Origin of the sequence: Paracoccus acridae (genome assembly GCF_014642735.1) — a bacterium.
In the GTDB taxonomy this organism is placed as follows: Bacteria; Pseudomonadota; Alphaproteobacteria; order Rhodobacterales; family Rhodobacteraceae; genus Paracoccus; species Paracoccus acridae.
In genome coordinates this window covers 54,855-110,053 of sequence record NZ_BMIV01000003.1, presented here as the reverse complement: position 1 = coordinate 110,053, position 55,199 = coordinate 54,855, and the positions used below count along the sequence as shown (strand labels likewise).

At 65.5% G+C, this 55,199-nt stretch carries 57 protein-coding genes, 1 tRNA gene and 1 riboswitch (1 of these 59 only partly in view); of the genes, 27 read left to right on the top strand and 31 right to left on the bottom strand.

The features are described 5' to 3' along the window. Positions 1-230: 230 nt before the first annotated feature. From IEX25_RS05880 to IEX25_RS05855, 6 genes are all read right to left on the bottom strand, one after another. On the bottom strand, positions 231-905 hold the full coding sequence (locus IEX25_RS05880) for a DUF1217 domain-containing protein (RefSeq protein ID WP_188714435.1): 675 nt from the start codon (positions 903-905) through the stop codon (positions 231-233). Positions 906-1,008: 103 nt separating this feature from the next. Beyond that, on the bottom strand, positions 1,009-1,413 hold the full coding sequence (gene flbT / locus IEX25_RS05875; RefSeq protein WP_188714434.1) for a flagellar biosynthesis repressor FlbT: 405 nt from the start codon (positions 1,411-1,413) through the stop codon (positions 1,009-1,011). Then, complete coding sequence (gene flaF / locus IEX25_RS05870; RefSeq protein ID WP_188714433.1) at positions 1,410-1,775, bottom strand: flagellar biosynthesis regulator FlaF; 366 nt, start codon at positions 1,773-1,775, stop codon at positions 1,410-1,412. The genes flbT and flaF overlap by 4 nt, the downstream gene beginning before the upstream one ends. Positions 1,776-1,847: 72 nt before the next feature. Further along, positions 1,848-2,699 (bottom strand): flagellin N-terminal helical domain-containing protein, encoded by an 852-nt coding sequence (locus IEX25_RS05865; RefSeq protein WP_188714432.1) that lies wholly within the window; start codon positions 2,697-2,699, stop codon positions 1,848-1,850. 172 nt (positions 2,700-2,871) lie between these two features. Further along, the gene (locus tag IEX25_RS05860; protein WP_188714431.1) at positions 2,872-3,189 is read right to left on the bottom strand and encodes a hypothetical protein; all 318 of its coding nucleotides are present in this window, start codon (positions 3,187-3,189) and stop codon (positions 2,872-2,874) included. Continuing rightward, positions 3,186-3,389, bottom strand: coding sequence for a rod-binding protein (locus tag IEX25_RS05855; RefSeq protein WP_229665068.1), 204 nt, complete (start codon positions 3,387-3,389; stop codon positions 3,186-3,188). The genes IEX25_RS05860 and IEX25_RS05855 overlap by 4 nt, the downstream gene beginning before the upstream one ends. Positions 3,390-3,531: 142 nt before the next feature. On the opposite strand from IEX25_RS05855, the gene IEX25_RS05850 reads away from it, so the two are divergent. Both IEX25_RS05850 and IEX25_RS05845 read left to right on the top strand, forming a co-directional pair. Continuing rightward, positions 3,532-4,446, top strand: coding sequence for a flagellar hook-length control protein FliK (locus IEX25_RS05850; protein WP_188714429.1), 915 nt, complete (start codon positions 3,532-3,534; stop codon positions 4,444-4,446). A 12-nt stretch (positions 4,447-4,458) separates the two neighbouring features. Beyond that, a complete protein-coding gene (locus tag IEX25_RS05845) occupies positions 4,459-5,124 on the top strand; it encodes a flagellar hook capping FlgD N-terminal domain-containing protein (protein WP_229665067.1) in 666 nt (221 codons plus the stop codon). Here IEX25_RS05845 and cbbR read toward each other — a convergent pair. Further along, the gene (gene cbbR / locus IEX25_RS05840) at positions 5,121-6,041 is read right to left on the bottom strand and encodes a LysR family regulator CbbR (protein ID WP_188714428.1); all 921 of its coding nucleotides are present in this window, start codon (positions 6,039-6,041) and stop codon (positions 5,121-5,123) included. The two genes, IEX25_RS05845 and cbbR, sit on opposite strands and share 4 nt — an antisense overlap. Before the next feature lie 96 nt (positions 6,042-6,137). Between cbbR and IEX25_RS05835 the strand changes: the two genes are divergently transcribed. The 9 genes from IEX25_RS05835 to IEX25_RS05795 all read left to right on the top strand — a co-directional run bounded on the left by IEX25_RS05835 (position 6,138) and on the right by IEX25_RS05795 (position 15,666). Then, complete coding sequence (locus IEX25_RS05835) at positions 6,138-7,133, top strand: class 1 fructose-bisphosphatase (RefSeq protein WP_188714427.1); 996 nt, start codon at positions 6,138-6,140, stop codon at positions 7,131-7,133. A 7-nt stretch (positions 7,134-7,140) separates the two neighbouring features. Further along, positions 7,141-8,013, top strand: a complete 873-nt coding sequence (locus IEX25_RS05830; protein WP_103172572.1) for a phosphoribulokinase — start codon at positions 7,141-7,143, stop codon at positions 8,011-8,013. Between the two features lie 21 nt (positions 8,014-8,034). Beyond that, positions 8,035-10,020, top strand: a complete 1,986-nt coding sequence (gene tkt, locus IEX25_RS05825; RefSeq protein ID WP_188714633.1) for a transketolase — start codon at positions 8,035-8,037, stop codon at positions 10,018-10,020. Beyond that, complete coding sequence (fba, locus tag IEX25_RS05820; RefSeq protein ID WP_188714426.1) at positions 10,020-11,099, top strand: class II fructose-bisphosphate aldolase; 1,080 nt, start codon at positions 10,020-10,022, stop codon at positions 11,097-11,099. Before tkt ends, fba begins: the two co-directional genes overlap by 1 nt. A gap of 14 nt (positions 11,100-11,113) precedes the next feature. Then, positions 11,114-12,577: a form I ribulose bisphosphate carboxylase large subunit gene (locus IEX25_RS05815; protein ID WP_188714425.1), complete on the top strand. Its 1,464-nt coding sequence runs from the start codon at positions 11,114-11,116 to the stop codon at positions 12,575-12,577. Between the two features lie 94 nt (positions 12,578-12,671). After that, on the top strand, positions 12,672-13,091 hold the full coding sequence (locus IEX25_RS05810; protein WP_103172569.1) for a ribulose bisphosphate carboxylase small subunit: 420 nt from the start codon (positions 12,672-12,674) through the stop codon (positions 13,089-13,091). Positions 13,092-13,159: 68 nt separating this feature from the next. Continuing rightward, complete coding sequence (gene cbbX / locus IEX25_RS05805) at positions 13,160-14,122, top strand: CbbX protein (protein WP_188714424.1); 963 nt, start codon at positions 13,160-13,162, stop codon at positions 14,120-14,122. 11 nt (positions 14,123-14,133) lie between these two features. After that, a complete protein-coding gene (gene rpe / locus IEX25_RS05800; RefSeq protein WP_188714423.1) occupies positions 14,134-14,832 on the top strand; it encodes a ribulose-phosphate 3-epimerase in 699 nt (232 codons plus the stop codon). A gap of 54 nt (positions 14,833-14,886) precedes the next feature. Further along, the gene (locus tag IEX25_RS05795; protein ID WP_103172566.1) at positions 14,887-15,666 is read left to right on the top strand and encodes an SDR family oxidoreductase; all 780 of its coding nucleotides are present in this window, start codon (positions 14,887-14,889) and stop codon (positions 15,664-15,666) included. A 48-nt stretch (positions 15,667-15,714) separates the two neighbouring features. Here the strand turns inward: IEX25_RS05795 and IEX25_RS05790 are convergent, their stop codons facing one another. Continuing rightward, positions 15,715-16,002 carry a DUF3140 domain-containing protein gene (locus tag IEX25_RS05790; RefSeq protein ID WP_188714422.1) on the bottom strand — a complete coding sequence of 96 codons (288 nt, stop codon included), beginning with the start codon at positions 16,000-16,002 and terminating at the stop codon, positions 15,715-15,717. Then, entirely contained in the window at positions 15,999-17,756 is a 1,758-nt protein-coding gene (locus IEX25_RS05785; protein ID WP_188714421.1) for a glycosyl transferase family 90, read from the bottom strand. The genes IEX25_RS05790 and IEX25_RS05785 overlap by 4 nt, the downstream gene beginning before the upstream one ends. Positions 17,757-17,813: 57 nt before the next feature. Then, positions 17,814-17,902, top strand: a riboswitch (glycine riboswitch). A 158-nt stretch (positions 17,903-18,060) separates the two neighbouring features. On the opposite strand from IEX25_RS05785, the gene gcvT reads away from it, so the two are divergent. The 3 genes from gcvT to gcvP all read left to right on the top strand — a co-directional run bounded on the left by gcvT (position 18,061) and on the right by gcvP (position 22,457). Next, positions 18,061-19,185 (top strand): glycine cleavage system aminomethyltransferase GcvT, encoded by a 1,125-nt coding sequence (gene gcvT, locus IEX25_RS05780; protein ID WP_188714420.1) that lies wholly within the window; start codon positions 18,061-18,063, stop codon positions 19,183-19,185. 15 nt (positions 19,186-19,200) lie between these two features. After that, positions 19,201-19,557 carry a glycine cleavage system protein GcvH gene (gene gcvH, locus IEX25_RS05775; protein WP_188714632.1) on the top strand — a complete coding sequence of 119 codons (357 nt, stop codon included), beginning with the start codon at positions 19,201-19,203 and terminating at the stop codon, positions 19,555-19,557. Positions 19,558-19,622: 65 nt separating this feature from the next. After that, positions 19,623-22,457 (top strand): aminomethyl-transferring glycine dehydrogenase, encoded by a 2,835-nt coding sequence (gene gcvP / locus IEX25_RS05770; RefSeq protein ID WP_188714419.1) that lies wholly within the window; start codon positions 19,623-19,625, stop codon positions 22,455-22,457. Between the two features lie 34 nt (positions 22,458-22,491). Here the strand turns inward: gcvP and argC are convergent, their stop codons facing one another. The 3 genes from argC to IEX25_RS05755 are packed head-to-tail and all read right to left on the bottom strand — an operon-like array spanning position 22,492 to position 24,848. Further along, positions 22,492-23,403, bottom strand: coding sequence for an N-acetyl-gamma-glutamyl-phosphate reductase (argC, locus tag IEX25_RS05765; protein ID WP_188714418.1), 912 nt, complete (start codon positions 23,401-23,403; stop codon positions 22,492-22,494). A 57-nt stretch (positions 23,404-23,460) separates the two neighbouring features. Next, positions 23,461-23,790 (bottom strand): DUF779 domain-containing protein, encoded by a 330-nt coding sequence (locus IEX25_RS05760; RefSeq protein ID WP_103172560.1) that lies wholly within the window; start codon positions 23,788-23,790, stop codon positions 23,461-23,463. Beyond that, a complete protein-coding gene (locus tag IEX25_RS05755) occupies positions 23,787-24,848 on the bottom strand; it encodes a DNA topoisomerase IB (RefSeq protein WP_188714417.1) in 1,062 nt (353 codons plus the stop codon). Before IEX25_RS05755 ends, IEX25_RS05760 begins: the two co-directional genes overlap by 4 nt. A 184-nt stretch (positions 24,849-25,032) precedes the next feature. Between IEX25_RS05755 and IEX25_RS05750 the strand changes: the two genes are divergently transcribed. Further along, complete coding sequence (locus IEX25_RS05750; RefSeq protein WP_188714416.1) at positions 25,033-26,634, top strand: AAA family ATPase; 1,602 nt, start codon at positions 25,033-25,035, stop codon at positions 26,632-26,634. Here the strand turns inward: IEX25_RS05750 and carB are convergent. The 4 genes from carB to dapD form a co-directional block, all read right to left on the bottom strand. Continuing rightward, the gene (gene carB / locus IEX25_RS05745; protein WP_188714415.1) at positions 26,631-29,969 is read right to left on the bottom strand and encodes a carbamoyl-phosphate synthase large subunit; all 3,339 of its coding nucleotides are present in this window, start codon (positions 29,967-29,969) and stop codon (positions 26,631-26,633) included. The genes IEX25_RS05750 and carB overlap by 4 nt on opposite strands. 93 nt (positions 29,970-30,062) lie before the next feature. Further along, positions 30,063-30,677: an exopolysaccharide biosynthesis protein gene (locus IEX25_RS05740; RefSeq protein WP_188714414.1), complete on the bottom strand. Its 615-nt coding sequence runs from the start codon at positions 30,675-30,677 to the stop codon at positions 30,063-30,065. Positions 30,678-30,705: 28 nt separating this feature from the next. After that, positions 30,706-31,158, bottom strand: a complete 453-nt coding sequence (locus IEX25_RS05735; RefSeq protein WP_188714413.1) for a YaiI/YqxD family protein — start codon at positions 31,156-31,158, stop codon at positions 30,706-30,708. A gap of 11 nt (positions 31,159-31,169) precedes the next feature. Then, positions 31,170-31,991 carry a 2,3,4,5-tetrahydropyridine-2,6-dicarboxylate N-succinyltransferase gene (gene dapD, locus IEX25_RS05730; RefSeq protein WP_188714412.1) on the bottom strand — a complete coding sequence of 274 codons (822 nt, stop codon included), beginning with the start codon at positions 31,989-31,991 and terminating at the stop codon, positions 31,170-31,172. A 103-nt stretch (positions 31,992-32,094) separates the two neighbouring features. Between dapD and IEX25_RS05725 the strand changes: the two genes are divergently transcribed. Further along, positions 32,095-32,928 carry an LOG family protein gene (locus IEX25_RS05725; protein WP_188714411.1) on the top strand — a complete coding sequence of 278 codons (834 nt, stop codon included), beginning with the start codon at positions 32,095-32,097 and terminating at the stop codon, positions 32,926-32,928. A 49-nt stretch (positions 32,929-32,977) separates the two neighbouring features. Here the strand turns inward: IEX25_RS05725 and IEX25_RS05720 are convergent, their stop codons facing one another. From IEX25_RS05720 to IEX25_RS05710, 3 genes are all read right to left on the bottom strand, one after another. Beyond that, complete coding sequence (locus IEX25_RS05720; RefSeq protein ID WP_188714410.1) at positions 32,978-33,937, bottom strand: hypothetical protein; 960 nt, start codon at positions 33,935-33,937, stop codon at positions 32,978-32,980. 45 nt (positions 33,938-33,982) lie between these two features. Further along, positions 33,983-35,155 carry a dual-specificity RNA methyltransferase RlmN gene (gene rlmN / locus IEX25_RS05715; protein ID WP_188714409.1) on the bottom strand — a complete coding sequence of 391 codons (1,173 nt, stop codon included), beginning with the start codon at positions 35,153-35,155 and terminating at the stop codon, positions 33,983-33,985. Between the two features lie 126 nt (positions 35,156-35,281). Next, positions 35,282-35,806, bottom strand: a complete 525-nt coding sequence (locus tag IEX25_RS05710; protein WP_103172550.1) for an invasion associated locus B family protein — start codon at positions 35,804-35,806, stop codon at positions 35,282-35,284. A gap of 152 nt (positions 35,807-35,958) precedes the next feature. Between IEX25_RS05710 and IEX25_RS05705 the strand changes: the two genes are divergently transcribed. Further along, the gene (locus tag IEX25_RS05705; RefSeq protein ID WP_188714408.1) at positions 35,959-36,945 is read left to right on the top strand and encodes an asparaginase; all 987 of its coding nucleotides are present in this window, start codon (positions 35,959-35,961) and stop codon (positions 36,943-36,945) included. On the opposite strand, the gene IEX25_RS05700 is transcribed toward IEX25_RS05705, so the two are convergent. Next, positions 36,942-37,700, bottom strand: coding sequence for a TSUP family transporter (locus IEX25_RS05700; RefSeq protein ID WP_188714407.1), 759 nt, complete (start codon positions 37,698-37,700; stop codon positions 36,942-36,944). The two genes, IEX25_RS05705 and IEX25_RS05700, sit on opposite strands and share 4 nt — an antisense overlap. A gap of 149 nt (positions 37,701-37,849) precedes the next feature. Here IEX25_RS05700 and IEX25_RS05695 point away from each other — a divergent pair, with 149 nt between their 5' ends. Continuing rightward, entirely contained in the window at positions 37,850-38,851 is a 1,002-nt protein-coding gene (locus IEX25_RS05695; protein WP_188714406.1) for an NAD(P)H-dependent flavin oxidoreductase, read from the top strand. Here IEX25_RS05695 and serB read toward each other — a convergent pair. The 4 genes from serB to IEX25_RS05675 all read right to left on the bottom strand — a co-directional run bounded on the left by serB (position 38,841) and on the right by IEX25_RS05675 (position 42,421). Continuing rightward, positions 38,841-39,719, bottom strand: coding sequence for a phosphoserine phosphatase SerB (gene serB / locus IEX25_RS05690; RefSeq protein WP_188714405.1), 879 nt, complete (start codon positions 39,717-39,719; stop codon positions 38,841-38,843). The two genes, IEX25_RS05695 and serB, sit on opposite strands and share 11 nt — an antisense overlap. Positions 39,720-39,744: 25 nt before the next feature. Continuing rightward, positions 39,745-40,587, bottom strand: a complete 843-nt coding sequence (locus IEX25_RS05685; protein ID WP_188714404.1) for a C40 family peptidase — start codon at positions 40,585-40,587, stop codon at positions 39,745-39,747. After that, positions 40,584-41,960: a leucyl aminopeptidase family protein gene (locus IEX25_RS05680; protein ID WP_188714403.1), complete on the bottom strand. Its 1,377-nt coding sequence runs from the start codon at positions 41,958-41,960 to the stop codon at positions 40,584-40,586. The genes IEX25_RS05685 and IEX25_RS05680 overlap by 4 nt, the downstream gene beginning before the upstream one ends. Before the next feature lie 83 nt (positions 41,961-42,043). Next, the gene (locus IEX25_RS05675; protein WP_188714402.1) at positions 42,044-42,421 is read right to left on the bottom strand and encodes a hypothetical protein; all 378 of its coding nucleotides are present in this window, start codon (positions 42,419-42,421) and stop codon (positions 42,044-42,046) included. Positions 42,422-42,563: 142 nt separating this feature from the next. Here IEX25_RS05675 and IEX25_RS05670 point away from each other — a divergent pair, with 142 nt between their 5' ends. Further along, positions 42,564-43,211, top strand: a complete 648-nt coding sequence (locus IEX25_RS05670) for a carbonic anhydrase (RefSeq protein WP_188714401.1) — start codon at positions 42,564-42,566, stop codon at positions 43,209-43,211. 28 nt (positions 43,212-43,239) lie between these two features. On the opposite strand, the gene IEX25_RS05665 is transcribed toward IEX25_RS05670, so the two are convergent. Continuing rightward, on the bottom strand, positions 43,240-43,839 hold the full coding sequence (locus IEX25_RS05665; protein WP_188714400.1) for a DedA family protein: 600 nt from the start codon (positions 43,837-43,839) through the stop codon (positions 43,240-43,242). Between the two features lie 4 nt (positions 43,840-43,843). Continuing rightward, positions 43,844-44,866, bottom strand: coding sequence for an aspartate-semialdehyde dehydrogenase (locus IEX25_RS05660; protein ID WP_103172541.1), 1,023 nt, complete (start codon positions 44,864-44,866; stop codon positions 43,844-43,846). Between the two features lie 167 nt (positions 44,867-45,033). On the opposite strand from IEX25_RS05660, the gene IEX25_RS05655 reads away from it, so the two are divergent. Further along, positions 45,034-45,417 (top strand): DUF6152 family protein, encoded by a 384-nt coding sequence (locus IEX25_RS05655; protein ID WP_188714399.1) that lies wholly within the window; start codon positions 45,034-45,036, stop codon positions 45,415-45,417. A gap of 6 nt (positions 45,418-45,423) precedes the next feature. Then, positions 45,424-45,891, top strand: a complete 468-nt coding sequence (locus IEX25_RS05650) for a DUF2214 domain-containing protein (protein WP_229665065.1) — start codon at positions 45,424-45,426, stop codon at positions 45,889-45,891. Here IEX25_RS05650 and IEX25_RS05645 read toward each other — a convergent pair. Genes IEX25_RS05645 through IEX25_RS05635 form a run of 3 tightly spaced genes read right to left on the bottom strand, consistent with a single transcriptional unit; the run spans position 45,888 to position 48,731 of the window. Then, the gene (locus IEX25_RS05645; RefSeq protein ID WP_188714397.1) at positions 45,888-46,502 is read right to left on the bottom strand and encodes a glycosyltransferase family 29 protein; all 615 of its coding nucleotides are present in this window, start codon (positions 46,500-46,502) and stop codon (positions 45,888-45,890) included. The genes IEX25_RS05650 and IEX25_RS05645 overlap by 4 nt on opposite strands. Next, positions 46,499-47,548 (bottom strand): glycosyltransferase family 4 protein, encoded by a 1,050-nt coding sequence (locus IEX25_RS05640; RefSeq protein WP_188714396.1) that lies wholly within the window; start codon positions 47,546-47,548, stop codon positions 46,499-46,501. Before IEX25_RS05640 ends, IEX25_RS05645 begins: the two co-directional genes overlap by 4 nt. Next, positions 47,541-48,731, bottom strand: a complete 1,191-nt coding sequence (locus IEX25_RS05635) for an MFS transporter (RefSeq protein ID WP_188714395.1) — start codon at positions 48,729-48,731, stop codon at positions 47,541-47,543. The genes IEX25_RS05640 and IEX25_RS05635 overlap by 8 nt, the downstream gene beginning before the upstream one ends. A 162-nt stretch (positions 48,732-48,893) precedes the next feature. Here IEX25_RS05635 and leuB point away from each other — a divergent pair, with 162 nt between their 5' ends. The 3 genes from leuB to IEX25_RS05620 all read left to right on the top strand — a co-directional run bounded on the left by leuB (position 48,894) and on the right by IEX25_RS05620 (position 51,101). After that, positions 48,894-50,018, top strand: coding sequence for a 3-isopropylmalate dehydrogenase (leuB, locus tag IEX25_RS05630; RefSeq protein ID WP_188714394.1), 1,125 nt, complete (start codon positions 48,894-48,896; stop codon positions 50,016-50,018). Next, positions 50,018-50,977: a DMT family transporter gene (locus IEX25_RS05625; RefSeq protein ID WP_188714393.1), complete on the top strand. Its 960-nt coding sequence runs from the start codon at positions 50,018-50,020 to the stop codon at positions 50,975-50,977. The genes leuB and IEX25_RS05625 overlap by 1 nt, the downstream gene beginning before the upstream one ends. A gap of 47 nt (positions 50,978-51,024) precedes the next feature. After that, positions 51,025-51,101 (top strand) — tRNA-Pro (locus tag IEX25_RS05620). 508 nt (positions 51,102-51,609) lie between these two features. Here IEX25_RS05620 and IEX25_RS05615 read toward each other — a convergent pair. Then, positions 51,610-52,398: a DUF4394 domain-containing protein gene (locus IEX25_RS05615; protein WP_188714392.1), complete on the bottom strand. Its 789-nt coding sequence runs from the start codon at positions 52,396-52,398 to the stop codon at positions 51,610-51,612. A 213-nt stretch (positions 52,399-52,611) separates the two neighbouring features. On the opposite strand from IEX25_RS05615, the gene IEX25_RS05610 reads away from it, so the two are divergent. Together IEX25_RS05610 and IEX25_RS05605 are read left to right on the top strand one after the other, a co-directional pair. Continuing rightward, positions 52,612-53,172, top strand: coding sequence for a sigma-70 family RNA polymerase sigma factor (locus IEX25_RS05610; RefSeq protein WP_188714391.1), 561 nt, complete (start codon positions 52,612-52,614; stop codon positions 53,170-53,172). Continuing rightward, positions 53,169-53,879: an anti-sigma factor gene (locus IEX25_RS05605; protein ID WP_188714390.1), complete on the top strand. Its 711-nt coding sequence runs from the start codon at positions 53,169-53,171 to the stop codon at positions 53,877-53,879. The genes IEX25_RS05610 and IEX25_RS05605 overlap by 4 nt, the downstream gene beginning before the upstream one ends. Before the next feature lie 186 nt (positions 53,880-54,065). Here the strand turns inward: IEX25_RS05605 and IEX25_RS05600 are convergent, their stop codons facing one another. After that, on the bottom strand, positions 54,066-54,962 hold the full coding sequence (locus IEX25_RS05600; RefSeq protein WP_188714389.1) for a LysR family transcriptional regulator: 897 nt from the start codon (positions 54,960-54,962) through the stop codon (positions 54,066-54,068). Positions 54,963-55,107: 145 nt separating this feature from the next. On the opposite strand from IEX25_RS05600, the gene ampC reads away from it, so the two are divergent. Further along, positions 55,108-55,199, top strand: the 5' portion of a protein-coding gene (ampC, locus tag IEX25_RS05595) for a class C beta-lactamase (RefSeq protein ID WP_229665064.1). Its footprint extends 1,069 nt past the window's final position; the window shows 92 of its 1,161 coding nt (coding positions 1-92); it begins with the start codon at positions 55,108-55,110; its stop codon lies off the right edge, out of view.

Sequence of the window (55,199 nt, the reverse complement as noted above, 5' to 3'; positions counted from 1 at the left end):
TGTGGCACGCGGTCAGCATGTCGCCTTGCAGGCCATGCGCCCACTGTGGCGACTTCTTCTCGATTGCACGGGTTGCAATTCATGCCGCCAATGCTCGAAGAACCTGAAGCACTGGGCCGGGAACAATCACGTATTTTCTGATCGGAGCGGCACAGAAGCAAGCTTGGAGGCGCAGGTAAGGCATCCCGGCTGCGCATTCTCGTTTGCCTCTCCTTTAACCCTTTCGACGATCAGCGCTGCGACAACAGGCTGAGGGCGGCGCTGTAACGGGTGCTGGTCGTGTTGGTCTGAATCTGTGACAAGGCAAGATAGCGTGTAACCAGCTTGTCGATCTTTTCGATTGTGCCGATTTCGGAAAAGCTGCTGCTGCCAAGCACACGTTCCGACGCGGAGACGAACATTTCCAATTGCCGGTCGATCGGCAAGTTGGCGATTGAACTGTTCATCCCCAAGGCGCCCTCGAAAACCGTTCGAAGCGCCTTGTTGCCCAACACCTCGTACCACATCGTCTTGTCGCTAGAGGTGCGCGCCGCAAATGCCTTCATTTCATTGCGCGCATTCAGGGCCAGCCGATAGCTTTCGTTTCCTTCGCCCACACGCTTTTCGAATTGCCGTTGCACATAGGCATCCGTGATCGCCTGGCCGGTCGCGGCAGCGTTGCCGATATTCTTGAATGCCTCGGCAAATTTCAGGTAACGCTTGTCGCCCAGCCTGTTTGCCAGAGAGGCACGGTCACCCAGATCCGAATCCAGAACCTTGCGGATGAAGGCCTTGTTGGCAATGTCCGTGTCCAGGCCGAAGGCGCCAAGCGCCACCTGCAACATCTTGTAATCGCCCACCAGGGCATCTGTCGTCGTCTTGGTGGAGAGATTGTCCCTGAAATAGGCCGCCGCGCGCTGGACCACGGGATCCTTGGCCGTTGCCTCGACCTGTCGGGCTTCCATCCTTTGCAAGACCCGCCACCCTGCCAGGCCGCCCAATCCCACGGTGATTGCAGTCATGGCGCCCTCACTGACGGCGAATCTGGATAAGGCGGTCTTCCTCGGGCAACAGATCGCGCAACCGGCGCAAAGCTGGATAGATGGCGCCGGCTTCGATATTGGCCCGCGCCTCGTGCAGGATGGCCTGGCTGTCGGCATCTTCGAAGACCACGGCAAGTTGCGTGACTGCCAGAAGCAGTTGGCGCTTGCCTTCGGCAAGTTCGGCGTCGCCCGACAGGATCAGCTGGGCGATGTAGCATGCCCGGCCGACAGGGGTGTTGGCGCGGTCAGGGTGAATGGCGTCCTTCAGCCGCAGGACATGCGCATTCGGCGTGCGGATCGCGATCTTGGACCTGCGGTCACCGTTCTCGATGACGGCGCCGTTGATCAGCACCCGTTCGTTGGGGGCCAGTTTCAGGACAAGGCCGCTCATGCCACGGCCTCCTGGCGCAGGCCGCGCATCATGGCCATGTTGATGTCGATCAGCGGGGCAAGGCTGACTTTTCCGGCCAAGGCTTGGTGACCGTGGCGCAATGAAAATCCCGCTAATGACAGCAGCCCTGCACGGACCTGATCGGGCAGCGTGTTGCCGGGGTCTGCAAGGTCGCTGGCAAGAATGGTCCACAGTTGGTTGTTCTTGTCCACTGCCGCGATCCGGTCCGGGCCGTACCCGGTTTCATCAGCCTGGAGCAACATGCGTGTGACGCGGGAGAAGACATCGTATTCGGCGTCACGCGCAGTGCGGACGACGTTGCTGCCATATCCATTGGCGGAAGAAGACGGGACCGCGTTCAAGGTTGATCATCCTGATCTTAAGGGTTCAGCAGAAGCGGGGCGCCACTGGGGCGCCCCTGCGAGTCTTGAAAATCAGCGGAACAGGGACAGGATTGCCGAAGGCGCCTGGTTGGCAATCGAAAGCGCTTGGATGCCCAACTGCTGCTGGGTCTGTAGGGCTTGCAGGCGAGCCGAAGCTTCTTCCATGTCGGCATCCACCAGCGAGCCCACGCCCGCTTTCAGAGAGTCGGCCAGCTTGCCAATAAAGTTCGACTGTTCTTCAATCTGCTTTGCCTTGGCGCCGAGAGCAGCCGAGCCGTTCACGGCAGTTTGCAGGTTGTCCTCAAGCTTAAGCACAGCTGCTTCAGCCGAAGCGCGGTCTGTAATGGCAGTAAGAGCATTCGCACCTGCAAGCACATTTGCCTGAAAGTCAACCGAAGCAACCGCGATGTTGCCACCAGTTCCAGCAGTTAGGGCAGTAGCACTGCGGTTCAGCGAAGACAGCACCGTATAGGTCGCACCACCATTCACACCATTCGTATTCAGCAGGTTGACACCATTCATTTGCGTCCCTGCAATCGTCGCTGTGATAACTGCGGTCTTTGCTGTGATGTCGGCCTGCACCTTAGCAAAAGAGTAACCATCCGTTCCGGCCCGGGCTGCCAAGTCTTTCATCTCGGTCAGGGTTTTGACAACCAGATCAGCCCCATCGACAGCCGTCTGAACCGTCGCACCGGCAACGTTCAAGGAACTTTGAATGGCCTTGGCTGAAGATTGGTCGGCTTCCATGATCTTGGAAATCGCCCACACGGCCGAGTTGTCCTTGGCCGAATTGATCGACTTGCCGGTCGAAATCTCGGACTGCGCCTTGTTGAGGCTGGAGTTCACGTTCTTCAGGGTCTGCAGGGCAACGATGGCGCCGTTGTTGGTCAGAATACTGGACATCTTATCCTCGGATATAATGGATGCTTTGCATCCGTGATTGTGACGACTGGCCTTCTGACCTTGGGCGTTTATCCCTGTGCCACTTTGGGCATGACCGCAGTGCTAGCAGCCGGTGATTGATGGATAGTGAATTTGTTCCACTCTCTCAAAGGTTGAAAGCGGCGCATTTTACTTAAAACCGTTGCGCCAGGATGGCTTGGGTCGGCGTATTGTGGCGCTGGCCCGTCTGGTCATAGGTTTGCAGGCTGCGGGCGTTTTTCACGATATCCCGGATCTGGTCGATCGCCCGTTGCGTGCCGCGCGCCGAATCCTTGGCCAGGCGCAGCAGGTGCTGCAAGGTTTTCTCCATCTTCGCCTTGGATGCGTCGTCCAGGCCGTCGCGTTCCAGTTGCCGGGCAAGTGCTTCGATCCGGTCAAGCGCCAGGGCCCCGTTGCCCTGGATGATGGCCTGCTCCACGCCGTCCAGAAGCTGGCGATGCTTGGGTTTCATTGCGCCAGCTCCTTTGCGAATCCGAAATCAAGCTGCCTTGCCAGAACGGCCGCCTGTTCCTGGATCAGGAAACTGGAAAACTGATCCTCTCCGATCCCGCCGCCAAAGGCGCCGGTATTGGATTTCGGGCCGCAGTATTTCAGCATTTCTTCCAGAAAAGCCTGTTCCAGCTGTTCCGATGGCGGGCGTTGTGTCGGCACGGTGACCGGGAAAGTTGAAGCCTGGTTTACCTGCATGGGAAGTTTCCTGATTTGCGGATATTTTTCAGGACTAGCCTCTTGCAGTAAATAAATCGTAAGGACTCGGCCTTATCTCTGGGCTGGTCAGTCCAGGGATCAACCCATGTCCGAGTGTTCCATTTTACCCGTTGCTGCGGTTCTTCCGATCGCCGTGCCTGCGGCATCTGCCACACCCATCGAAACGGGGATCGAGGGGGAGCCCGCGTCAGACATCGCCTTCACGGTCGATGAAGCCTCGTCGGAGGAGCTTGCCGCCGATCCGGTTGCCCCGGATGCACAGCCGGCCGACATGCCGCCGCAGGACCGGTTGCAGATGCTGATCGAGGACCTGTCGGGAGTCACGAGCACCCTGCGCGAATCCCCACCGGCAGAAGCCGAGCCGACTGCTCAGGCCCGGAAGGTGCCTGACATGCCCGGAGGGGATGTGCGAATCCTTGCCGGCACGTCCCCGGATTTCTTCTCGGCCGCCGAGGGGGTCGTGCAGCCCGATGCCGGGGCCGGCCCCGTCGAGGCCTTTCCGGTTGATGTCCCTGTCGTCGATGCCCTTCTGGCCGATTCGCCGCTGCCTGCCACGGTCAGAGGGAAAGAAATCGCGCCCGCCCCCTTGCATCCTTCATCGCCGAAAATCCCTGTGGCCGCGATCTCGCAGCAGATTGCCGAAGCCGTGGTGACCGCCCGCGAGGATCGGATCGAGGTGGTCCTGGCGCCCGAGGAACTGGGCAGGATCCGCATGGTCATGTCCGGGCCCGAACACAATCCGCATGTGCTGATCTGGGCCGAACGACCCGAAGTGCTGGATCAGCTGCGCCGTAATGCCACGTTCCTGCAGGAATGTTTCGGCGATGCGGGCATGGCCGGTGCGTCCTTTGAATTCCAGGGCGACGGTTCGGATGGATCGGGGGGCAGGCAATCCCTGCCCGACGGTATCCAGCAGGGGTTCGACATGGCCGAATCGATTTCGGTCCCGCTGGTCTGGCCGCCTTTGGGGGTTCCGGCCCGGCTGGACATTCGCATCTGAAAGGAGAATCGCTTGGTTTCCGCAATCACCGCCAGCACGATCCCCTCGTCCGGGGGCGCCGCTCCCATGACGGCAGGCGCGACAGCAGCCGGATCGACGAATTTCGATACTTTCCTGAGAATGCTGACAACGCAGTTGAAGAACCAGGATCCGCTGAACCCGATGGAGGGCAGCGACTTTGCGGTCCAGCTTGCGACATTCTCGGGTGTCGAGCAGCAGGCGCAGACCAACAAGCTTCTGCAGATGATGCTGATGCAGTCCGGCGGCAGCCTGGGACAACTGGCGGATTGGATCGGGAAAGAGGTGCGCACCACCGAACCCGTCTGGTTCGGGGACAAGGCGCTGACGCTGGACATCGCGCCAGACAGCCGGGCCGACAGCGTGACGCTTGTGGTGCTGAACGAAGCGGGATCCGAGGTCTCGCGCGAGGAAATCGGCCCGGGCGAGGGGCAGATCGACTGGTTCGGCCGCGGCAATGGTGGTGAAAAGCTGGCCGACGGGCGTTATTCCTTCGTGATCGAAAGCAGCCGCGCGGGCGAGGTGATCTCGGAGGACGCGGTTGGCGCCTATGTCCGCGTGGCCGAAGCCGAGCTTGGCAACCGAGGCATCGAGCTGATCTTCGAGGGCGGCGGATCGGCGCTTGCCAGCGACATCGAAGCGCTGCGCGGCGCGGATTAAAGCTGCGGCAGGAAGCTGCCGCGCATCGCCAGGGTTTCGTCGCGGATCCGGGCGGTCGCCGCGCTCATCTCTCGGTCGGCGCGGCGCAGCAGATACCAGCTTCGCTGAATGGGCAGTCCGATGCCGCGAAGGGCGATCAGGCGGCCAGACCGCAATTCCTCGGTAACGGTGTGCTGGGAAATCAGCGCCACCCCCAGGCCCGCGATCACCGCCTGCTTGATCGTCTCGTTCGTGCCCATTTCCACCGCGCGCCAGGTCGCGCCCTCGCCGATGCGGTCCAGGAAGCGGGTCATCAGGATGCGGGTGCCCGACCCTTCCTCGCGCGACAGGAAGGTCTGGGCCAGCAGGTCCCCCGGCATCACTGGATCGGCATAGGCCAGCGGGTGATCGGGGGCGGCGATGATGATATGCGGATGGGGGCCGATGGGGTCGGCGATGACCGCCGGTTCGCGCGGCGGCCGCCCCATGATGACCAGATCCAGGTCGTCCCCGGCCAACGAGGCCAGGATCGCATCGCGATTGCCGATGCGCAGCGTCACCTCGATCTGGGGCAAAAGTCGCAGAAGGCGGGCGACGAGGCCGGGGGCGAAATACTTGCCGGTGGACACCACGCCCAGAACCACGCTTCCCACATAGCCTTGCTGCAGGGCGCCGATTTCGCGTCCCGCACGGGCCAGGGCGGTGGCGACCTGCGATTCGGCCAGCAACAGCGCCATGCCCGCGGGTGTCGGGCGAAAGGCGCCATGTTCGGCCCTTTGGACCAGCGGACAGCCCGCCAGATCCTCCAAACCCCGCAACTGGCTGTGGATCGCGGGCGTGGTCAGGCCCAGCAGGCCGGCCGCGCCCGTTAGGCTGCCGCTGTCGGTCACCGCGCGCAGGCAGCGCAACTGGCGCAGGCTGATCCCGTCAAGCTTCATGTTCGCTGAAATCTAATCTGTCTTTCAGATTATTAAATTTCCTCGAAAACCTCTGCCTGTCAATCTTCCTCCTGCCAGACGCCAAGGGAGGGGCTGATGACGACGCCCAGCATCGACACCACGCATATACCGCTGCAGTTCCGGCCGCTGATGCTGGCCTTGGCCCGTGGTGGCGCGACACTGACGGGCGTCATCCGGCGCGGCGATGGCAGCCTGTCGGCCGAGGTCGGGACCAACAGCGACGGCGACGGGCAGAAGCGGCTTGATGTGCAAGCCGATGCGCTGTTCCGCGATGTCCTGCGCGATGCCGGGCTGCGCTGGTATGCCAGCGAGGAACAGGACGCCCCCATCGCGATGCAGCCGGACGGCGCCTTTGCACTTGCCATCGACCCGCTGGACGGATCGTCCAACATCGACACCAATGTCTCGGTCGGCACGATCTTCGCGGTCTATCCGGCCACGGATCAGGCCGATGCCAGCTTCCTGCGCCCGGCCCGCGACCTGATCGCCGGGGGATACATCATCTATGGCCCGCGCTGCTGCCTGGTGGTCAGCTTTGGCGACGGCACGCAGATCTATACGCTGAACCCGGACACCGACTGCTTCGACCTGACCGATCCCCGCGCCACCCTGCCGGACTGCTTCTTCGAATTCGCCATCAACGCTTCCAACTATCGCCACTGGCCGCGCCCGATCCGCGCCTATATCGACGACTGCCTGTCGGGGATCGACGGTCCGCGCGCACGCAACTTCAACATGCGCTGGATCGCGTCGCTGGTGGCCGAGGCGCATCGGATCCTGATGCGGGGCGGGATCTTCCTGTATCCGGCCGATGCCCGCAAAGGCTATGAAAAGGGCCGGCTGCGGATGCTGTACGAATGCGCGCCGATCGCCTTTGTCATCGAACAGGCGGGCGGCAGGGCGACCGACGGCGCGCTGCCGATCCTGGACGCCCTTATCACCGACCTCCACGGGCGCACGCCCATGGTTTTCGGATCGGCCGAAAAGGTCGACCGCGTCGCCGCCTATCACGACCTGCCCGATGCCGAGGTGTCCGCCCTGTTCGGCCATCGCGGCCTGTTCCGGGCCTGAGGATATCATGAGCAAGAAGCACCCCATCATTTCCGTTACCGGCAGTTCCGGCGCTGGCACGACCACCGTCAAGACCACCTTCGACCAGATCTTCCGCCGCGAAGGGATCCGCGCCGTCAGCATCGAGGGCGACGCCTTCCACCGCTTCGACCGCCAGGCCATGAAGGACGAACTGGCCCGACGGCTGGCCGAGGGCGACCAGACCTTCAGCCATTTCAGCTTCGACGCCAACGAGTTGGAAAAGCTGGAGGAGATCTTTCGCATCTATGGCGAAACCGGCCGGGGCGAGACGCGCCATTACGTCCATGACGACCGAGAGGCCGAACGCTGGGGCACGCCCCCCGGGACCTTCACCGACTGGGCGCCATTCGAGGAAGGCTCGGACCTGCTGTTCTACGAAGGGCTGCACGGCGCTGTGGTCAATGACAGCGTCAACCTGGCGGGTCTGGCCGACCTGAAGATCGGCGTGGTGCCCGTCATCAACCTGGAGTGGATCCAGAAGATCCACCGCGACAAGGCCAGCCGGGGCTATTCGACGGAAGCCGTGACCGACACGATCCTGCGCCGGATGCACGCCTATGTGCATTGCATCTGCCCGCAGTTCACCCAGACCGACATCAACTTCCAGCGGGTGCCGGTGGTCGATACCTCGAACCCCTTCATCGCGCGCTGGATCCCCACGGCCGACGAAAGCCTGGTGGTGATCCGCTTTCGCAACCCGCGTGGCATCGACTTTTCCTACCTCACCCAGATGATCGACGGGTCCTGGATGACACGGGCCAATTCGATCGTCATTCCCGGTCCCAAGACCGACCTCGCCATGCAGCTGATCCTAACGCCGATGATCCTGCGCCTGATCGACGACGCGAAACGCGCCTGAGGGGGACACACCATGAACCAGATGACCCGCATCGACCCTGCGCTTGAGACGAAGATGGCTAATGCCATCCGCGCCCTGGCCATGGACGCGGTCGAGGCCGCGAAATCCGGCCATCCCGGTGCGCCGATGGGCATGGCGGATGTGGCGACCGTGCTGTTCCACCGCTTCATGCGGGTGGATCCGGCGGACCCCCGATGGCCCGACCGCGACCGCTTCGTGATGTCGGCCGGGCATGGGTCGATGCTGGTCTATGCCATCCATCACCTGCTGGGCTATGACGACATGGGCGCCGACCAGATCCGCGCCTTCCGGCAGATGGGGTCGCGCACGGCGGGCCACCCGGAATACGGCCATGCCAAGGGGATCGAGGTGACGACCGGCCCTCTGGGTCAGGGCATCGCCAGTGCCGTCGGCATGGCGCTTGCCGAACGCATGGCCCATGCCCGCTGGCCAGATCTGGCGGATCACTGGACCTATGTGATCGCGGGCGATGGCTGCCTGATGGAGGGGATCAGCCACGAGGCCATCGACCTTGCAGGACATCTGCGGCTTGGCCGGCTGATCGTGCTGTGGGACGACAACGGCATCACCATCGACGGTGGCACGGATCTGTCCACCAGCACCGACCAGAAGGCGCGCTTTGCCGCCGCCGGATGGCATGTGCAGGCCGTGGATGGCCATGATCGCGAGGCGGTGGCCGCCGCCATCGAGGCCGCGCGGGCCGATGGCCGTCCGTCCATGATCGCCTGCCGGACCATCATCGGCTTCGGTGCGCCGAACAAGCAGGGCGGGCACGATGTCCATGGCGCACCCTTGGGCGCGGATGAGATCGCCGCCGCGCGCAAGATGCTGGACTGGCCGCATGACCCCTTTACCCTGCCCGAGGATGTGACCGCCGCCTGGGCCGCGATTGCCGCGCGCGGCGCGCAGGCTCGGGCCGACTGGGCGGCACGGCTGGGAACCTCTGCCAATCGTGCCGCCTTTCTTGCCGCCCAGGACGCAACCGATGCGCCCGCGCTGCGCAAGACGATTGCCGAACACTGCCAAAGGCTTGTCCAGGATCGTCCAAAGGTCGCGACCCGCAAGGCCAGCGAGATGGCCTTGGAGGTGATCAACGCGACCCTGCCTCAGACCATCGGCGGAAGCGCGGATCTGACCGGATCGAACCTGACCCGCAGCACGGGGATGGGGTCCATCCGCCCCGGCGACTATGCCGGCCGCTATGTCCATTATGGCATCCGCGAACATGCGATGGCCGCCGTGATGAACGGCATCGCGCTGCATGGCGGCTTCATCCCCTATGGCGGGACCTTCCTGGCCTTTGCCGACTATTCGCGGCCTGCGATCCGGCTGGGCGCGCTGATGGGGGTGCCGGTCGTCCATGTCATGACCCATGACAGCATCGGCCTGGGCGAGGATGGCCCGACCCACCAGCCGGTGGAGCATCTGGCCTCCCTGCGCGCCATCCCGAACCTGCAGGTGTTCCGCCCCGCCGATGCGGTGGAAACCGCCGAAGCCTGGGAAATCGCCCTGACCAGCCAAGGCCCCTCGGTCCTGGCCCTGTCGCGGCAGAACCTGCCCGCCGTCCGCATCGAGGACGAGGACACGAACCGCAGCCGCCGGGGCGCCTATGTGCTGCGCGCCACGCCCACCCCGCGCGACGTGACCCTGATCGCCACCGGGTCCGAGGTCGAGATCGCCCTTGCCGCCGCCGACCTGCTGCGGGCGGAGCGGATCAACGCCGCCGTCGTCTCGGCCCCCTGCTTCGAGCTGTTCGCGGCCCAGGACCGCGCCTATCGGCAGGGCGTCTTGTGCGACGCGCCCCGCATCGGGATCGAGGCCGCGATCCGCCAGGGATGGGATCTGTTCCTGCGCCCCGAGGACGGCTTCGTCGGCATGACGGGCTTTGGCGCATCGGGCCCCGCACCCGCGCTTTACCGCCATTTCGGCATCACGCACAAGGCCGTCGCGGTCTTGGCCCGGAAACTCATCGGAGGAGAGGATTGATGGCGTTGATTACGCTGAGACAGCTTCTGGACCACGCAGCCGACCATGGCTATGGCGTGCCCGCCTTCAACATCAACAACATGGAACAGGGCTTGGCGATCCTGAAGGCCGCAGCCGCCGTCGATGCCCCGGTGATCCTGCAGGCCAGCCGCGGCGCGCGGTCCTATGCCGGCGACATCATGCTGCGGCGCATGGTCGAGGCCCTGGCCGAGATGAACCCCGGCATCCCGATCTGCCTGCACCAGGACCACGGCAACAACCTGGCGACCTGCATGTCCGCGATCCGCCACGGGTTCACATCGGTGATGATGGACGGGTCGCTGCACGAGGACATGAAGACCCCGGCGGACTATGACTACAACGTCGCGGTGACGGCCAGGGTGGCCGAGGCGGCGCACGCGGTCGGCGCATCCGTCGAAGGCGAGTTGGGCGTGCTGGGCAGCCTGGAAACCGGAGAGGCCGCCGCCGAGGACGGCTCGGGCGCGGAAGGCAAGCTGGATCATTCGCAGCTTCTGACCGACCCGGACCAGGCCGTCGATTTCGTGCTGCGCACCCGCTGCGATGCGCTTGCGATTGCCTGCGGGACCAGCCACGGCGCCTACAAGTTCACTCGCAAGCCCGATGGCGAGATCCTGGCGATGCACGTCATCCAGGCGATCCACGACCGCCTGCCCGGCACGCATCTGGTGATGCACGGATCGTCCAGCGTGCCCCAGCACCTGCAGGACCTCATCAACGACGCCGGCGGAGAGATGCCGCAGACATACGGCGTCCCCGTCGAGGAGATCGAGCGCGGCATCCGCATGGGCGTGCGCAAGGTCAACATCGACACCGACTGTCGCATGGCCATGACCGGGCATTTCCGCAAGGTCGCCCGCGACCGCCCCGATGAATTCGATCCCCGCAAGTTCATGATCCCCGCCATGGCCGAACTGACCGCGCTGTGCCGCGACCGGTTCGAACGCTTCGGGACGGCGGGACAGGCCCACAAGATCAAGGTCATCGCGATGGACGGGATGGCCGAACGCTATGCGTCGGGGGCGCTTGACCCGGCCATTACCGGCGCGCGCGCCGCCTGAGAGGAGGAAAGACCATGAACGAGATGTCGAACCCCAAGATGGATGCCAAGAAGCGCTATTCCGCAGGCGTGCTGAAATACGCGCAGATGGGGTATTGGGAACCCGACTATACCCCCAAGGACACCGACGTGATCGCGCTGTTCCGCATCACGCCGCAGGACGGGGTGGATGCCATCGAAGCCGCGGCGGCGGTGGCGGGCGAAAGCTCGACCGCGACCTGGACGGTGGTCTGGACCGACCGGCTGACGGCCTGCGACAAGTACCGCGCCAAGGCTTACCGCGTGGACCCGGTGCCGAACGCCTCGGGCGAATACTTCGCCTATATCGCCTATGACCTGGACCTGTTCGAGCCGGGCTCCATCGCCAACCTGACCGCGTCGATCATCGGCAACGTCTTCGGCTTCAAGCCCCTGAAGGCCCTGCGGCTGGAGGACATGCGCCTGCCCGTGGCCTATGTGAAGACCTTCCAGGGCCCGGCCACCGGCATCGTCGTGGAACGCGAACGGCTGAACGTCTATGGCCGCCCGCTGCTGGGCGCGACCGTGAAGCCCAAGCTGGGCCTGTCGGGGCGCAACTATGGCCGCGTCGTCTATGAGGCGCTGAAGGGGGGCCTCGATTTCACCAAGGACGACGAGAACATCAACAGCCAGCCCTTCATGCATTGGCGGGACCGGTTCCTGTATTGCATGGAGGCCGTGAACCGCGCCTCGGCGGCGACCGGAGAGGTGAAGGGCACCTATCTGAACGTCACCGCCGGCACGATGGAGCAGATGTACGAGCGCGCCAATTTCGCCAAGGACCTGGGCAGCGTGATCGTCATGATCGACCTGGTGATCGGTTACACCGCGATCCAGTCGATGGCGAAATGGGCGCGGGACAACGACATGATCCTGCACCTGCATCGCGCCGGGCACAGCACCTATACCCGCCAGCGCAGCCACGGCGTCAGCTTCCGCGTGATCGCCAAATGGATGCGGCTGGCCGGGGTGGACCACCTGCACGCGGGCACCGTGGTGGGCAAGTTGGAAGGCGATCCCGCCACCACCAAGGGCTATTACGACATCTTCCGCGAGGAGCGAAATCCGATGGCCCTGGAGAACGGCATCTTCTTCGACCAGGACTGGGCGTCCTTGAACAAGATGATGCCTGTCGCCTCGGGCGGCATCCATGCGGGCCAGATGCACCAGCTTCTGACATATCTGGGCGAGGATGTGGTCCTGCAGTTCGGCGGCGGCACCATCGGCCACCCGCATGGCATCCAGGCGGGCGCGACCGCCAACCGCGTGGCGCTGGAGGCGATGGTCTTTGCCCGCAACGCCGGCCGCGACATCTGGAACGAGGGCGAGGATATCCTGCGCGATGCGGCCAAGACCTGCACGCCGCTGCAGCAGGCGCTGGATACCTGGAAGGACGTATCCTTCAACTATGCCTCGACCGACGCGCCCGATTTCGCGCCCACCCCCGAAGTGTCGATGTGACCGCCAGGGCGCGTGTGAACACGCAGCCCACGATCGCCGACCAGACCCGTAGGGTGCGTGCTTGCACGCACCGCCCCCCTTACAGGAGATTTCCATGAAACTGCGCCAAGGACAGTTCAGCTTTCTTCCCGATCTTTCGGATGACGACATTCGCGTGCAGGCCCAATACGCCATCGACAATGGCTGGGCGGTATCCGTGGAATATTCCGACGACCCGCATCCCCGAAACACCTATTGGGAAATGTGGGGCCATCCGATGTTCGACAACCCGGATGCAGCCGCCGTGGTCTTCGAGGTCAACGAATGCCGCAAGGAACATGGCGGCAAATACATCCGCGTCATCGCCTTTGACGCATCCCCCGGATGGGAATCCATCCGCATGAGCTTCATCGTGAACCGTCCCGCCACCGAACCCGGCTTCCGCCTTGTCCGGCAGGAAGCCGAGGGCCGCGTGGTCCGCTATACGATCGAAAGCTATGCCACCCGCGAACCCGAAGGCCTCCGCTACGCCTGACGGCCCCGGCCGGGCGGTGCCCTCCCGCTGCCCGGTCTTTTCATGCCACCTGCTGGAAAGGCGCGATCATGACCGAAGACACCGACACCGCCGCCCGCCCCACCCATGTCGATCTGGCCCAATCCTTCGAGGAAAGCGGCGTCAAGGACGTGCTGCGCGAACTGGACGACAGCCTGGTCGGACTGGAACCCGTCAAGTCCCGCATCCGCGAGACCGCCGCCCTGCTGCTGGTGGACAAGGCCCGCCGCCGGATGGGCCTGGCGACCGAGACGCCGACGCTGCACATGTCCTTTACCGGCAATCCCGGCACTGGCAAGACCACCGTGGCGCTGAAGATGGCCGACCTGCTGCACCGCCTGGGCTATGTCCGCAAGGGCCACCTGGTGACGGTCACGCGCGACGACCTGGTCGGCCAGTATATCGGCCACACCGCCCCCAAGACCAAGGAGGTCCTGAAGAAGGCCATGGGCGGCGTGCTGTTCATCGACGAGGCCTATTACCTGTATCGCCCCGAAAACGAACGCGACTATGGCCAGGAGGCCATCGAGATCCTGTTGCAGGTGATGGAAAACAACCGCGACGACCTGGTCGTGATCCTGGCGGGCTATGCCGACCGGATGGACCGCTTCTTCGCCTCGAACCCCGGTTTCCGGTCGCGCATTGCCCATCACATCGAATTCCCGGATTACAGCGGCCCCGAACTGCTCCATATCGCGGAACAGATGCTGGCCGCGCAGAACTATCGCCTCGACGATGATGCGCGCGGGGCCATGGCCGAATACATCGCCGCGCGCAGGCGCCAGCCGCATTTCGCCAATGCCCGTTCGGTCAGGAACGCGCTGGACCGTGCCCGCCTGCGCCAGGCGAACCGCCTGTTCAACCAGGCGAAAGGCCCGCTGGACGCCGATACCCTGTCCACCATCACCGAACCCGACCTGCGCGCCAGCCGCGTCTTCGGAGGCGGGCTTGCGGTGGACAGGCTTGACGGGGGCCGCCGGACCGGGCAGGCCATCCAGCAGGCCGCCGAATAGGGAACCCGTTTATGACCTTCGACCGCAGCATCAAGATCGCGCCGTCCATCCTGTCCGCCGACTTCGCCGATTTCGGCCGAGAGATCCGCGCCATCGAGGATCAGGGCGCAGACTGGGTCCATGTCGATGTGATGGACGGGCATTTCGTGCCGAACCTGACCTTCGGCCCGCCCGCCGTGAAGGCCTTCCGCCCGCATGTGAAGACCTTCATGGATGTCCACCTGATGATCGCACCCGTGGACCCCTATATCGAGGCCTATGCCCAGGCCGGCGCCGACATGATCACCGCCCATGTCGAAGCCGGGCCGCATCCCCATCGCACCCTGCAGGCGATCCGCGCGACGGGGAAGAAGGCCGGCATCGCGCTGAACCCCGGCACCCCGGTCGAGGCGGTGGAATACCTGCTGGATCTGGCCGACATGGTGCTGGTGATGACCGTGAATCCCGGCTTCGGGGGGCAGAAGTTCATCCATTCCCAGGTGGACAAGATCGCCCAGCTACGCGGCATGATCGGCGACCGGCCCATCCACATCCAGGTGGACGGCGGCGTGGATCCGAAGACCGCGCCCATCGTGGCGAAAGCCGGGGCCGATGTGCTGGTTGCGGGATCGGCCGTGTTCAAGGGCGGATCCGTCGGCCAGCCGCAGGTCTATGGCAACAACATCCGCACGATCCGCGATGCGGCGAGGGGGCTGGCCCAAGCGGTTTGACAATCCGCCTGTCCCGCGCTTCCCTGCGCCAAGGCACACAGAAGGGACGGGACAATGGATCTGGGTATCAGGGGAAAACGCGGGCTGGTCTGCGCGGCGTCGAAAGGCTTGGGGCGCGGCTGCGCCGAAGCTTTGGCCGAGGCGGGCGTGGATCTGGTCATCAACAGCCGGACCGAATCCGAGATCACCCGGACCGCCGATGAGATCGCGGCAAAATACGGCGTCAGCGTTACCCCGATTGCCGCCGACATCACCACCGACGAAGGCCGCGCCAAGGTGCTGGCGGCGGTGGGCCAGGCCGATATCCTGGTCACGAACGCGGGCGGCCCGCCGCCGGGCGACTGGCGCGACTGGAGCCGCGACGACTTCATCCGCGCCATCGACGCCAACATGCTGTCGGCCATTGCGCTGATGCAGGCGCTTGTGCCGGGCATGATGGACCGTGGCTGGGGCCGGGTTGTCAACATCACCTCGGCCTCGGTCCGCTCGCCCGTGTCGGTGCTGGGTCTGTCGAACACGGCGCGGACCGGGCTGACCGGGTTCGTGGCGGGCATGTCGCGGCAGGTGGCGGGGCATGGGGTCTGCGTCAACAACATCCTGCCCGGCATCCATGCGACCGACCGGGCCGTCAGCCTGGACAAGGGCGTGGCGGACAAGCAGGGCATCAGCATCGAGGATGCGCGACGCCAGCGACAAGCGGGGATTCCCACGGGTACCTATGGCGATGCGGGCGATTTCGGGGCGACCTGCGCCTTCCTGTGCAGCCAGCAGGCGCGCTTCATCGTGGGCCAGAACATCCTTCTGGACGGCGGCGCGCTGAACGCCACGGTTTAGGGCCGGTCACTTCAGCGGGTCGTGGCCCCAGTTCATCAGCGAAAAGCGCTAGTGGCTGTTCCGCTTGTCGTTCTGAGGCCCGCCTTGGGCAGCATGGCGCTTGATATAGCCCACGACCTTGGCCATGTGCGCCCAGTCGTCATCGTCCAGATCGGCCTTTTTCCTGTCCTTGATCTGAAGGATGCGCCTGCCGGACTTGTGGCCCGTGCTTTCGCCCTCGCCACCCGTATCGCCCACGGACTTGCTGTTCTCGCCGTCCAGCCACTTGCGCAGTTCGGCGGGGGTCATGTTGATCAGATCCTGCCATTCGCCCCAGATCTCGTCATGGGATTTCATGCGTCGCTCCTTTGCAGGGCCAATCCGGCGGAGGTGGCCGGGGTTCCGGACCGATAGGCGCGCAGGATCGCGGCAAGCTGTTCGCGGCGGGCCTTGGGATCTGCCAACACCGCGCAAAGCGCGCGGGCGCGGGCCGATATCTGCTGGCAGATGCCGGGGTGGGCGCGTGCCCAGGCCAGCCTGTCGGGCAAATCGCCCGCGCCGGGGCGCAGCGGAATATAGTGCTGCCAGGGCTGGAAGGCGCCGCGCGCAAAGATCTCCCACCCGTCTTCTTCAAGCAGCACCACCGAATTGCTGTTGGCAAGCGGCAGGAAATCCTCGGCCCCCGAGGTTGCGCCGGGGCAGATCAGATAGCGGTGGGACAGCAGGAAATCGTCCCCCTTGCGCGCAGCGATCAGATGGGCCAGGCCTGCGCGGTCCAGGGCACGCGCACCCCGCGCATCGGGCGTCAGGCCGGCGTCGATATCGGCCGATCCCTGGTGGCGCAGCACCAGGGCCACGCGCGTCGCATCCCTCAGATCCGCCGCCGGCCCGCCCGCCAGCACATCCGTCACCACCTGATGCAGCGGGCGCAGCGGCTGGCCGTCCTTTGTGATCACATGGCCCGACAGATCGCCGCGAAAGACCGCGCGGTCCAGCTTTTCGGCCCAGGGCGGGTCAAGGCGGTCGGGCCGGCCCAGATAGCCGTAATTGCCCAGCCGATGGATCCAGGGCATCGGCCACAGGAACACATTGGCGGCCCCCGTCCGGCGGCTGGGGGCCAGGACGGGGCCGGTCCCGCCGGAAAATCCCGGCTGCGTCTCGATGACATAGCTGCCGCGATCGGCGGCCTGGGCCATGTCGTTGGCCATCGTGGCGATGCGCAGCAGGCGGGGGGATCCGGGCGCGGCATAGAAGAACCCGTCGGGCGCGCGCCGGACGGGCAGCATCTTGCCCCCGCCGTCGCGGACCTCGCCCCGGTCCAGATCGACGATGGACCCGGCGGACGGGGCTGTTCCTTCCGGTGAAACGCGGGTTGGAAGGGCGCTGCGGACGATATCCGCGCTCACCGCGCGGCTGTCCGGCGCGTCAACGGTTCGCGGCGTCGTCAGCATCCGCGACAGCCCGGCCAGATAGCCTTCGCGGCGCGACCGGGCGCCCGCGCCGGGGCGGGGCGGGCAGGTCCGCAGGTCGAACCAGGGGGCCAGGGCATCGCGGTAATCGCCGGGGGTGGCCTGGTCGATGTCGATCTCCACGAACTCGGCCCGGTCTGCGAAATAGGCGCGGCAATCGGCCAGATGGGCCTCCCATTCGGCCGCCCACAGGTCGGCCAGATCGGCGACGGCGACACCCCGGATCTGGGCATAGGCACGGGCATAGCTGCCGCCCCGATGCATGTAGCGGCTGATGACCCAATCCTCGATCCGGCGGGTGTTCAGCAGGAAGACCGAACCGGGATGGCTTTCGTCAAGAAAGCGGAACTCCTTGAAGGCCTCGACGATGGGCATGTTCAGATAGCGAACCGATTCCATGTCGGTGAAGGCCACCGTGTCGGCCCAGGGCTGCAAGGGCTTCACGCCCGTCAGCTTGGACCAGGCGATATCCTCGGCCAGGGCGCCCTCGGCCCAGTGGATGGCCGGATAGCCGTTCATCTGGAACAGCTTGGCGATAAAGGTCGTGCCGCATTTGTTGAAGCCGATCTGGAAGAATTTTCGCGCCACGCCGCCCCCCGCCCGATGCCGCGCGACCTTGGGACGATGCAGGCAGGCTGTCAATCGGCTGGGCTACGACAAAAGGCTTGCCTTGGCCTTGCCGCCCGGCTAGCTGTCAGCCATCGGAACTCGGGAGAAGCTGGCCCGTGCCAGTGCCGAAGGAGCAGCCGCCCCGGCGAACTCTCAGGCAGAAGGACCGTTTTCCGTCAGAAGCTCTGGAGAGTGGCCGTTCCGGCCCGCCGAAGGGATAACGATCTCAGGCGCCCAATCCGGCAGGTCCGGGCGGGCAGGGACAGAGGGGGCATCGAACGGGCATCCGCCCGCCAACCGATGCCGGCTGTCCGGCTGCTTGAGAGAAGGAGGTCACATGACCGACGACCCGCGCCGGATCCCGCTTCACAACCTGCACCTGTCGCTGGGTGCCCGGATGGTGCCCTTTGCCGGATGGGAAATGCCGGTCCAGTACCCGATGGGCGTGATGGCGGAACACCTGCACACCCGCGAAAAGGCAGGGCTGTTCGATGTCAGCCACATGGGGCAGGTGCTGGTGACCCCCGACGACGGGCGGATGGAAGCGGCGGCCCTGGCGCTGGAAAGCCTGATCCCGGCCGATGTGCTGGGCCTGCCGCAGGGGCGGCAGCGGTATGGGCTGTTCACCAATGATGCGGGCGGGATCCTGGACGACCTGATGTTCGCCAACCGGGGCGATCACTTCCTGCTGGTGGTCAATGCCGGTTGCACGGATCAGGACATCGCGCATCTGCAAACGCTGGAAGGGGTGACGGTCACCCCTGTCACCGACCGGGGATTGCTGGCCCTGCAAGGCCCGCTTGCGGCCGAGGTTCTGGCGCGGCTGGTCCCCGCGGTTGCCGCGATGCGTTTCATGGACAGCCAGATCCTCGATTGGAATGGCGTGGACCTGTGGGTGTCGCGGTCGGGTTATACCGGCGAGGACGGGTTCGAAATCTCGATCCCCGAGGCTCGGCTGGCAGATTTCGCGAAAGCCCTGCTGGATCAGCCCGAAGTCGCCCCCATTGGCCTTGGCGCGCGCGACAGCTTGCGGCTGGAGGCGGGGATGCCGCTTTACGGCCATGACATGGACGGCACCGTGACCCCGGCGCAGGCCGCGCTGGGCTGGTCGATCCCGAAGGTTCGCCGGACGGGCGGGGCGCGCGCGGGCGGTTTTCCGGGGGCAGGGATCATCCTGTCGGAACTGGCCGATGGCGCGACCTCGGTGCGGCGCGGGTTGCGCCCCGAGGGCCGCGCACCCATCCGCGAAGGCGTGGCGATCTTCGACCAGGCCGAAGGCGGCAAGGTGATCGGCCATGTGTCCTCGGGCGGCTTCGGGCCGTCGGTGGGCGGTCCCATGGCCATGGCCCGGCTGCCTGCTGACCTGGTGGATGGTGCGACGCTTCATGCCGAACTGCGCGGCAAGCGCATCCCCGTCTCGATCACTCCCCTGCCTTTCGTCACCCCGTCCTATAAACGCTGAGGATCCTGACCCATGCTGAAATACACAGAAGACCATGAATGGCTGCGCGCCGAAGGGGACGAGGTCGTCGTCGGCATCACCCCCCATGCCAGCGAGCAGCTGGGCGATGTCGTCTTCATCGAACTGCCCGACGAGGGCCGCGAGGTCGAGGCGGGCGAGGAGGTCGTGGTGATCGAGTCGGTCAAGGCCGCATCCGACATCTCGGCCCCGATCGCGGGCGTGATCACGGCGGTGAACGCGGCCTTGGCGGATGCGCCCGGCAGCGTGAACGACGATCCCCAGGCCGCCTGGTTCTTCCGCATCAAGCCCGCCGATCCGAAGGCCATCGAGGGCTTCATGGATGAGGCCGCCTATCAGGCGCTGATCGGCTGATGTCGCCCGGGGGCTGTCTGCCCCCGGACCCCCGAGGATATTTTTGCACAGAAGATGTGGCGCGCATGACCCGCTGGAAACCGACCGACTATAACCCCGACGATTTCGCGAACCGCCGCCACATCGGCCCTTCGCCCGCCGAGATGGAGGCGATGCTGAAGGTCGTGGGCGCCGAAAGCCTGGACGCGCTGATCGACCAGACCGTGCCGCAGGCGATCCGGCAGGACAGCAGCCTGGACTGGCCTGCGCTGTCCGAGGCCGCGCTGCTGGACCGGATGCGGCAAGTGGCGGCGAAGAACACCGTGATGACCAGCCTGATCGGCCAGGGCTATTACGGCACCGTCACGCCCCCGGCGATCCAGCGCAACATCTTTGAAAACCCGGCCTGGTACACCGCCTATACCCCGTATCAGCCGGAAATCGCCCAAGGGCGGCTCGAGGCGCTGCTGAACTTCCAGACCATGGTGGCCGACCTGACCGGGCTGCCTGTCGCCAATGCGTCCTTGCTGGACGAGGCGACGGCCGCGGCCGAGGCAATGGCCATGGCGCACCGGCAGTCGAAGTCCAAGGCGGACGCCTTCTTCGTGGCCCATGACCTGCATCCGCAAACCATTTCCGTGATCGAGACACGGGCCGCGCCCCTGGGCATCCGCATCGTCAAGGCCTCCATCGACGATCTGCAAGCGGATCAGGTCTTCGGCGCGATCTTCCAGTATCCCGGCACCTATGGCCATATCCGCGACCTGACGCCCGAGATCGAGGCCTTGCACGCGGCGGGCGCGCTTGCGGTCGTGGCGACCGACCTGCTGGCCCTGTGCCTGCTGAAGGAACCGGGCGCGATGGGCGCCGACATCGCCGTTGGATCGGCGCAGCGGTTCGGCGTGCCGATGGGCTATGGCGGCCCTCATGCAGGCTTCATGTCCTGCCGGGACGAGTTGAAGCGCGCGATGCCCGGCCGCATCGTCGGCGTTTCCATCGACGCCAAGGGCAACAAGGCCTATCGCCTGGCGCTGCAGACGCGCGAACAGCATATCCGCCGCGAAAAGGCGACCTCCAACGTCTGCACGGCGCAGGCGCTGCTGGCGGTGATGGCATCCTTCTATGCCGTCTTCCACGGCCCGGTGGGCCTGCGCGCCATCGCGCAGCGGGTGCATCTGCACGCCGTCACGATTGCCAACGCCCTGCGCGCTGCGGGGGCCGAGGTCGCGCCGGAGGCGTTCTTCGACACAATCACCGTCAAGGTGGGCGTGGGCCAGGCGGGCATCATGGCCGCCGCGCGCCATCGCGGCATCAACCTGCGCAAGGTGGGCCGCGACCGCGTGGGCATCAGCGTGGATGAAACGACCGATGCGGGCGTGATCGCACGGCTGCTGGACGCCTTCGGCATCACCGATGCGGCTGCCCCCGCCGAAGGTCCGGCGATCCCCGAAGCCCTGCTGCGCGAAAGCGATTACCTGACCCATCCGGTCTTCCACATGAACCGCGCCGAATCCGAGATGATGCGCTATATGCGCCGGCTGTCGGACCGCGACCTGGCGCTGGACCGGGCGATGATCCCGCTGGGGTCCTGCACGATGAAGCTGAACGCCGCCGCCGAGATGATGCCGATCACCTGGCCTGAATTCGGCGCGCTGCATCCCTTTGCCCCCGCCGACCAGGCCGCAGGCTATGCCGAGGCGATCGGCGACCTGACCGACAAGCTGTGCCGGATCACCGGATACGATGCCTTTTCCATGCAGCCAAACAGCGGCGCGCAGGGGGAATACGCGGGGCTGCTGACCATTGCCGCCTATCACAAGTCGCGCGGCGAGGATCGCGACATCTGCCTGATCCCCGTGTCGGCTCATGGCACCAACCCTGCCTCGGCACAGATGTGCGGGATGAAGGTCGTGGTGGTGAAATCCGCGCCCAACGGCGACATCGACCTCGAGGACTTCGCGGACAAGGCGGCCAAGGCGGGCGACAAGCTGGCGGCGGTGATGATCACCTATCCCTCCACCCACGGCGTCTTCGAGGATACCGTGCGCGAGGTCTGCGACATCACCCACAGGCATGGCGGCCAGGTCTATATCGACGGGGCCAACATGAACGCGCTTGTCGGCCTGGTGAAGCCGGGCGAGATCGGCGGCGATGTCAGCCACCTGAACCTGCACAAGACCTTCGCCATCCCGCATGGCGGCGGCGGTCCGGGCATGGGGCCGATCGGCGTCAAGGCGCATCTGGCGCCCTTCCTGCCGGGCGATCCGCAGACGGGCGAGGGCGCGGTGTCGGCGGCGCCTTACGGATCGGCCTCGATCCTGCTGATCTCCTGGGCCTATTGCCTGATGATGGGCGGGGCGGGGCTGACCCAGGCCACGCGCGTGGCGATCCTGAACGCGAACTATATCGCGTCGCGGCTGGCGGGGGCCTATCCGATCCTGTTCATGGGCAACCGGGGACGCGTCGCGCATGAATGCATCATCGACATGCGGCCCTTTGCCGATCACGGCGTGACGGTGGACGATATCGCCAAGCGCCTGATCGACAACGGCTTCCATGCCCCGACCATGAGCTGGCCGGTCGCGGGCACGCTGATGGTGGAACCCACGGAATCGGAAACCAAGGCCGAGATCGACCGCTTCATCACCGCCCTGCTGGCGATCCGGGACGAGATCACGGAGGTGGCCGAGGGACGCATCGCCGCGGCCGACAGCCCGCTGCGCCATGCGCCCCACACGGTCGAGGATCTGGTGGCCGACTGGGACCGCCCCTATTCGCGCGAACAGGGCTGCTTCCCGGCGGGTGCCTTCCGGGTGGACAAGTACTGGCCGCCGGTGGGCCGGGTGGACAACGCCTATGGCGACCGCAACCTGATCTGCACCTGCCCGCCCTTGGAAAGCTATGCCGAGGCGGCGGAATAAGACGGCAGGCACCGACCCCGGCCGGTGCCTTTTTCTAGAGGCTGGCCGCCTCGTCCACGCCCAGCATGATGTTGAGGTTCTGGACCGCCGCGCCCGACGCGCCCTTGCCCAGGTTGTCCAGCACCGCCACCAGTGTCGCGCAGCCGTTCTGGGCATCGCCCTGCACGGTGATGCGCAGGCGGTTGGTGTCGTTCAGATCCGTGGGCACGATGCGCGAACCCGTCCCCTGCGCGACCTCGATGAAGCGCTGCCCGGCATAATGGTCCGCCAGGGCCTGCGTCAGGCTTTCCAGTGTCCGGCGGTCGTTCAGGAACAGCGGCACCTGCACGGCCATGCCTTGCGCGAAGTTGCCCACCGAAGGGGCAAAGATCGGCTGCCGCGACAGGCCGGCATGGACCATGATTTCCGGGATATGCTTGTGGCGCTGGGTCAGGCCATAGACGAAATGAGCGGGGGCCGCGCCGTCCTCGTATTCCGCGATCAGCGCCTTGCCGCCGCCGGTATAGCCGCTGACGGCGTTGATCGTCAGCGCCTCGGACGGCTCGATCAGGCCTGCGGCGACCAGGGGCGCGATGATGGCGATGGCGCCGGTGGAATAGCACCCGGGATTGCTGACCAGCCTTGCCCCCGCAATCCGGTCCCGCGCGCCCGCGCCCAGTTCGGGAAAACCGAAGGCCCAGCGTTCGTCCACCCGATGCGCGGTGGATGCGTCGATGATCCGCACATCCAGGTCGCGCGCCAGTTCCACCGCCTCGCGCGCGGCATCGTCTGGCAGGCACAGGATCGCCACGTCGGCTTGCTGGAACGCCTCGCGCCGGGCGCCGGCGTCCTTGCGGCGGTCGGGGTCGATCTGGACCAGGCGGATGTCGTCGCGCGTTTCCAGCCGCTCGCGGATCTGCAGGCCCGTGGTGCCCGCCTCGCCATCGATGAAAACGCTGTATGCCATGGTTCTATCCCCTGCAGAATGTGGCAGGGTTATAGGGAACCGGAACAGTCCTGCCAATCAGATCCGGCAGATTTCCGACCGGGTCAGGAACCGCTTCTCGCGTCCGTTGTCCAGGCTGAACATGCCCCCGCGGCCGGGCACCACGTCGATGATCAGGTCGGTATGGGCCCAGGCCTCGGCCTGGGAGGCGCTGATATAGAAGGGCGCGCCGCCGATCTCGCCCAACTTCACGTCGCGTTCGCCGACGCGGAAATCGCCCTGCGGATAGCACATGGGCGAGGAACCGTCGCAGCAGCCGCCCGACTGGTGGAACAGGACGGGGCCGTGGTCGGCGACGATTTCGGCGATCAGGTCCAGGGCGGCGGGGGTGGCTGTGACTGTGCTCATGCCTTCAACCTTTTCTTCAGGAATTCCAGCACCTGCCGTTCCTCGGGACGCAGGCCGGGTTGTTGCAGATCGTCGTCGATTTCCTCGCGCAATTCCAGCTTCAACTCGTCGGCAAGATAGGCGTCGATGACCTGGGGATGGACATAGCATTTCCGGCAGATGGTCGGCGTGTTGCCCAGGCGGGCCGCCACCCGTTCGATCGCCTCGCGGATGTTGCGCTTGGCGGCGGCCTCGCTGTCGCAGGCCTCGTATTCCGCCAGGGCCAGGGCGGCCAGGACGGTGCCGGTCCAGGTCCGGAAATCCTTGGCGGTGACGTTCTGGCCCGAGATCTCGCGCAGATAGGCGTTCACCTCGGTCGAGGTGACCTTCTGCCGTTCGCCATTCTCGTCCAGATACTGGAACAGGTGCTGGCCGGGAATGTCCTGGGCCGCGCGCACGATCCGGGCCACGCGGCGGTCGCGCAGGCCCAGGTCCCATTCCTTGCCGGACTTGCCCTTGAAGCGGAACCGCACCTGGTTGCCGTCAAAGGTCACATGCCGGTCGCGCAGCGTGGTCAGCCCGTGGGACTTGTTCTGCCTGGCGTAATCGGCATTGCCTACCCGGATCATGGTGTTTTCCAGCAGATAGACCACCGTCGCCAGGACCTTTTCCGCAGGCATCCCGCGCCGCGACATGTCCTCGTCGACCTGGGCCCGGATATGGGGCAGGGCATGGGCGAATTCGACCATGTGTTCGTATTTGGCGCTGTCGCGGACCGCGCGGAAATCGGGGTGATAGCGGTATTGCTTGCGCCCCTTCGCATCGCGCCCCGTGGCCTGGATATGGCCGCGCGGATCGGGGCAGATCCAGACATCCGTATAGGCGGGCGGGATCCCCAGCGAGGCCAGCCGCTTGCGTTCCGCCTTGTCGGTGATGGCCTTGCCGTCGGGACCCCGATAGCTGAACCCCTTGCCGGACCGCTTGCGGGTGATCCCCGGCATGTCGTCGTTGACATAGACCAACCCCGCCTCGCGCGCGGCGTCCTGCGGGTCGGGAATGACGGGGCCGTCCTTGGGCATGAGCGCGGATCCAGAGGGGTGGGTTTGGCTCAACGCTGGGGGGGCGGGTTGGTTGCGCGTGGAGAAGTAGGATCGGCAAGGTGGCTAATAGGGGGTGACGAGTCGTTATAGTAAAACGGGTTGTGAACTTTCAACGTCCTGCATAATCTGAACATCCGATGACGCTCAGCATGGGCAACTAAGTATGAAAATTAAGAGAATTACTCTCAATAACTTCAAGAAGTTTAGCAACACCGTCATCGAAGGAATACCTGAAACAGCCCGGCTCGTGATGATTGCCGGCCCAAACGGGAGCGGAAAGTCATCCTTTTTTGAGGCCATTAACACTATATCATTCCTGCGTTCTAACCGCGGTTATTCCTTTGACAAAGAGTATTTTATTAAAGACCTTACTACTCATCGCTCATCTCATTTTGAAAACAACATAGACGTTGAGCTTCACGATCCTGAAAGCACAGATTATTCCATTTTTAGTTACGTCAGATCAGCGTATCGAAACGACGCAGATTTTACGATGCAGTCACTCTCTCGCGTGGGCTCAATCAAAGAAGAGTATCTACCGAAGTTTCTGACTGCAACGGAGGCTACAGTCGCAAGGAACTACCAGCGGTTGGCAAGTCAAGCAATGGAAGATCTTTTTGAGCACGCCGATGAGGCTATGACGATTCGTGAATTTCGGGAGCAAGTTATTTCCGAACTAAGAGACAGCGTTTCTCGGCTCTTCCCAGATATGATTATAAATGGCTTGGGAAATCCACTTTCAGAGGGTACTTTTACTTTCCGGAAGGGTACATCAAAAAGAGTACACTACAAGAATATGTCAGGCGGAGAAAAGGGAGCATTTGACCTTATTCTAGATATTTTGATCAAGCGACGAGAATTCAACAACACAGCGTTCTGCATTGATGAGCCGGAAGCTCATGTAAATCCTAGGCTTCACAAAGGGCTGCTTTACGAGCTTTTTCGCGCCGTGGAGCCGCCCAGCCAACTTTGGCTAGCTACTCACTCTGCTGGAATGATGAGGGCGGCCTCTGAGCTTAGTATCGAACGAGTTGGTGAGGTTGTGTTCTTAGATTTTTCGGACCGTAATTTCGATGATCCACAGGTTATCACTCCCTCTACGCCCAGTAGGAAGTTTTGGAAAAGGGCATTTCAGGTCGCATTCGACGATATCGCTGAGCTTGTTTCTCCTAAACACATTATTATTTGTGAAGGCAGTCCAAATGGTGCGGTTGGACCAAGTGCTGGAATGGACGGAAGAATACTGGACCTTATCTTTGAAAATGAATACCCAGATCTTCGCTTTATTCCTGGTGGGTCTGTGAGTGAGCTAATCTCAGACCGGCACGGATTGTATCAAGCTGTAAGCACTCTCGTTCCTGGCGCCAAGATACAGAGACTTCGTGATCGGGATGATTTAAGTGAAAGTGAAGTTGAAGAGCATCTTGGGCGTGGAGTGCGAGTGCTGAATAGACGAAATCTCGAGTCTTATCTATTCGACCGCGATATAATCAAGAATCTATATAGATCTAGAGGGTACGCAGAAAAAATACCTGACCTCGAAGCGGCCTTTGATAGATACATGGCAGAAGCTGTCGAGCGCGGGCGACCTCATGATGACATCAAGGCGATTGCAGGGCCATTGAAAATTCAAATAGTAAAAGACTTGAAACTGCAGGGAGCAGGTTCAAGTCCTAAAGAATTCGCTCTCAACATACTAGCGCCACAAGTTACCCGGGACACTATGGCGTATCAGGAACTTAAGGCCTCGATATTTGCTATTTAAGCCTGCAGCGACCTCACCCCAACTTCCCCCTCCTCGCGCGACTTGATCGCCGCCACCGCCGCGATGCTCCCCGCAGCCGTGGTGAAATACGGGATCTTGTCATACAGCGCGACCGCGCGGATTTCGCGGCTGTCGGCGATGGCCTGGACGCCCTCGGTCGTGTTCAGGACCATGGCGATGTCGTCGTTCTTCAGGCGGTCCACGATGTTCGGGCGGCCCTCATAGACCTTGTTGACGCGGGTGGATTCGACGCCCTCGGCCGCCAGGAACTCGGCGGTGCCGGCGGTGGCGACCAGCGAGAAGCCCATGGACACAAGATCGCGCGCCGCCGCCGCAAGGGCAGGCGTCTTGTCGGCGTCCTTGACGGACAGGAAGATGCGCCCTTCCTGCGGCAGATGCGTGCCCGCGCCCATCTGCGCCTTGAGGAAGGCGCGGGCGAAGTTGCGGTCCCAGCCCATCACCTCTCCGGTCGAACGCATTTCCGGCCCCAGCAGGGTATCGACGCCGGGGAAGCGGGCGAAGGGCAGCACGGCCTCCTTGACCGAGAACCAGGGCGTGATCGGGTCGGCCAGGGTCAGCGGGTCGGCGAAGGGCAGGTCGTCCTCGGGGCCGACGCCTGCGGGATAGGGATCGCGCAGGGGGAAGTTCGACATGGGTTCCCCGGCCATCAGCCGCGCGGCGATGGAGGCGATGGCGCTGTCGGTGGCCTTGGCGACGAAGGGCACGGTGCGGGACGCGCGCGGGTTCACCTCCAGCACATAGATCGCGCCGTCCTTGATCGCGAATTGCACGTTCATCAGGCCCTTCACCCGCAGGGCGCGGGCCATGGCGACGGTCTGGCGCTTCAGTTCGTCGATTGTCGCGGCGTCCAGGGTGTGCGGGGGCAGGCAGCAGGCGCTGTCGCCCGAATGGACGCCCGCTTCCTCGATATGCTCCATGACGCCCGCGACATGGACATTCTCGCCGTCCGACAGGGCGTCCACATCGACCTCGATCGCGCCGGACAGATAGCTGTCCAGCAGCACCGGGTTCTTGCCGGACACGCTGACGGCCTCGGTGATGTAGCGGCGCAGGTGGTCCATGTCGCGCACGATCTCCATCGCGCGGCCGCCCAGCACGTAGGAGGGGCGGATCACCAGCGGGAAGCCAATGCGTTCGGCGATCTGGATCGCCTCGGCGTCGGAATGGGCGATGCCGTTGATCGGCTGGCGCAGGCCCAGGTCGTTCAGCAGCTTCTGGAAGCGTTCGCGGTCCTCGGCCAGGTCGATGGCGTCGGGGGTGGTGCCCAGGATCGGGATCCCCTCGGCCTCCAGCGCGTTGGCAAGCTTCAGGGGCGTCTGGCCGCCGAACTGGACGATGACGCCGTGCAGCGTGCCGTTTTCCTGTTCCACGCGCAGGATTTCCAGGACGTGTTCCAGGGTCAGCGGCTCGAAATACAGCCGGTCGCTGGTGTCGTAATCGGTGGACACCGTTTCCGGGTTGCAGTTGATCATGATCGTTTCATAGCCCGCATCCGTCAGCGCGAAGCAGGCATGGCAGCAGCAATAGTCGAACTCGATCCCCTGGCCGATCCGGTTCGGGCCGCCGCCCAGGATCACCACCTTCTTCGCATTGCTGGGGCGCGATTCGCATTCCACGTCGCCCATCGCGGGGGATTCGTAGGTGGAATACATATAGGGGGTCTGGGCCTCGAATTCGGCGGCGCAGGTGTCGATGCGCTTGAAGACGGGCAGGATGCCGGCATTGCGGCGGGCGCGGCGGATATCAGTCTCGTCCCGGCCGGTCAGATGGGCCAGCCGGGCGTCGGTGAAGCCCATCATCTTGAGCGTGCGCAGGCCTTCCGGGTCGGAGGGCAGGCCCTCGTGCCGCACCTTGTGTTCGGCATCCACGATCTCGCGGATGCGCGCCAGGAACCACGGGTCGAAGCTGGTGACACGCTGGATTTCGTCATTGGTCATGCCAAAGCGCATCGCCTCGGCGATGACGCGGATGCGGTCGGGGGTGGCGCGCGACAGGGCCGCGATGACGGCGGGCTTGCCCTGGTCCGCCGCGCCTTCGATGGCGATCTCGTCCAGGCCGGTCAGGCCGTTCTCCATGGACGCCAGGGCCTTTTGCAGCGATTCGTGGAAGCTGCGGCCGATGGCCATGACCTCGCCCACGGATTTCATCGCCGTGGTCAGTTCGGGCTTGCTGCCGGGGAATTTCTCGAAGGCGAAGCGCGGGATCTTGGTCACGACATAGTCGATGGACGGCTCGAAGGACGCGGGCGTGACCTTGGTGATGTCGTTGTCCAGTTCGTCCAGCGTATAGCCCACGGCCAGCTTGGCGGCGACCTTGGCGATGGGGAAGCCCGTGGCCTTCGACGCCAGCGCCGAGGACCGGCTGACGCGGGGGTTCATCTCGATCACAACCATGCGGCCGTCGGCCGGGTTGATCGCCCATTGCACGTTGGACCCGCCGGTTTCCACGCCGATCTCGCGCAGCACGGCGATGGAGCCGTTGCGCATGATCTGGTATTCGCGGTCCGTCAGCGTCAGGGCCGGGGCCACGGTGATCGAATCGCCCGTGTGGACGCCCATCGGGTCCACGTTCTCGATGGAACAGACGATGATGGCGTTGTCGTTGCGATCCCGCACGACCTCCATCTCGTATTCCTTCCAGCCCAGCAGGCTTTCATCGACCAGCACCTGCGCCACCGGCGAGGCGTCGAGCCCCGAGCGCACGATCCGTTCGTAATCGTCGCGGTTATAGGCCACGCCCCCGCCGGTGCCGCCCAGGGTGAAGGCGGGGCGGATGATCGCGGGCAGGCCGATCTCCTCCAACGCGTCCATCGCCTGCTGGACGCCCGCGTTGATGTCGTATTTGCCATTGGGCAGCTTGGGCGCGGCGACGATGGTGGCTTTGGGGTTTTCCAGGCCGATCCGGTCCATCGCCTCGCGGAACAGCTTGCGATCCTCGGCCATTTCGATGGCGGCACGCTGCGCGCCGATCAGTTCCACGCCATAGCGGTTCAGCACGCCCATGTCCGCCAGCGCCAGCGCGGTATTCAGTCCGGTCTGCCCGCCCATCGTCGGCAGCAGCGCGTCGGGACGTTCCTTGGCGATGATCTTTTCGACGATCTCGGGGGTGATCGGCTCGATATAGGTCGCGTCGGCCATTTCCGGGTCGGTCATGATCGTCGCGGGGTTCGAGTTGACCAGGATCACCCGGTATCCTTCCTCGCGCAGGGCCTTGCAGGCCTGTGCGCCGGAATAGTCGAATTCGCAGGCCTGGCCGATGACGATGGGGCCTGCGCCGATGATCAGGATCGACTTGATATCGGTTCTTTTCGGCATGGGGGTCCCCTGGGGCTTGCGGCTGATAAATCGTCCGGGGTTATAGCCATGCACGGTCGGACCGCAAGGCAAGACGACGGGCTTTTTGCCCGTTTATTGCAGGAACCACAGGACGCCGCCGCCCAAGGACAGCAGAATGGCAAATCCCAGAAGGGTGAACAACCCGTCGCGTGCCAGCATCCCGAAGGCCAGAAGGCTGACCACGGTTCCCAGGATCGAGGATGTGAAGGGCACCAGTTCCAGAAAGGGCATCGCCAGGCCGCAGACCATGCACAGCGCCTGGGTCAGCTTGCGCAAGGGGCCATGGACCAGAAAAGCCAGCCTGGGCCTTGCGACGCGGTCCAGCCAGCGGGCAGGGCGGCGCATGATCTTCAGTGCGCGATCCAGCTTGTCGCTGTCGATCTGGCGCGACATCACGAAGCCCGGCAGCCAGATATGATCGCGCCCCACCAGCATCTGCCCCGAGATCAGCGCGATGGCGATGCCGCAGACCGACGAGAACAGCGGGATGCCGGACAAGGGCGACACGACCGCAAGCGCCACGAAGATCAGGTTGGGGGTCAGGGAATTCTCGCCCAGCGACTCGACGATCTGCCCGACCGAGGTCTTCTTGCCGTCCGAGGCCGCGCCTGCCGCGTCCAGCAGGGGCTGCACCGTTTCCTCGTCCTGCACCGTTTCCCCTTCCTGCAATGGCCGGGGCCAACGCATCCCGGCAGCGGAAGGTTCGGCCGGAAGATCAGCCGCGCAGGGCGGCGCCCAGTTCGCGGTCCAGAACCTGCAGGAAGCGCGACCGGTCGGCCTTGGAGAAACCCGCACCCCCGCCCTGCAAGAAGGGATCGGCGGCGCGCAGATCGGCCATCAGGTCGCGCGTCGCCAGCCGGGGGCCGATATTGGCGATGGTCAGCACCTCGCCGTCATGGGTGATGACGCGCGCCCCGGCCTTGAGGCAGCGGTCGGCCAGCGGCAGGTCGGCGGTGACCACGACATCGCCCGGCCCGCACTGGTCGGCGATCCACTTGTCGGCCTCGTCTGGTCCCTCGGCCACGATCCGCAGGCTGACCAGCGGATTGGCCGGGGGCCGCAGCCCGCCATTGCAGACCAGCACCATCGGCACCTTCAAGCGCGTCGCCACGCGCTCCGCCTCGACCTTGACCGGGCAGGCGTCGGCGTCGATGAACAGCGTGGTCACCCCGCCCCCCGTCAGTCGCGCAGCAATTCGTTGATCGAGGTCTTGGAGCGCGTCCTGGCGTCCACCCGCTTGACGATCACCGCGCAATACAGGTTCACGCCGTTCTTGGATGGCATGGAACCCGCGACGACGACCGATCCGGCCGGAACCTCGCCATACATGACCTCGCCCGTCTCGCGGTCCACGATCTTGGTGGACTGGCCGATGAAGACGCCCATCCCCAGGACCGAGCCTTCGCGGACGATGCAGCCCTCGACCACCTCGGACCGGGCGCCGATGAAGCAGTCGTCCTCGATGATCGTGGGCCCGGCCTGCAGCGGTTCCAGCACGCCGCCGATGCCCACGCCGCCCGACAGGTGGACGTTTTTCCCGATCTGGGCGCAGCTGCCCACCGTGGCCCAGGTATCGACCATCGTGCCTTCGCCCACATGGGCGCCCAGGTTGACGAAAGACGGCATCAGCACCGCGCCCTTGCCGATGAAGGCCGACCGCCGCACGATGGCGCCGGGCACCGCGCGGAAACCGGCCGCGCGCCACTGGCTGTCGCCCCATCCCGCGAATTTCGAGGGCACCTTGTCCCACCAGTTGCCGCCCTGCGGGCCGCCCGACATCTCCTCCATGTCGTTCAGGCGGAAGGACAGCAGCACGGCCTTTTTCGCCCACTGGTTCACATGCCAGTCGGTGCCGCGCTTCTCGGCCACGCGCAGCGCGCCGCTGTCCAGTTGCGCCAGGGTTTCCTCCACCGCCTCGCGCACGAAGCCGGTCGTGCCGGCGTCGATATCGGCGCGGGCCTCCCACGCGGCCTCGATGGCGGTCTCAAGTGCTTGGGTCATGGGCCTCTCCTGGATGGCTGCTGCGGGTGGAAACTGGTTCACCGGGGCTATAAGCCTGGGACAAGGCCCATGCAATCCGAGGCCCGTGCAATCCGAGGATCCGATGAACGACGCGACCAAGACCGCCGAAGACCGCGCCCATCCCTTTCCCCACAGCGACGAGGATGCGGTCCGCGCCGAACAGATCCCCGACACGCCGCAGACCCGTTCGCCCGCCTATCAGCTGGCCTTCACCGACCGCGACTTCCTGCTGCGCGAAGAACTGCGCCCCGTCCGCCTGCAACTGGAACTGCTGAAGCCGCAGATGCTGCTGGACGAGGCCGGGGTGGAATCGACCGTGGTGATGTTCGGCGGCGCGCGCATCCCTTCGCCCGAAAACGCGGGTCTTGCGCGCACGCCGACGCTGGCGAAGCTGTCGGCCTATTACGAACAGGCACGGCTCTTCGCGCAGGAGATGACCCGCCGCAGCCTGGAAACCGGCGGGCGCGAATTCGTCATCACCACCGGCGGCGGCCCCGGCGTGATGGAGGCGGGCAACCTGGGCGCGCACGAGGTCGGCGGCAAGTCCATCGGCCTGGGCATCGTGCTGCCCCACGAACAGGCGCCGAACGTCTATGTGACGCCGGAATTGTGCTTCAACTTCCACTATTTCGCGATCCGCAAGATGCATTTCCTGATGCGCGCGCGGGCGATCACCATCTTCCCCGGCGGCTTCGGCACCCTGGACGAGTTGTTTGAGGCCCTGACCCTGATCCAGACCGGCCGCATGGCCCGCGTCCCCTTCCTGATGTTCGGGCGGGAATTCTGGGAGGGGATCATCAACTGGAAGGCCCTGGCCGAGGCCGGCACGATCTCCGAGGAGGACCTGGGCCTGTTCCGCTATGTCGAGACGGCCGAGGAGGCGGTGGGGATCATTGATGGGTGGGGGAAACCGTAGATTAGCATTCGAGCGGGTGCCCGTATAGAGCTTGCCTTAAAGTAACACTCTAGAGGCCGTTCAAACTCCAGCTTGGACGGCTACGTCTTGGGCAACAGACTATTCCTTCCAAGGTGTCGATCAAGCTGTCGGATTTCTTTTTATGTTCGAGAAAGTTATTCTGGCGGAAGGCGTCTATAATCTTCGGGGGGGCGCCTTTGAAGAACAACATTTCCTTGGAGTAGATTTGAGTGACCTTGTTTACCGAGTCAATCATCCAAGGAGCAGCTATGAGAGAAGCACAATTCGGCGTCGCGAGCATCGCAGGCGGAGTGAAGAAATAAACGCATATGTCTGGCGTCAACGGCACCAAAGCCCGTCCGCTGATCCGATTGGCAGCTAGATTATAGGTTAGCCAATCAAGACTGCCGTCCCCAAAGTTGAACTTCTCCAAAGGAGAATAAAGAAATACAAAGAATTGATTTGATATCGTTCCCTTCTGGCATCGATCACGAGCAATTCTGTAATTATGTGCCATATTCGCTTTTCCTACGTCTTCATCGTGGGGCAAGCCAATCATTTCGGGGTAGCTAGAGTACCGCGAACGGGCGGACGGACTTCTGATGAGTAAAGATTGCAGGAGAAGTAGCAAATTCCGGTGCAGCTTCTCCTCAAGGTGAAAGAAGTTGCACGTATCCTTGAGCGTCCGATCCTTCTTGAAAAGCAATTTTATTATTGGAAAAATATCGGACACGCTATAACCGAAAGGTTTCAGCTTTCGAACGCCTGCGATTATACTATGAACCTCATTGTCAATTCCAAAATCCGCTTCGAAGCTGCTCTCCCATGTGCTGCCCCGTAGCATCGTATGGCCATGACGCTTGCTACCGATCTTGCGGTTTGCATAGCGTTTCTTTCTTATTGATCCGTCTGGGCTAACCCAAGAGACATCCCCATGTCCGTCAGCCCAGTACCGCTGTAAACCTACAGGCCACCAATGATGGTTTGTTGAGGTACTTAACTGCGCCAAGATCTACCCGAAGAATTTTCAATAAGCGCCGACGGCCACTTCAGATTAACCAGCCGCCTCCGCCGCAATCTCCGCCCGTGACTTCCGCCCCCGTTCCGTCGCCGACTTCAACTGTCCGCAGGCGGCCATGATGTCCTCGCCCCGGGGCGTGCGGATCGGGCTGGCATAGCCCGCCTTGTAGATGATGTCGGCAAAGGCGTGGATGCGGTTGTTGCTGGAGCGTTTATAGGGCGCGCCGGGCCATTCGTTGAAGGGGATCAGGTTGATCTTGGCAGGGATGCCGCGGATCAACTCGACCAGGCGATGCGCGTCCTCGTCGCTGTCGTTCACGCCGGCCAGCATCACATATTCGAAGGTGATCCGCTCGCTGTTCGACAGGCGCGGATAATCGCGCAAGGCGTCAAGCAGCGTGGAAATGTTCCAGCGCCTGTTGATCGGCACCAGGACGTTGCGGACCTCGTCAGTGGTGGCGTGGAAGCTGACGGCAAGCTGGCAGCCGATCTCCTCGGCGGTGCGGGCGATCTCGGGGACCACGCCGCTGGTGGAGAGCGTGATGCGACGGCGCGACAGCGATAGCCCCTCGTTGTCCATGCAAACGCGCATCGCGTCGCGCACGGCGTCGAAGTTGTACAGCGGCTCGCCCATGCCCATCAGGACGATGTTGCTGACCAGACGGGTTTCGTCCTTGGGCGCGCCCGGAACCGGCCATTCGCCCAGGTCGTCGCGGGCCAGCATCAACTGGCCGACGATCTCGCCTGCGGTCAGGTTGCGCACCAGCTTCTGCGTGCCGGTATGGCAGAAGGAACAGGTCAGCGTGCAGCCGACCTGGCTGGACACACACAGCGTGCCGCGCCCTTCCTCGGGGATATAAACGGTCTCGACCTCGTGCCCGCCGGCGATGCGGACCAGGTATTTGCGGGTGCCGTCGGCGCTGACCTGCCGGGTCACGATCTCGGGCAGGGCGATCTCGAACTTCTCGGCCAGCAGGGCGCGATAGTCCTTGGCCAGGTTCGACATCCCCGCGAAATCGCGCACACCCCAGTGATAGACCCACTGCCAGACCTGGCCCACACGCATCTTGGCCTGCTTTTCCGGGGTGCCCGCGTCGATCAGTGCCTGGCGCAACTGGTCGCGCGTCAGCCCGACGATGTTCACCCGCCCGCTGTCGGGCAGCTTGCGGGGAAGGGTCAGGACATCCTGCGTAATGGGCGCGTTCATGGCATTACCGATCTGGGGCGAAAGACCCGCAGATAAGCGAAACGGGGCCGAAAATCAACCGGCCTTGCCTTTCACTTTGGCTCAAATATCCCACGGGGGTCCGGGGGACGTGAAGTCCCCCGGCTTTTACTGGCAGCGCGAGCGCGCCGTGTTGGTGGCCGCCGTGATCCCCGCCAGGCTGAAGGTGTCCTTGGTCACGGTGCCGCGCGACGACCGCCCGGTGATGACCGCGTTCGACCCGCCGCGCAGGGCGCCGATCAGCTTTTCATCCTCGGACGCGCTGCCGGTCCAGGCGCTTTCGCCTTCGGTGAACAGGTTGAACTTGTTGCCGCCGATATCGACCTCGACCGTGCTGTCGGGGGCGAAGGGATAGCCGCCGGTGAAACTGACCTCGCCGTTCTGGCCGGGGCGATAGGCCACGTACAGACGGATGTCACCGCGCGTCACTTCGCGCGGCGCGCCGTTCGCATCGGTGTTCTGCGTCGCCTTGGGCGGGGAAACGGCCCAGCATTCCTTGGGGTTTTCCGCCGCGAAGACGGTCCAGTCGCCCTCGGTCGCGACGACATTGGTGGATTCCTGCGCCGCGGCGGTTCCCAGTCCGGCCATCAGGACAAGGGCGGCGGTCATGCCGCGCAGCGTGGTATTGGTCATGCTCTGGCCTCCTGCCATATCTCGCCACATCTTTTGGGGGTTTTTCCCGATTGCTGTGGTCTTTTCAACCGTCCCCGGTCACGATAGCCAAAATCATTGCGCGAGAAAGAGCGCAAGGCAGGAAATCGCGCAATTGTCAGGGGAGGCAGGCGATGCGGTCAGCGGAATTGATCGAGCTGTGGCGCGGCGGACAGCGTGAAAGCAGCCATTGCGGCGATGCCGTCATCTGCGACACCAAGGGCGTCATCGAGGCCTGGGGCCGCCCCGAGCAGATCGTCTTTCCCCGATCGTCCTGCAAGATGATCCAGGCGCTGCCCCTGATCGAAAGCGGCGCGGCGGATGCGGCGGGCCTGACCGACCGCCAGCTGGCCCTGGCCTGCGCCAGCCACAGCGGCGCGCGGATCCATGTCGATGCCGTGGACCAGTGGCTGCGCGGGCTCGGCATGGGGGAATCCGACCTGCGCTGCGGCTGCCACATGCCGCGCGATGCGGATGAAAACCGCCGCCTGACCTGCGGCGACGAAAGCCCCTGCCAGCTTCACAACAACTGTTCCGGCAAGCACGCGGGCTTTCTGACGCTGAACCGCCACCTGGGCGGCGGCACCGAATATGTGGATCCCGACCATCCCGTGCAGCAGGCCGTGAAGGCCGCCTTCGAGGAGGTGACGGCCGAGACAAGCCCCGGCTATGGCATCGACGGCTGCTCGGCCCCGAACTGGTCCTGCTCGCTGGCGGGGCTGGGCCGGGCGATGGCGGGTTTCGCCGATCCCCCCGACGACACGCGGGGCCGGGCGATGCGGCGGCTGGTCGATGCGATGCGCGCGCATCCCGAGATGGTCGCGGGCGAGGGGCGGGCCTGCACGATCCTGATGCGGGCCATGGGCGGGCGCGTCGCCGCCAAGACGGGGGCCGAGGCGGTCTTCGTCGCCATCCTGCCCGATCAGGGGCTGGGCGTGGCCTTGAAGGTGACGGATGGCGCGACCCGCGCGGCGGAAGCCGCGATCACCGCCCTGCTTGTCCATCTGGGCGTGCTGCCCGAAAACGACCCGGCGGTCGGCCGCTTCCTGACCGACCCGATCCGCAACTGGCGCGGCATGGTCACGGGGGACATGCGGACCGCCCCCGGCTTTCCGGCCTAGATCATCTGCCAGATCAGCCGCAGCGCCAGCGCGGTCGAGGTCACGACCAGCAGCGGCTTGATCAGCCGCGCGCCGATGCGGCTGGCCAGCCGCGCGCCCAGCATGGCCCCGGCGATCTGCGCCATGCCCATCACGATCCCCACCAGCCACAAGGGTTGGCCGAACAGCGCGAATGCCCCAAGCCCGCCCAGGTTCGAGGCGAAGTTCAGCAGCTTGGTATGCGCGGTGGCCTTCAGCACCCCGTATCCCGCCAGGGTGACAAAGGCGATCATGTAGAACGATCCCGCCCCCGGCCCGATCAGCCCGTCATAGAAACCCACTAGCGGCACCGCCGTCAGCGCAAAGGCCGTCGGCGCCACCCGCTGCACCCGGTCCAGATCGTTCAGGCCGGGTTTCAGCGCGAAGAAGACCGCGATGCCGATCAGGATCACCGGAAGGACCAGCCGCAGCTTGTCGGTTGGCAGATAGCTGACCAGAACCGCACCCAGTGCCCCCGCCACCCCGGCGATCAGCGCGGATCGCCATTGGCTGCGCAGATCGACAAGACCGCGCGCGGCATAGCTGATGGCGGCGGTCGCGGCGCCGAAGGCCCCCTGAACCTTGTTCGTGGCAAGCGCCTGGGCCGGTGGAATTCCCGCCAGCAGCAGCACGGGCAGGGTGATCAGCCCGCCACCCCCGGCAATCGAATCAATGAAGCCCGCCGCGAAGCCGGCAGCGGCAAGGATCAGCAGCAGTTCAAGGGAAAGGTCCAGCATGAACGGCGCCATGCGCCTTTGGACCGTGATTGTAAAGATGGGGGCGTCGGGGGTTTCGCACGCCCCCAGTCTGCCGCATGGTGGCGGGGGTTGGACGCCGGGCTTGGCTCCTGGGATGTCCGTCCGGGCAAGGATAAGGGGGCACGACGATGTTCGATGATCTGACGCACCGTGTGGTGCAGGCGCCGATGGCGGGCACCTCGACCCCGGAACTGGCCGTGGCGGTCTGCGAAGCGGGCGGACTGGGCTTCGTGGCGCTTGGCGCCCTGGATGCGGAGGGCGCGCGCAAGGCGATCCGGGCAGTGCGGCGGGGAACGGACCGGGCCTTCGGGGTGAACCTGTTCTGCCATAGGCCCGCCCGTCGCGACCCGGCGCAAGAGGCCGCATGGATCGACACCCTGCGCCCGGTCTTCCAGCGGTTCGGGGCCAGCCCGCCCATGACCCTGTCCGAAATCTATCCCAGCTTTCGCGGCAATGACGCGATGCTGTCGGTGCTGCTGGCCGAGAGGCCGGCCATCGTCGGGTGTCATTTCGGCCTTCCCACGCCCGAACAGATCGCCGCCCTGAAAGGGGCGGGGTGCAAGCTGTGGGCGACGGCAACCTCGGTCGCCGAGGGGCAGGCGATTCGCGATGCAGGTTTCGACGTGATCGTGGCCCAAGGGTACGAGGCGGGGGGTCATCGAGGCATCTTCGACCCGGACAGTCCCGACAGCCGGCTGGATCATCTGGCGCTTGTGCGGGCGCTGATGCCGCTGGGCCTGCCGGTCGTGGCTGCGGGTGCGATCATGGACAGGGCGGCGGCGCGGGCGGCGATGGATGCGGGCGCGGTTGCGGTGCAATGCGGCACCGCCTTTCTGCGCGCGCCCGAAGCCGCGACCCCGCCTGCGCATCGGGCGGCGCTGTCGGGCGGGCGGACGGTGATGACCCGCGCGATTTCCGGCCGTCCGGCACGCTGCCTGGCCAATGATTTCACCGCAATCGACGACACGGGCGCGGCGGATTATCCGGTGGCCTATGACATCGGCAAGGCGCTGCACGCCGCCGCCATGGCGCAGGGAACCGCCGGATACGGGGCGTTCTGGGCGGGAACGGGCGCGGCGGCCAGCATCGCGCGGCCTGCGGCGGACACGGTGCGGGCGATCAGCCCGTGACGAAATCCCGCGCGCCATAGCCTTGCAGGTACAGCAGCGCCGTCAGGTCGCCGTGATTGATGCGGATGGGGGCCTGCGCGGCCACCGAGGGTTTGGCGTGCAGGGCCACGCCCGTTCCGGCCATCTGGATCATGCCCAGGTCGTTCGCGCCGTCGCCCACGGCGATCGCATCGGCGGGGGTCAGCCCCCGCGCGGCGGCGATCTGGATCAGCGCCTCGACCTTGGCCTCTCGCCCCAGGATCGGCAGCGCGACCTGGCCGGTCAGCAACCCGCCTTCCGCCAGCAGGGTGTTGGCGCGGTGTTCGTCGAAACCCAGCCGGTCGGCCACGGCTTGGGTAAAGGCGGTGAAGCCGCCCGACACAAGCGCCGTATAGGCCCCGTTGGCGCGCATCGTCGCCACCAGTTCCGCCCCGCCCGCAGCCATGGTGATGCGCGAGGCCAGGACATCGGCGATCACGCTGTCCTTCAACCCGGTCAGCAAGCCGACCCGTTCGGTCAGGGCGCCGTCGAAATCCAGCTCTCCGTTCATGGCGCGGGCGGTGATGTCGGCCACGCGGGGACCCACCCCCGCCATGTCGGCCAGTTCGTCGATGCATTCCTGCCCGATCATGGTCGAATCCATGTCGGCAAGCAGGATCGCCTTGCGCCGCCCCGCGGCGGGCTGGATCGCCAGATCCAGCGTCTGCTGCTGCAATTCCGCCCAGGTGTCCTGGAAATCGGCGGGTTCGGTTGGCACGTCGAACTCGGCCGCGACGCGGGGGTTCAGCCAGCGGATCGGCCCGCCCCCCCAGCGATGGGCCAGGGCTTGCGCGACATCCTCGGTCAGGTTGGCGCGCAGGGGCGATGCGATCAGCGAGACGGTGAACATGGGCCGGGCCTCCTTTGGCGGGGGTCTAGGCCAAAGCGGCAGGCTGCGCCAGAGCCGGGCGGCGGATGCCCAGGAAGGGACCGTCGCCCGCGGCCTCGATCCGCGCCAGCGCGTCAGGGATGGCTTCGACGATCACGGCCATGGCAAAGGCCGTCGCGTGGATCATGCGGTCCGGTCCCATCGCCAGGGCCACATGGCCCGGCCAGAACAGCAGGTCGCCGCGCCGGATGTCGTCCACGGCCGGAAAGGCCACGCGTTGCAGATCGCTGTCGCCGGGGCAGGGAATGTCGCAGGCGGTCAGCGCGGCCTGGACCAGCCCGGAACAGTCGATGCCCCAGCGGCTGTTGCCGCCCCACAGATAAGGGGTTCCCAGCAGGCTTTCGGCGACGGGCACCGGATCCGGTGCGGGTCGGTCGCCGACATGCTGGACGGGAACGAAGCCGCCGGTCGCCAGCCGGGCGAACCGCCCCTCGATCCCCGCGACAGACAGGCGGGCGCCGATCGACAGGCTGGCGGTCTCTCGCTGCTTCATGTCGGGCGCGGGATAGACATGCGTCGCGGGCGCCGTCACCCGGTGGGTGATGGGTGGCAGATCCGTGCCCAGTGCGGCGGCGGGCAACCAGCCGCAATAGCCGTCAAGCGCGGCCTGAACGAAGCACCAGTCGCCGCGCGTCTCGATCACCGTCACGTCGGCGCCGAAATTGACCTGCCGGTCGCGGCGGCCGTCCGGCGCGGTCATCAGATCGGCCAGAGGCACCGTCAGCCGCGCGGGATGGCCGGGGGTATAGGCGGGACGTTCGATCACGCCCGCCAGGCTTTCCAGGGCGACGCGATCCGTGGCGGGGGTCAGGCGCCGGTCCAGCGTCATGATGCGTCCGCGGGCAGGATCTGCGGCAGCGCGGCGAGGATCGCCCGCGCCCCCTGGCCCACGCCGCCCTTGGGGCGACCTGGGGCCAGCACCGGCTGCCAGCCATAGATGTCCATGTGGACGTAGCGCCCGCATCCTTGGGCAAAGCGGCGCAGGAACAGCGCCGCCGTGACCGATCCCGCCATCCCGCCCGAGGGCGCGTTGTCCAGATCCGCGATCGGCGGCTCGATCTGCGATTCGTAGCCATCCCAGAAGGGCATCCGCCAGAGGGGATCGCGCACGGCCATCGCGGCGCGGGACAGCGCATCGGCGGTCGCATCGTCGTCGCAATAGAAGGGCGGCAGGTCGGGGCCAAGCGCCACCCGCGCCGCCCCCGTCAGCGTCGCCAGCGAGATCATCAGGTCGGGCGATTCCTCGGCACCCAGCGTCAGCGCATCGGCCAGGATCAGGCGGCCTTCGGCATCGGTGTTGTTCACCTCGACCGTCAGGCCCTTGCGGCTGGTCAGCACGTCGCCGGGGCGGAAGGACGCCGCCGAAACGCTGTTCTCCACCACCGGCAGCAGGACGCGGATCCGCATCCGGTCGGCCGCGCCGGTCAGCGCCAGCATCTTCAGCAGACCAAGCGCGGTCGCCGCCCCGCCCATGTCCTTCTTCATCAGCAGCATCGAGGCCGAGGGCTTGATGTCCAGCCCGCCAGTGTCGAAACACACGCCCTTGCCCACGACCGTCAGGCGCGGCCCGTTGTTGCCCAGGCGGATGTCGATCAGGCGCGGGGCCTGTTCGGCGGCGCGCCCGACCGCGTGGATCATCGGCAGGTTCGCGTCCAGCAGGTCCGGGCCGGCCGTGACCGTCACGGATGCGCCGACCTCAGCCGCCAGGGCGCGGGCCGCGGCTTCCAGATCGTCCGGCCCCATGTCGTTGGCGGGGGTGTTGATCAGGTCGCGCGTCAGAAACTCTCCGGCCGCCTGGGCGCGGATCCGGGCGGCATCGACGCCTTCGGGGCAAATGAATTGCGGCCCGTCCTGGGCCGCCCCCTTGTAGCGGGTGAAGCGGTACTGTCCCAGCAGCAGCGCCAGGGCAGCCTCGTCCGGGTCCAGTCCTTCGGGCAAGGCGGGGCGCCAGATGCCGGGCGGCAGGGCCGTGGCATGGGCCAGCGCGAAACGGGTGCGGTTTGCCCGGGTCCGGTCGCCCAGCCCCAGGAAGGCGCCCGCCAGCCCGCCCGAGGCATTGGGCAGCAGGCAGATTTCCCCCAGCTTCGCCGAAAACCCGGCCGAGGCGGGCCAGGGTCCGGCCTGGTCCGCCAGCGGATCGCCCTTCCAGACGGCCCACAGCGGCAGGGCGTCGGCGGATTCGGGGGCGAAATCTGGGAGCATGAGACAATCCTTGTCTGTCGGCCTTGTCTGTCGGGCCTTGTCTGTCGGGCGCGACATTACAACCTGCGCCCCGGCCCGCAAGCCTAGCCAAGCCCGGACCTGTCCCAGATGGCCGTCAGGGACCGGTTGCCGACCCGCATCAGCCGGGCATGGACGGCGGGCAGGGCGATGGGGTCGCGCCGTTCCGCGCAGCCGCCCAGGTCCATGGCCACGCCTGCCAGCGACAACAGCCCGATCTGCCAGGCAAGCCGGGCCAGCAGGTCCGACTGGCGCGCGATCTCGGGCAGGTCTTCCGCGCTGACTGCACGGTCGGCCGCAGTCAGCGCGCCCGCCAGTTGTTCAAGCGCCAGGCCGATGACATTCTGGGCCGCCGTTTCGCCCAGTTCGGTGACGATGTCGCCGACGCGCCGGGAATCGACCCGAACGGGTTCCGATACGGCCAACGCCATGATTTGTGCCATCTGCCTTACCTTCATCTTCTTGCACGTCCGGTCCCCGCAACATGGGGCCTTGCCATGAAGAAAGGCTTGATGGCGGCAAAAGAAACCTCTCGAATTTGTTTCAATCCCCGCCTATCAAGCAGCGTGACAAGAGAGGTGAGACATGCACAACATCCGCCCCCTGCCGCACTATCTGGTTGGCCGTTTCCACGGCTGGCGGGCCACGTCCTATTCCGAAAACAGCGCCTGGTATCGCCGTCTGGCGACCGATGGACAGCGTCCGCGCGCCATGGTGATCTCCTGCTGCGACAGCCGCGTCCATGTCACCAGCATCTTCGGCGCGGATTCGGGCGAATTCTTCATCCACCGCAACATCGCCAACCTGGTGCCGCCCTATGCGCCGGACGGGCTGCAGCACGGCACCTCGGCCGCGGTGGAATATGCGGTGCAGGCGCTGAAGGTGGCCCATCTGATCATCGTGGGCCATACCAGCTGCGGCGGTGTCGCGGGCTGTCATGCCATGTGTTCGGGCCGCGCCCCCGAGCTTGAGGAGAAGACCAGCTTCGTGGGCCGCTGGATGGATGTCCTGCGCCCCGGCTATGATCGGGTGAAGGACCTGCCCGAGGACCAGCAGGTCGCGGCCCTGGAACGCGAGGCGGTGCTGGTGTCAATCGAGAACCTGATGACCTTCCCCTTCGTCAAGGCGGCGGTCGAATCGGGCCAGATGTCGATCCACGGCCTTGTCCACGACATCAGCGAGGGCACCCTGGTCCAGGCCGTCGAAGGCGGCCGCAGCTGGGTGGAAGTCTGATCCGGGATAAAGGGATGCCCGGCGCCCCTCAGGCGTCGGGCTTCCAGCGGATCACGCGCCACAGATAAAGCGCGATGATCCCGATCACGACCGCCGTGGACAGCGGATCGATCCAGTGTTCGACATTTTCGTACTGGTCTTCCAGCAGATAACCGGCAACCGCCAGCCCGCCCGACCAGATGAAGCTGCCAAGCGCGGTGAACAGCAGGAACTGCCCCTGCGGCATCCGTTCGATCCCTGCGGGGATCGAGATCAGCGTGCGCACGGTGGGGACGAAGCGGCCGAAGAAGACGATGGCCCGGCCGTAACGGTTGAACCAGCCCTCGGCCGCTTCGAATTCCGACAGGGTCAGGGTCAGCCAGCGGCCGTGGCTGGCGATCAGGCGGCGCAGCCGGTGCGCCCCGAAGGCGTGCCCGACCAGGTACCACAGCCAAGCCCCCGCCAGCGATCCCAGCCCCCCGGCCAGGATGGCCAGCCACAAGGGCGTGCCGCCGCGCGCGGCGTTGAAGCCTGCAAGCGGCATGATCAGTTCCGACGGGATCGGCGGAAAGACGTTTTCCAGCAGCATCAGCGCGGCGATAGCCAGGGCCCCGCCGCTGTCAAGGAAAGCCGCGATCCAGTCGAACACCCGGTCAGCCCTTCTTCAGGACGCGATTGCCCAGCAGTTCGGCGATCTGCACCGCGTTCAGCGCCGCGCCCTTGCGCAGGTTGTCGCTGACGCACCACAGGTTCAGGCCGTTTTCGACGGTCACGTCCTGGCGGATGCGGCTGACGAAGGTGGCGAAATCGCCCACGCATTCGACCGGCGTGGTGTATCCGCCGGGTTCACGCTTGTCCACGACCAGGATGCCCGGCGCCTCGCGCAGGATGTCGCGGGCCTCGTCCTCGTCCAGGAAATCCTCGAACTCGATGTTGATGGACTCCGAATGGCCGACAAAGACCGGGACGCGCACGCAGGTCGCGGTGACCTTGATCGCGGGGTCGAGGATCTTCTTCGTCTCGGCCGCCATCTTCCATTCTTCCTTGGTGTCGCCGCTGTCCAGGAAGACGTCGATCTGCGGGATCACGTTGAAGGCGATCTGCTTCTGGAACTTCTTGGGCTCTTTTTCCTGACCCGGCACATACATGCCCTTGGTCTGGTCCCACAGCTCGTCCATGCCGTCCTTGCCGGCGCCCGACACCGACTGATAGGTCGAAACCACCACGCGCTTGATGCGCGCACGGTCATGCAGCGGCTTCAGCGCCACCACCATCTGCGCGGTCGAGCAGTTGGGGTTCGCGATGATCATCTTGTTCTTGTAGTCGTGGATCGCCTCGGGGTTCACCTCGGGCACGATCAGCGGGATCTGCGGGTCGTAGCGATAGAGCGACGAGTTGTCGATCACCACGCAGCCGGCCTGGGCGGCGCGGGGGGCGTGGATCTTGGTCGCGTCCGATCCGATCGCGAACAGCGCGAGGTCCCAGCCGGTGAAGTCGAACTGCTCGATGTCCTTCACCTTGAGGGTCTTGTCGCCGAAGCTGACTTCGGTGCCCTGCGACCGGCGCGAGGCCAGCACGGCAATCTCATCCACCGGGAACATGCGTTCTTCCAGGATGTTCAGCATTTCGCGGCCCACATTCCCCGTGGCGCCGGCGACGACGACTTTGTACCCCATCTCCTTGGGACTCCTTTTCTGGCGGTCGGGTGCGTTTAGCGCATGGGGGGGTGCAAGGGAAGGGGAAAGGCCCGGCCACCCGACCGGCGCATGGGTCACGCCAATGTCATCCGCCGGCCGGGCCGGGCGCGCTATCCTTGACCGAACCAAACGGGAAAGGCCGGCCCATGTTCAGCATCCTTCGCCCCGCGCTTCTGGCCCTTGCGGTCCTGGCCCCTGTGGCGCCCCCCGCCCTGGCCCATCACGGCTGGTCCTGGGCCGAGGCCGAGCAGTCGCGCCTGGAAGGCGTGATCGAGGACATCTCGATGGCGCCGCCCCATCCCAGCCTTCGGGTCAGGGCGGCCGATGGCACGGTCTGGTTCGTCGAACTGGGCAATCCGGGCCGGACCACGCGGTCGGGCTTCGGGCCGGACACCGCCGCCGTGGGCGACGCCGTCACCGTGATCGGCAACCGCGACCGCGACCGGGCCGAGGCGCATATCAAGGCCGTCCGCATCGTCATCGACGGCCGGAACTATGACATGTATCCCGAACGCATCCGGCCCGACTGACGGGTGGTGGAGCTTGCGGCCTGGATCGAGGCGTCGAGCCTGGCGCGGGTGCTGCGCGGGTCGGGCACCCTGTACATGGTCCTGAACGCCACGCATATCCTGGGGATCGGGCTGCTGCTGGGCGCGATCCTGCCGCTGGATCTGCGGATCCTGGGCGTGCTGCGCGGGCCGTCCCTGGCCGTGATCGGCCCCTTCCTGTCGCGCATGGCGGGCGCGGGGCTGGGGCTGGCGGTGCTGACGGGGTTCTGCCTGTGGTCGGTCGGCGCGACCGAATACCTGGACAATGCTGCCTTCCGGTGGAAGCTGGTGCTGCTGGCGGCGGCGCTTGGCAATGTCGCCCTGCTGCACCGTCTGGGCTGGCAAAGGGTCGTGGTCACCGGGGTCGCCGACAGGGCCACGCGGGTGCTGGCCGCGATCTCGGCGGCGCTGTGGCTGTCGGTGCTGCTGGCGGGCCGCTGGATCGGGTTTCTCTAGGCCAGGCTCAGGCGGGCATCGCTGCGGCGCAGATCCGCGACCCAGGCGGCTTCGGCGCCGAAGTCGTGGGGCACCTGGTCGGCGGTGCGCCGGCCCGACAGGCTTTGGCTGGCGAAGAAATCGAAGCCGTAAAGGGTCAGGCTTGCCAGCGGCGACCGCAGCAGCAGGTCGATCAGCATCGCCCCGGTGGTCGGCGGCGCGGCAAGGCGGTCCTTCAGCGCGTGATAGTCGGGCAGGGGATGCAGATAGAAACCGGAGCTGCTGGCGACCCGCCAGCCCAGCCGCTTGCGCTTGGGCGACATCCACAACAGACGCGACGGGTTCAGGCGGTCGCGATCCTCGTCGGCCAGGCGGACCGCCAGGGCCAGCCAGTTGGTGCGGGTGCCGTGGCTGTCGGGGCTGGGCATCGGCGCCCGGTTGATGCGGATCACCAGGTCGGCGGCGTCGATGGCCGCGCCGTGACGGGTTTGCGCCAGAGACCGAGCATTGCCGATCAGCGCGACGCGTTTGCCTTCCAGGTCCGCCAGCAGGTTGCCTTGCGGGACGGACAGGGACTGCAGCGCGGTTTCATCGCGCATCAGGCGGGCGGAATAGAAGGACAGCTTGTTCATGGCCGGGCCAGCAACTCGTTGTAGATTTCGACCAAGGCGCGGGCCTCGCCTTCGATGGCGTGGTTGGTGGCGACGTGGTCGCGGGCCGCGCGTCCTGCGGCGGCGCGGGCCGCGTCATCGTCCAGCCAGTGGCGCAGGGCTTCGGTCAGCGCATCCAGATCGTCGGGCGGCACGAGGCTGCCGGTGACGCCGTCGCGGATCAGCGTTTCATAGGCGCCGACGCGGGCCGCGACCGCGGGCACGCCGCAGGCCATCGCCTCCAGCGGCGTCAGGCCGAAGCCCTCCCACCGGGCGGGGGCCGCGAACAGGTCGAGCGCCTGATAATGGCGCACCACCTGGTCCCAGGGAAGTTCGCCCAGGAAGCGGATGCGGTCTTCCAGACCTGCTGACCGGATTTCCTCCAGCAATTCGTCGGCGAAGGCGCGGTTGTCGGGCGTGATGCGTCCGGTGAAGACGATCTGCACGCGCGGGCGGTCCGGCAGCAGCCGCAGCCCCGCGCGGACCAGAAGATCCACGCCCTTCTGCGCGCGCACCCGGCCGAAGCAGCCGATCAGCACCGCATCGGGGTCAAGGCCGAGTTCGCGCCGCAGCGTCGCCTTGTCGGCGGGTGGTTGGAAAATGTCGGTATCAACGCCGTGCATCACCACCGTCGCGGGCCGGTCCAGATAGCGGGCCGCCTTGTCCGATGTCGCGACAAGCGCGTCCTGTTGGCGGATCAGCCATTTGGTGAATCCCGTATGGCGGCGCTGCGCGGCGGATGTGAACAGCAGCCGGTACTTGCGCCGCAGCAGGTGCCGCAGGATCAGGCCAAGCGCCATTTCCGTGTTGCGCCGCGCGTGCCAGACCCGCCAGCGGTCGCGCGGCATCAGGGCCGCGCGGATCAGGGGGATATGCGGCACCTCGGGCGGCAGGCCGGGGCCGGTGGCGCGGATCGCGATGGTGCGGGCCTGCACCGGGATCAGCCGGACCACGGTCGCGGTGACGCCCGACAGGCGGCGCTTGAGGTTGGGGGCGATGACCAGCGGGTCGGCCGGCGATTCAGGCATTCCGGGCCTCGGGCGTCAGGAAATACAGGGCGAAGCCGATGGCAAGCGGGATCAGGAAGAACCCGAACAGCATGGCGAAGGCCTGCGGCGGGGCATAGGCCGCGGCGGCCGCCTGGAACACCGGGCGCGAGGCAAACTGCATCACGCCGACGCCGCCGATGGAGATCATGTTGAGGAAGGTCACCCCCCGCCCCACTAGGTGATCGGGCAAAAATGACCGCCCATGCGCCATCAGCAGCACATAGCCGGCGCCCGACAGGCCGATCAGCGCCAGCAGCACGACCGCCGCCGCCAGCCCCGGATCGGGGTTCATGACCAGGAACCCCATCACCGCCAGCGTGCAGCCCGTGAAGATCAGCACCGTCCGGCGCAGGCTGCCCACCAGCCGCACGGCCGGGGCCACCAGGAAATTGCCCGCGATCATCGCCAGACCCATCGCCAGCGTCGCCCGGCCGATCAGCACGGCATCGGCCTCGAAGACGCGTTCCAGATAGGGCGCGGCCCACAGCCCCCGGATCGCGCCCGAGGCTGCGTAGTTCACGAAGAACAGGGGCAGGATGAACCACAGCGCGCGGATGCGCAGCACCTCGGCCAGCGAACCCTGCGGCTGGTCCGCGCCCAGCCTGGCGGGATCGCGCACGGTGCCCGCGATCAGCACCGCCACCGCCACGGTCGCCACCCCAAGGCCCGCCATGGTCGCGCGCCAGCCAAGCGCCTCGATGGCCCAGACCAGCGGTGTCGCCCCCAGGATATTGCCCAGCGAGCCGAAGCCCACGATCATCCCCGCCATTCCCCCGAAGGCCGCAGACGGATATTCGCGGGCGATGATGTAGTATGACCCCATCAGCGCCGGCGCGCAGCCCACGCCCAGCAGGGCCATCGCCAGATGCAGGTGCCAGGGCGCCTGGGCCAGGGCGAAAGCCGCCGCCCCCGCGCCGCCCGCGCCGCCCAGCAGCAGGGCCACCGTCAGGCGCGGCCCGATCCGGTCCAGCATCCGCCCCACGGGGATCTGCATCAGGGCGAAGGCCGCGAACCACAGCCCGGACGACAGCGCCAGGTCCCCCGGCCTGGCCCCCAGTTCCACCCCCAGGACCGGCGTCAGCACCGCCAGGAAGGCGCGATAGAACTGGCTGAGGACATAGGCCAGCACGAGGCTGACGATGCCCACGGAAATGGCTGGCATGCGCGGTGCTTCCCCTTCGCGGCGTCGCGCGCAGGCTGGGCCATCGCGGCGCCGGGTGCAAGACGTGCAATTCCGCGGGCCAGACCTTTGGCGCGCCCGCCCCCGCTTGACCCCATCCCGGCGCCCGTCTAACCCGGAACCCGCGTCAAGAGGGAGGCCCGCATGTCCGACAGCTATTCGCTTCTTATCCTGCCCGGCGACGGGATCGGCCCCGAGGTCATGGCCGAGGTCGTGAAGGTCATCGACTGGTTCGGGGCCAATCGCGGCATGTCCTTCGACATCCGGCACGGACTGGTCGGCGGCGCCGCCTATGACGCGCATGGCACGCCCCTGACGGACGAAACGATGGCTGAGGCTCAGGCCGTGGACGCGGTCCTGCTGGGTGCGGTCGGCGGGCCCAAATACGACGTGCTGGATTTCAGCGTCAAACCCGAGCGCGGCCTGTTGCGCCTGCGCAAGGAATTGGATCTTTACGCCAACCTGCGCCCGGCGCAGTGCTTTGACGCGCTCGCCGATTTCAGCAGCCTCAAGCGCGAGGTGGTGGCGGGCCTCGACATCCTGATCGTGCGGGAACTGACCTCGGGCGTCTATTTCGGCGAGCCGCGTGGCATCCATGCCGACGGCAACAACCCCGACAACGAGGGCGGCCGCGTCGGCATCAACACCCAGCGTTACACCAGCGGAGAGATCCGCCGCGTGGCCCGGTCCGCCTTCGAACTTGCGCGCCGCCGCAACAACAAGGTCTGCTCGATGGAGAAGGCCAATGTGATGGAATCCGGCATCCTCTGGCGCGAGGAGGTGCAGTGGGTCCATGACAACGAATATCCCGACGTGGACCTGACCCACATGTATGCCGACAACGGCGCGATGCAGCTGGTGCGCAACCCGCGCCAGTTCGACGTGATCGTGACCGACAACCTGTTCGGCGACCTTCTGTCGGACGCCGCCGCGATGCTGACCGGGTCGCTGGGGATGCTGCCCTCGGCATCCTTGGGCGCGCCGATGGCGAATGGCCGGCCCAAGGCGATGTACGAACCCGTCCATGGCAGCGCGCCCGACATCGCGGGGCAGGGCAAGGCCAACCCGATCGCCTGCATCCTGTCCTTCGCCATGGCGCTGCGCTATTCCTTCGACGAAGGCCAGGCGGCCTCCGACCTGGAACGGGCGGTGGAAAAGGTGCTGGCGGACGGCGTGCGCACGGCCGACCTGATGGGTCCCGACGGCGGCACGCCCGTGTCCACCGCCGAGATGGGCGACCGGATCGTCGCGGCCCTGTCGCAAGCCTGATGGAAGCCGCGTCCAACGTCCGTGGCGCGGCCCTCGCCCTGCTGGCGATGGGCATCTATGCGACGCATGACGCGGTCATCAAGGTGCTTGGGGCGCAGTATCCTGCGCTCCAGGTGCTGTTCTTTTCGTCGCTGCTGTCCTTTCCGCTGGTGATGGTCATCATCATGCGCGATCCCACGCCCGGCACGCTGCGGCCCGCCAATCCCGGCTGGGTCGCGGTCCGCACGGTGGTGGGGGTGATCGCCGGGATGGGCAGCTTCTTCGCCTTTTCGCAACTGCCCCTGGCGCAGGTTTATTCGATCCTGTTCGCGGCGCCGCTGCTGGTCACGATCCTGTCGATCCCGCTTCTGGGCGAGAAGGTCGGCCCGCACCGCTGGGCGGCGGTGGTGATCGGCCTTCTCGGGGTGCTGGTCGTGCTGCGGCCGGGCGCGCAGTCGCTGGGATGGGGCCATCTCGCGGCGCTCGCCTCGGCCATCGCATCGGCCACGACGGCGGTGATCCTGCGCAAGCTGGGCCGGTCGGAACGCCCTTTGGTGCTGTTGATGTGGCCGATGCTGGGCAACTTCCTGGCCACCGGCGCCTCGCTGACCATCGGCTATCGCCCGATGGAACTGCCGCATTTGGCCCTTGCCGGGGTGATCGCCTGCCTGGGCCTTGTCGCGGGCTTCCTGCTGATCCTGGCCTATCGTGCCGGAGAGGCCGCGATCGTCGCGCCGATGCAGTATTCGCAGATCCTCTGGGCCACCGCCTATGGCTGGATCTTCTTCGACGAAGTTCTGGACCTGCCGACCTTCGCCGGCGCCACGATCATCATCGCATCGGGCATCTATATCGTCTGGCGCGAAGGCCGGGGCGGCAATTCCGCCAACCGCCCGGTGATCGCCTCTCGCATCCGGGCGGAAACGGTGACGGCGCCGCGCACGTCGCTTCTGCAAAGAATATGGCCGCCGCGCCCCTGACGGGGCTTGCAATCCCGCCCGCCCCGCGCTACCTGCCCCGTCACGGTCGGAGCGTAGCGCAGCCTGGTAGCGCACCTGCTTCGGGAGCAGGGGGTCGGAGGTTCGAATCCTCTCGCTCCGACCAGTTTTCCCGTATGGATTGCCACTGAAGTCTTCCTCGAATGGTCACCATTCCTTCTTCGAGGCAGCGAGGCTGACGGAAGGCGCGAAGAATCACGCCCACGCTTCTCGCCGATGTTTTTCCCTTTGGCAGCAGGCTGAGATCGTCCTGGCATCAAGCTTGGCAAAGCGACCAGATGCCTTGGAATGCCGAAGAAGATCAAACCGGTCCATTGCCAAAGCACATTGCCGCTTTGCGGAATAGGGTCGAGCCGCCTGGCGGTGAGGGGCGTAGATGTTCATCCTCTTGAACCCGGCTGGCGACAGGATGCACGGGACGCGGCACGTCGCCCCGGCCGAGAACCGGCCCCGAGGCCCGGCCACACAAGCGCACCTCACCTTGCATCCCTGCAAGACACACGGTGCCCTTGAAGCGGTCCGTAAAACTGCCCGTGCCCATCATGGCCGCCTTGCCTCGAAGTCGGCGGAAAAGGCGGCCATGAAACAGGGGACCATCCAGTCCGAACGGGACGCTACATCGCGGGCATGACCGCGATGTCGGTCAGGTCGCCGGTGATGCCCTGCAGCCTGCCGACCTCGGTTGCGGCACCTGTTTCCAGATCGATCGTATAGATCGTACCCCCCGCGACCAGCCATGCGGTGTTGATGCCGTCTTCGGCAGTCTGAATGTCGAAGGCGGGGGTCGTGTCGTCCATGGCGATGCCCAGCTTGCCCACGGCCGCCAGCGTTCCGTCATTGGGAGAGGTTTGGCGGATAAGAGCGCCGATGGTGGTGTCGATGTCATACATCGCCGTTTCCTCGGGCTTGCCGAAGCTGTTGGTATAGGCTGCCGCCGCGATCATCGGCATCTCGCCCGCGTGCATGTCGCCTTCCTCGAAGGCCAGGCTGCCGTCCACCGTGACTTCGCCCGTCTCGACATTGACGCGGTGGTTTGTCGTGCCAGTCATCAGCCGCAGCCGGTCGGCCATCGGATTGAAGTCAACGATCACCGGCATCTCGGAGGCGGGCAGGGGCATGTTCATGGTTGAAAGCTCGGTCGCGGCGCCGGTTGTCGCGTCCAGGGTGACGATCCGGTTGTCGCTGGTCACGCCCACCAGAGTGCCATTGCCGGGACGATAGTCGATCCCGACCAGCATCTCGACGCCCGTGATGGGCATCGTCGATACCTGGGCCGGGGTTTCGCTATCGAACATGGCAAGCGTGGTGCCATCGACAAGGCCAATCACGGGGGCAGCGGCGGCGATGCTGGCGGTGACGCCAAGCGCCAGGGTGGCGGCAAGTGCGGTGCAAGATACAGTCATGTCTCGATCCTTTCGGTTTGCAGGCGACCTGGGCCACCCGTTCCTTCAAGACACGGCAAGGCGCGCCTCTGGATGCAGCGGGCGGATTATTTTTTCGGACCGCATCCGGCGGCGCGGTCGATGTGTCGGGGTGACATGGAAACCGCATCGCGACGGCTGGACCACCCGCGCCCTGGCGTGCAACCCTGTCTCGCGACAAGGGGAGGCACACGCATGATCGCACCCGCCGCTGCGGCATCGGAAGATCTGGCCGACGCGCTGCAGCGCTGCGCCGCAGGGGACCAGCAGGCCCTGCGCCAGATCCTCGATGCCGAAGGTGGACGGCTGCTGGGTGTGGCGCATCGGATGCTGCAGCGGCGCGATCTGGCCGAGGAGGCGGTGCAGGACTGCATGGTCCAGATCTGGCGCAAGGCACATCAGTTCCGGGCAGGCGACGGGTCGGCCCGAGGCTGGATTTTCGCGATCCTGCGCAATCGGTGCCTGAACGTCCTGCGCGACGGCAGGCGTCTGGAAAGCCTTGCTCCGACCGACCTGACCGCAATGCAGGACGCGCGCCTGCAGGCGGCGGGCGCGGGACTGGATGCGCTTGGCGACCAGGTCGCGCTGAAGGACTGCCTGCATGGCCTGGAACCGGCATCTCGGCGTGCTATCCTGCTGGCCTATGTCGGCGGTTTCACCCATGGCGAGATCGCGGCGATCCAGTCGGTGCCGCTTGGCACCGCGAAGTCATGGATACGCCGGGGTCTGGACCTGCTGCGGAGGTGCCTGTCATGACGCAAGATACCCTGGACGCCCGCGCCGACGCCTTTGTTCTGGGTTTGCTGGACGATGCCCAAGAGGCCGAGGCCGAGGCTGCCCTGATTGCAGACGCGACCTGGGCCGCGGCTGTCGCGCGGGCGCGCGACAGGCTGTTGCCGTTGGACATGACGGCCGAAGAGCATCCTGGCGCGGAAGCCCTGTGGGAAGGGATCCGCGCACGCCTGGCTGCGTCCCAGCCGATCCCGCTGCCGGCGCCCAACCCGGTTCCGACAGCCGCCAACAGTCCCCGGCGCCCCGGCCGGATGCTTCCTTCGGGCATCGCCGCTGCCATCGGCATTCTGGCGGGCGCGGTTCTGGGCGGATCCTGGTTCGCGCCCGAGCCGGTGGTGATCGCCGTGCTTCTGGACAATGCCGGCGCCCCCACGGCCGTGGTCGAGGATTACGGCGGTGCCGATGCCCGCATCCGCTTCGTCAACGGCGTCGAGGTTCCGCAGGACCGGCAGATGCAGGTTTGGACGCTGCCTTCCGCAGAGATGGGACCGATTTCCCTGGGCCTGCTGACCGGTACCGGCACGGCTGACCTGGACGCCCCCCGCTTGCCGGAACCCGCCGATGGCCAGCTTTACGAGATTACGCTGGAACCGCGTGGCGGCTCGCCCACGGGGCGGCCCACCGGCGCGATCCTCGCCAAGGGGCTGGCGGCCCGGCAGGAGGGCATCTAGCCGCGCTTGAAGGCCCACCGTCCCGGCCCTGTCCCGCAGCATCGTGTGGTTGGGCAGGAGCATCGCGCGACCCATCCTCGGGTATCCCCCAGCTTGTGATTTGAACCGGACCGCTGAACCTCGGGGGGAAGTGCCACGGTTGATGGCAGGCGCGCGGCAGCAGGGCCAACTCGGCCGTTTGAACTCCTAGGCCGGCAAACCTCCCGTACCTTCATCGCAGAACAGCGCCTGTTGGAGCCACCGGCGAAAGCTCCGCATGCCTGCGGTCTCTGGTCGGGACTGAAGCCGCGTCAACCAGTAGCTTCCCATGGCAACCGAATGATCGAAGGGCCGAACAAGCCGTCCTGTCCTTTCCCAGTGGGTGAGCAGTGCGGCGGGAAGAAGGGCGACGCCGCGCCCCTGTGACGCCATGTCGGCCAATGCGACCGAACTGTCGAGGATCGGTCCGCGCAACGGCGGGCAGATCAGTCCCAGGCCCGCGAACCACCCTTCCCATTCGCCTGCCCGATAGGACCGCAGCAGGCGGTGTTTGTTCAGATCCTGTGGAGAAATGACGGAGAGAGCAAGAGATGGCGCGCACATCGGGGTCAAGGGGGCGTCCATGATCCGCCAGGCGTCCAGGCCGTGCCAGGATCCGTCACCAAAGCGGATCGCCAGATCAAGACCTTCAGCCGGGATACTGACGCGATTGTTGTTGGTGAACACCCGCAAGTCGACTTCCGGGTGGGCTGCCTCGAAGTCCGCCAGCCGCGGAATGAGCCAGCCTGTCGCAAAGGTCCCCACCACGCCCACATGCAGAGCTTCGTGATAGCGCCCTCCCGAGAAGCGGTCGAGCGTGTTGCCGATCGCATCCAGGGATCTTGTCAGCACAGGCGCAAGGGCGGCACCTTCCTCGGTCAGGACCAGGCCTCTCGGCACCCTCCGGAACAGCGCGACGCCAAGGCGATCCTCAAGATTGCGGATCTGATGGCTGAGAGCCGCCTGGGTGACGCAAAGTTCCACCGCCGCCTTGGACAGCGTCAGGTGGCGGGCAGCCGCCTCGAAGGCCCGAAGGGCGTTAAGGGGGATGTTCGGTCGATCCATGGCCGGGCCTATTAGTTTTCGTCACCTCTACCGCAAGAAACGATCATTTGAAGCCAGATGCCAGGTCGCCTTACCTCCATCCAGTAAGTTTTCCTCATGGTTCGGACGCGGCCCTGTCCGCCCCGCCAAACGCAAGGCAAAGATGATGATCATTGTTCGACTTCTCGGCTTCGCAACCGCGATGCTCGCCGCTTCGGCCCATGCCCAGGACCTGACCCGGCAGGACTTCCAGGCGAT

Bases quoted from the DNA above. Each gene is read 5' to 3' on its own strand.
- IEX25_RS05600 (WP_188714389.1), bottom strand. From the start codon at position 54,962: ATGGATCGACCGAACATCCCCCTTAACGCCCTTCGGGCCTTCGAGGCG.
- IEX25_RS05680 (WP_188714403.1), bottom strand. From the start codon at position 41,960: ATGCTCCCAGATTTCGCCCCCGAATCCGCCGACGCCCTGCCGCTGTGG.
- dapD (WP_188714412.1), bottom strand. From the start codon at position 31,991: ATGACCCAAGCACTTGAGACCGCCATCGAGGCCGCGTGGGAGGCCCGC.
- carB (WP_188714415.1), bottom strand. From the start codon at position 29,969: ATGCCGAAAAGAACCGATATCAAGTCGATCCTGATCATCGGCGCAGGC.
- IEX25_RS05685 (WP_188714404.1), bottom strand. From the start codon at position 40,587: ATGACGCTGGACCGGCGCCTGACCCCCGCCACGGATCGCGTCGCCCTG.
- IEX25_RS05850 (WP_188714429.1), top strand. From the start codon at position 3,532: ATGTCCGAGTGTTCCATTTTACCCGTTGCTGCGGTTCTTCCGATCGCC.
- rlmN (WP_188714409.1), bottom strand. From the start codon at position 35,155: ATGAACGCGCCCATTACGCAGGATGTCCTGACCCTTCCCCGCAAGCTG.
- IEX25_RS05710 (WP_103172550.1), bottom strand. From the start codon at position 35,806: ATGACCAATACCACGCTGCGCGGCATGACCGCCGCCCTTGTCCTGATG.
- IEX25_RS05610 (WP_188714391.1), top strand. From the start codon at position 52,612: ATGATCGCACCCGCCGCTGCGGCATCGGAAGATCTGGCCGACGCGCTG.
- IEX25_RS05625 (WP_188714393.1), top strand. From the start codon at position 50,018: ATGGAAGCCGCGTCCAACGTCCGTGGCGCGGCCCTCGCCCTGCTGGCG.
- IEX25_RS05830 (WP_103172572.1), top strand. From the start codon at position 7,141: ATGAGCAAGAAGCACCCCATCATTTCCGTTACCGGCAGTTCCGGCGCT.
- rpe (WP_188714423.1), top strand. From the start codon at position 14,134: ATGACCTTCGACCGCAGCATCAAGATCGCGCCGTCCATCCTGTCCGCC.
- IEX25_RS05705 (WP_188714408.1), top strand. From the start codon at position 35,959: ATGCGGTCAGCGGAATTGATCGAGCTGTGGCGCGGCGGACAGCGTGAA.
- IEX25_RS05615 (WP_188714392.1), bottom strand. From the start codon at position 52,398: ATGACTGTATCTTGCACCGCACTTGCCGCCACCCTGGCGCTTGGCGTC.
- IEX25_RS05725 (WP_188714411.1), top strand. From the start codon at position 32,095: ATGAACGACGCGACCAAGACCGCCGAAGACCGCGCCCATCCCTTTCCC.
- IEX25_RS05670 (WP_188714401.1), top strand. From the start codon at position 42,564: ATGCACAACATCCGCCCCCTGCCGCACTATCTGGTTGGCCGTTTCCAC.
- IEX25_RS05635 (WP_188714395.1), bottom strand. From the start codon at position 48,731: ATGCCAGCCATTTCCGTGGGCATCGTCAGCCTCGTGCTGGCCTATGTC.
- IEX25_RS05700 (WP_188714407.1), bottom strand. From the start codon at position 37,700: ATGCTGGACCTTTCCCTTGAACTGCTGCTGATCCTTGCCGCTGCCGGC.
- IEX25_RS05760 (WP_103172560.1), bottom strand. From the start codon at position 23,790: ATGAGCACAGTCACAGCCACCCCCGCCGCCCTGGACCTGATCGCCGAA.
- IEX25_RS05605 (WP_188714390.1), top strand. From the start codon at position 53,169: ATGACGCAAGATACCCTGGACGCCCGCGCCGACGCCTTTGTTCTGGGT.
- IEX25_RS05835 (WP_188714427.1), top strand. From the start codon at position 6,138: ATGACGACGCCCAGCATCGACACCACGCATATACCGCTGCAGTTCCGG.
- IEX25_RS05810 (WP_103172569.1), top strand. From the start codon at position 12,672: ATGAAACTGCGCCAAGGACAGTTCAGCTTTCTTCCCGATCTTTCGGAT.
- IEX25_RS05645 (WP_188714397.1), bottom strand. From the start codon at position 46,502: ATGAACAAGCTGTCCTTCTATTCCGCCCGCCTGATGCGCGATGAAACC.
- IEX25_RS05675 (WP_188714402.1), bottom strand. From the start codon at position 42,421: ATGGCACAAATCATGGCGTTGGCCGTATCGGAACCCGTTCGGGTCGAT.
- serB (WP_188714405.1), bottom strand. From the start codon at position 39,719: ATGTTCACCGTCTCGCTGATCGCATCGCCCCTGCGCGCCAACCTGACC.
- fba (WP_188714426.1), top strand. From the start codon at position 10,020: ATGGCGTTGATTACGCTGAGACAGCTTCTGGACCACGCAGCCGACCAT.
- IEX25_RS05755 (WP_188714417.1), bottom strand. From the start codon at position 24,848: ATGCCCAAGGACGGCCCCGTCATTCCCGACCCGCAGGACGCCGCGCGC.
- cbbX (WP_188714424.1), top strand. From the start codon at position 13,160: ATGACCGAAGACACCGACACCGCCGCCCGCCCCACCCATGTCGATCTG.
- IEX25_RS05815 (WP_188714425.1), top strand. From the start codon at position 11,114: ATGAACGAGATGTCGAACCCCAAGATGGATGCCAAGAAGCGCTATTCC.
- IEX25_RS05750 (WP_188714416.1), top strand. From the start codon at position 25,033: ATGAAAATTAAGAGAATTACTCTCAATAACTTCAAGAAGTTTAGCAAC.
- argC (WP_188714418.1), bottom strand. From the start codon at position 23,403: ATGGCATACAGCGTTTTCATCGATGGCGAGGCGGGCACCACGGGCCTG.
- IEX25_RS05860 (WP_188714431.1), bottom strand. From the start codon at position 3,189: ATGAAACCCAAGCATCGCCAGCTTCTGGACGGCGTGGAGCAGGCCATC.
- IEX25_RS05640 (WP_188714396.1), bottom strand. From the start codon at position 47,548: ATGCCTGAATCGCCGGCCGACCCGCTGGTCATCGCCCCCAACCTCAAG.
- cbbR (WP_188714428.1), bottom strand. From the start codon at position 6,041: ATGAAGCTTGACGGGATCAGCCTGCGCCAGTTGCGCTGCCTGCGCGCG.
- IEX25_RS05660 (WP_103172541.1), bottom strand. From the start codon at position 44,866: ATGGGGTACAAAGTCGTCGTCGCCGGCGCCACGGGGAATGTGGGCCGC.
- IEX25_RS05790 (WP_188714422.1), bottom strand. From the start codon at position 16,002: ATGAAATCCCATGACGAGATCTGGGGCGAATGGCAGGATCTGATCAAC.
- IEX25_RS05740 (WP_188714414.1), bottom strand. From the start codon at position 30,677: ATGCGTTGGCCCCGGCCATTGCAGGAAGGGGAAACGGTGCAGGACGAG.
- flbT (WP_188714434.1), bottom strand. From the start codon at position 1,413: ATGAGCGGCCTTGTCCTGAAACTGGCCCCCAACGAACGGGTGCTGATC.
- gcvT (WP_188714420.1), top strand. From the start codon at position 18,061: ATGACCGACGACCCGCGCCGGATCCCGCTTCACAACCTGCACCTGTCG.
- gcvP (WP_188714419.1), top strand. From the start codon at position 19,623: ATGACCCGCTGGAAACCGACCGACTATAACCCCGACGATTTCGCGAAC.
- IEX25_RS05695 (WP_188714406.1), top strand. From the start codon at position 37,850: ATGTTCGATGATCTGACGCACCGTGTGGTGCAGGCGCCGATGGCGGGC.
- IEX25_RS05865 (WP_188714432.1), bottom strand. From the start codon at position 2,699: ATGTCCAGTATTCTGACCAACAACGGCGCCATCGTTGCCCTGCAGACC.
- leuB (WP_188714394.1), top strand. From the start codon at position 48,894: ATGTCCGACAGCTATTCGCTTCTTATCCTGCCCGGCGACGGGATCGGC.
- IEX25_RS05655 (WP_188714399.1), top strand. From the start codon at position 45,034: ATGTTCAGCATCCTTCGCCCCGCGCTTCTGGCCCTTGCGGTCCTGGCC.
- IEX25_RS05795 (WP_103172566.1), top strand. From the start codon at position 14,887: ATGGATCTGGGTATCAGGGGAAAACGCGGGCTGGTCTGCGCGGCGTCG.
- tkt (WP_188714633.1), top strand. From the start codon at position 8,035: ATGACCCGCATCGACCCTGCGCTTGAGACGAAGATGGCTAATGCCATC.